The 56,947-nt window shown below is 71.5% G+C and carries 53 protein-coding genes (2 of these 53 cut by a window edge); 34 read left to right on the forward strand and 19 right to left on the reverse strand.

From position 1 onward, the window contains the following. A protein-coding gene (gene xylA, locus RNL97_RS28360) for a xylose isomerase (RefSeq protein ID WP_030582649.1) crosses the window boundary here: on the forward strand, positions 1-435 show its final stretch. It extends 732 nt beyond the left edge of the window; only the last 435 of its 1,167 coding nucleotides appear in the window; the start codon falls outside the window, past its left edge; its stop codon occupies positions 433-435. A gap of 89 nt (positions 436-524) precedes the next feature. On the opposite strand, the gene RNL97_RS28365 is transcribed toward xylA, so the two are convergent. The 4 genes from RNL97_RS28365 to RNL97_RS28380 form a co-directional block, all read right to left on the reverse strand. Then, on the reverse strand, positions 525-1,772 hold the full coding sequence (locus tag RNL97_RS28365; RefSeq protein WP_030582646.1) for an ROK family protein: 1,248 nt from the start codon (positions 1,770-1,772) through the stop codon (positions 525-527). 90 nt (positions 1,773-1,862) lie between these two features. Next, positions 1,863-2,519, reverse strand: a complete 657-nt coding sequence (locus RNL97_RS28370; RefSeq protein WP_030582643.1) for a DUF305 domain-containing protein — start codon at positions 2,517-2,519, stop codon at positions 1,863-1,865. Further along, positions 2,516-3,166, reverse strand: coding sequence for a DUF3105 domain-containing protein (locus RNL97_RS28375; RefSeq protein ID WP_030582640.1), 651 nt, complete (start codon positions 3,164-3,166; stop codon positions 2,516-2,518). The genes RNL97_RS28370 and RNL97_RS28375 overlap by 4 nt, the downstream gene beginning before the upstream one ends. Before the next feature lie 126 nt (positions 3,167-3,292). Then, positions 3,293-3,724, reverse strand: a complete 432-nt coding sequence (locus RNL97_RS28380; RefSeq protein ID WP_243315833.1) for a hypothetical protein — start codon at positions 3,722-3,724, stop codon at positions 3,293-3,295. Positions 3,725-3,859: 135 nt separating this feature from the next. On the opposite strand from RNL97_RS28380, the gene RNL97_RS28385 reads away from it, so the two are divergent. From RNL97_RS28385 to RNL97_RS28420, 8 genes are all read left to right on the forward strand, one after another. Beyond that, positions 3,860-5,599, forward strand: a complete 1,740-nt coding sequence (locus tag RNL97_RS28385) for an FUSC family protein (protein WP_398867036.1) — start codon at positions 3,860-3,862, stop codon at positions 5,597-5,599. Then, positions 5,596-6,102 carry a MarR family winged helix-turn-helix transcriptional regulator gene (locus tag RNL97_RS28390; protein WP_243315834.1) on the forward strand — a complete coding sequence of 169 codons (507 nt, stop codon included), beginning with the start codon at positions 5,596-5,598 and terminating at the stop codon, positions 6,100-6,102. Before RNL97_RS28385 ends, RNL97_RS28390 begins: the two co-directional genes overlap by 4 nt. A gap of 463 nt (positions 6,103-6,565) precedes the next feature. Beyond that, a complete protein-coding gene (locus RNL97_RS28395; RefSeq protein WP_032765499.1) occupies positions 6,566-8,206 on the forward strand; it encodes a sensor histidine kinase in 1,641 nt (546 codons plus the stop codon). Beyond that, the gene (locus RNL97_RS28400; RefSeq protein WP_243315835.1) at positions 8,203-8,610 is read left to right on the forward strand and encodes a roadblock/LC7 domain-containing protein; all 408 of its coding nucleotides are present in this window, start codon (positions 8,203-8,205) and stop codon (positions 8,608-8,610) included. Before RNL97_RS28395 ends, RNL97_RS28400 begins: the two co-directional genes overlap by 4 nt. After that, entirely contained in the window at positions 8,607-8,978 is a 372-nt protein-coding gene (locus RNL97_RS28405) for a DUF742 domain-containing protein (protein WP_030582622.1), read from the forward strand. The genes RNL97_RS28400 and RNL97_RS28405 overlap by 4 nt, the downstream gene beginning before the upstream one ends. Further along, entirely contained in the window at positions 8,959-9,573 is a 615-nt protein-coding gene (locus RNL97_RS28410) for a GTP-binding protein (protein WP_010058144.1), read from the forward strand. The genes RNL97_RS28405 and RNL97_RS28410 overlap by 20 nt, the downstream gene beginning before the upstream one ends. Before the next feature lie 147 nt (positions 9,574-9,720). Further along, entirely contained in the window at positions 9,721-11,301 is a 1,581-nt protein-coding gene (locus tag RNL97_RS28415) for a cytochrome P450 (RefSeq protein WP_243315836.1), read from the forward strand. Positions 11,302-11,428: 127 nt separating this feature from the next. Then, positions 11,429-12,775 (forward strand): 6-phospho-beta-glucosidase, encoded by a 1,347-nt coding sequence (locus tag RNL97_RS28420; RefSeq protein ID WP_030582614.1) that lies wholly within the window; start codon positions 11,429-11,431, stop codon positions 12,773-12,775. Positions 12,776-12,866: 91 nt separating this feature from the next. Here the strand turns inward: RNL97_RS28420 and RNL97_RS28425 are convergent, their stop codons facing one another. After that, positions 12,867-13,304, reverse strand: coding sequence for a hypothetical protein (locus tag RNL97_RS28425; RefSeq protein WP_030582612.1), 438 nt, complete (start codon positions 13,302-13,304; stop codon positions 12,867-12,869). Continuing rightward, positions 13,298-13,774: an ATP-binding protein gene (locus RNL97_RS28430; RefSeq protein WP_030582609.1), complete on the reverse strand. Its 477-nt coding sequence runs from the start codon at positions 13,772-13,774 to the stop codon at positions 13,298-13,300. Before RNL97_RS28430 ends, RNL97_RS28425 begins: the two co-directional genes overlap by 7 nt. 207 nt (positions 13,775-13,981) lie before the next feature. Between RNL97_RS28430 and RNL97_RS28435 the strand changes: the two genes are divergently transcribed. From RNL97_RS28435 to RNL97_RS28450, 4 genes are all read left to right on the forward strand, one after another. Continuing rightward, positions 13,982-14,842 carry a helix-turn-helix domain-containing protein gene (locus RNL97_RS28435; RefSeq protein ID WP_030582606.1) on the forward strand — a complete coding sequence of 287 codons (861 nt, stop codon included), beginning with the start codon at positions 13,982-13,984 and terminating at the stop codon, positions 14,840-14,842. Further along, positions 14,842-15,078, forward strand: coding sequence for a DUF397 domain-containing protein (locus RNL97_RS28440; RefSeq protein WP_010058136.1), 237 nt, complete (start codon positions 14,842-14,844; stop codon positions 15,076-15,078). Before RNL97_RS28435 ends, RNL97_RS28440 begins: the two co-directional genes overlap by 1 nt. A gap of 45 nt (positions 15,079-15,123) precedes the next feature. Beyond that, a complete protein-coding gene (locus RNL97_RS28445) occupies positions 15,124-15,933 on the forward strand; it encodes an SAM-dependent methyltransferase (protein ID WP_030582604.1) in 810 nt (269 codons plus the stop codon). Positions 15,934-16,048: 115 nt separating this feature from the next. Continuing rightward, positions 16,049-16,483 (forward strand): YchJ family protein, encoded by a 435-nt coding sequence (locus RNL97_RS28450; protein ID WP_243315837.1) that lies wholly within the window; start codon positions 16,049-16,051, stop codon positions 16,481-16,483. A 58-nt stretch (positions 16,484-16,541) separates the two neighbouring features. Here RNL97_RS28450 and RNL97_RS28455 read toward each other — a convergent pair whose 3' ends face one another. The 8 genes from RNL97_RS28455 to RNL97_RS28490 all read right to left on the reverse strand — a co-directional run bounded on the left by RNL97_RS28455 (position 16,542) and on the right by RNL97_RS28490 (position 24,422). Then, positions 16,542-18,635, reverse strand: a complete 2,094-nt coding sequence (locus RNL97_RS28455) for an MDR family MFS transporter (protein ID WP_030582597.1) — start codon at positions 18,633-18,635, stop codon at positions 16,542-16,544. A 72-nt stretch (positions 18,636-18,707) separates the two neighbouring features. Continuing rightward, the gene (locus tag RNL97_RS28460) at positions 18,708-19,562 is read right to left on the reverse strand and encodes an ATP-grasp domain-containing protein (RefSeq protein ID WP_030582594.1); all 855 of its coding nucleotides are present in this window, start codon (positions 19,560-19,562) and stop codon (positions 18,708-18,710) included. 190 nt (positions 19,563-19,752) lie between these two features. Next, on the reverse strand, positions 19,753-19,929 hold the full coding sequence (locus RNL97_RS28465) for a hypothetical protein (protein ID WP_158690724.1): 177 nt from the start codon (positions 19,927-19,929) through the stop codon (positions 19,753-19,755). Between the two features lie 326 nt (positions 19,930-20,255). Continuing rightward, entirely contained in the window at positions 20,256-20,786 is a 531-nt protein-coding gene (locus RNL97_RS28470) for an excalibur calcium-binding domain-containing protein (protein ID WP_030582592.1), read from the reverse strand. A 191-nt stretch (positions 20,787-20,977) separates the two neighbouring features. Continuing rightward, positions 20,978-22,192, reverse strand: a complete 1,215-nt coding sequence (locus RNL97_RS28475) for an acyl-CoA dehydrogenase family protein (protein WP_030582589.1) — start codon at positions 22,190-22,192, stop codon at positions 20,978-20,980. A 4-nt stretch (positions 22,193-22,196) separates the two neighbouring features. Beyond that, the gene (locus RNL97_RS28480) at positions 22,197-22,670 is read right to left on the reverse strand and encodes an SCP2 sterol-binding domain-containing protein (protein WP_313751355.1); all 474 of its coding nucleotides are present in this window, start codon (positions 22,668-22,670) and stop codon (positions 22,197-22,199) included. 72 nt (positions 22,671-22,742) lie between these two features. Continuing rightward, a complete protein-coding gene (locus tag RNL97_RS28485) occupies positions 22,743-23,006 on the reverse strand; it encodes a hypothetical protein (protein ID WP_010058123.1) in 264 nt (87 codons plus the stop codon). A gap of 201 nt (positions 23,007-23,207) precedes the next feature. Continuing rightward, positions 23,208-24,422, reverse strand: a complete 1,215-nt coding sequence (locus RNL97_RS28490) for a helix-turn-helix domain-containing protein (RefSeq protein ID WP_030582582.1) — start codon at positions 24,420-24,422, stop codon at positions 23,208-23,210. Between the two features lie 810 nt (positions 24,423-25,232). On the opposite strand from RNL97_RS28490, the gene RNL97_RS28495 reads away from it, so the two are divergent. The 17 genes from RNL97_RS28495 (at position 25,233) to RNL97_RS28575 (ending at position 43,098) form a co-directional block, all read left to right on the forward strand. Continuing rightward, positions 25,233-26,168 (forward strand): hypothetical protein, encoded by a 936-nt coding sequence (locus tag RNL97_RS28495; RefSeq protein ID WP_030582579.1) that lies wholly within the window; start codon positions 25,233-25,235, stop codon positions 26,166-26,168. A 224-nt stretch (positions 26,169-26,392) separates the two neighbouring features. After that, positions 26,393-27,049 carry a hypothetical protein gene (locus tag RNL97_RS28500; RefSeq protein WP_030582576.1) on the forward strand — a complete coding sequence of 219 codons (657 nt, stop codon included), beginning with the start codon at positions 26,393-26,395 and terminating at the stop codon, positions 27,047-27,049. 415 nt (positions 27,050-27,464) lie between these two features. Then, entirely contained in the window at positions 27,465-28,982 is a 1,518-nt protein-coding gene (locus RNL97_RS28505) for a DUF6801 domain-containing protein (protein WP_313751356.1), read from the forward strand. A gap of 601 nt (positions 28,983-29,583) precedes the next feature. Beyond that, positions 29,584-30,570: an ABC transporter ATP-binding protein gene (locus tag RNL97_RS28510; RefSeq protein WP_313751357.1), complete on the forward strand. Its 987-nt coding sequence runs from the start codon at positions 29,584-29,586 to the stop codon at positions 30,568-30,570. Beyond that, the gene (locus RNL97_RS28515) at positions 30,567-31,442 is read left to right on the forward strand and encodes an MlaE family ABC transporter permease (protein ID WP_030582568.1); all 876 of its coding nucleotides are present in this window, start codon (positions 30,567-30,569) and stop codon (positions 31,440-31,442) included. The genes RNL97_RS28510 and RNL97_RS28515 overlap by 4 nt, the downstream gene beginning before the upstream one ends. 3 nt (positions 31,443-31,445) lie before the next feature. Continuing rightward, positions 31,446-32,249, forward strand: a complete 804-nt coding sequence (locus RNL97_RS28520; RefSeq protein WP_313751358.1) for an MlaE family ABC transporter permease — start codon at positions 31,446-31,448, stop codon at positions 32,247-32,249. Next, positions 32,249-33,547, forward strand: a complete 1,299-nt coding sequence (locus tag RNL97_RS28525) for an MCE family protein (protein ID WP_313751359.1) — start codon at positions 32,249-32,251, stop codon at positions 33,545-33,547. The genes RNL97_RS28520 and RNL97_RS28525 overlap by 1 nt, the downstream gene beginning before the upstream one ends. Beyond that, a complete protein-coding gene (locus tag RNL97_RS28530) occupies positions 33,544-34,575 on the forward strand; it encodes an MCE family protein (protein WP_030582557.1) in 1,032 nt (343 codons plus the stop codon). The genes RNL97_RS28525 and RNL97_RS28530 overlap by 4 nt, the downstream gene beginning before the upstream one ends. Beyond that, entirely contained in the window at positions 34,572-35,591 is a 1,020-nt protein-coding gene (locus RNL97_RS28535) for an MCE family protein (RefSeq protein ID WP_030582555.1), read from the forward strand. The genes RNL97_RS28530 and RNL97_RS28535 overlap by 4 nt, the downstream gene beginning before the upstream one ends. Position 35,592: 1 nt before the next feature. Beyond that, positions 35,593-36,768 carry an MCE family protein gene (locus RNL97_RS28540; protein ID WP_030582552.1) on the forward strand — a complete coding sequence of 392 codons (1,176 nt, stop codon included), beginning with the start codon at positions 35,593-35,595 and terminating at the stop codon, positions 36,766-36,768. Continuing rightward, on the forward strand, positions 36,765-37,952 hold the full coding sequence (locus tag RNL97_RS28545; RefSeq protein ID WP_030582549.1) for an MCE family protein: 1,188 nt from the start codon (positions 36,765-36,767) through the stop codon (positions 37,950-37,952). Before RNL97_RS28540 ends, RNL97_RS28545 begins: the two co-directional genes overlap by 4 nt. After that, positions 37,949-39,184, forward strand: a complete 1,236-nt coding sequence (locus RNL97_RS28550) for an MCE family protein (protein WP_030582546.1) — start codon at positions 37,949-37,951, stop codon at positions 39,182-39,184. Before RNL97_RS28545 ends, RNL97_RS28550 begins: the two co-directional genes overlap by 4 nt. Then, positions 39,181-39,702 carry a hypothetical protein gene (locus tag RNL97_RS28555; protein WP_030582543.1) on the forward strand — a complete coding sequence of 174 codons (522 nt, stop codon included), beginning with the start codon at positions 39,181-39,183 and terminating at the stop codon, positions 39,700-39,702. Before RNL97_RS28550 ends, RNL97_RS28555 begins: the two co-directional genes overlap by 4 nt. Before the next feature lie 23 nt (positions 39,703-39,725). Continuing rightward, entirely contained in the window at positions 39,726-40,316 is a 591-nt protein-coding gene (locus RNL97_RS28560) for a hypothetical protein (protein ID WP_030582540.1), read from the forward strand. Positions 40,317-40,495: 179 nt separating this feature from the next. Next, positions 40,496-40,993 (forward strand): nuclear transport factor 2 family protein, encoded by a 498-nt coding sequence (locus RNL97_RS28565; RefSeq protein WP_313751678.1) that lies wholly within the window; start codon positions 40,496-40,498, stop codon positions 40,991-40,993. A 47-nt stretch (positions 40,994-41,040) separates the two neighbouring features. Continuing rightward, entirely contained in the window at positions 41,041-41,811 is a 771-nt protein-coding gene (locus tag RNL97_RS28570) for a hypothetical protein (RefSeq protein WP_030582535.1), read from the forward strand. Positions 41,812-41,826: 15 nt separating this feature from the next. Continuing rightward, the gene (locus RNL97_RS28575; RefSeq protein WP_313751360.1) at positions 41,827-43,098 is read left to right on the forward strand and encodes a lytic transglycosylase domain-containing protein; all 1,272 of its coding nucleotides are present in this window, start codon (positions 41,827-41,829) and stop codon (positions 43,096-43,098) included. A gap of 191 nt (positions 43,099-43,289) precedes the next feature. Here the strand turns inward: RNL97_RS28575 and ppk2 are convergent, their stop codons facing one another. Together ppk2 and RNL97_RS28585 are read right to left on the reverse strand one after the other, a co-directional pair. Then, positions 43,290-44,255: a polyphosphate kinase 2 gene (gene ppk2, locus RNL97_RS28580; protein ID WP_032765493.1), complete on the reverse strand. Its 966-nt coding sequence runs from the start codon at positions 44,253-44,255 to the stop codon at positions 43,290-43,292. Positions 44,256-44,382: 127 nt separating this feature from the next. Then, a complete protein-coding gene (locus RNL97_RS28585) occupies positions 44,383-45,444 on the reverse strand; it encodes an ATP-dependent DNA ligase (protein ID WP_313751361.1) in 1,062 nt (353 codons plus the stop codon). A gap of 76 nt (positions 45,445-45,520) precedes the next feature. Here RNL97_RS28585 and ligD point away from each other — a divergent pair, with 76 nt between their 5' ends. Beyond that, positions 45,521-46,543 (forward strand): non-homologous end-joining DNA ligase, encoded by a 1,023-nt coding sequence (ligD, locus tag RNL97_RS28590; protein WP_234313396.1) that lies wholly within the window; start codon positions 45,521-45,523, stop codon positions 46,541-46,543. Beyond that, complete coding sequence (locus tag RNL97_RS28595; protein ID WP_313751362.1) at positions 46,540-47,625, forward strand: ABC-2 transporter permease; 1,086 nt, start codon at positions 46,540-46,542, stop codon at positions 47,623-47,625. The genes ligD and RNL97_RS28595 overlap by 4 nt, the downstream gene beginning before the upstream one ends. 17 nt (positions 47,626-47,642) lie before the next feature. Here RNL97_RS28595 and RNL97_RS28600 read toward each other — a convergent pair whose 3' ends face one another. Next, positions 47,643-49,880, reverse strand: a complete 2,238-nt coding sequence (locus tag RNL97_RS28600; protein WP_030582518.1) for an OmpL47-type beta-barrel domain-containing protein — start codon at positions 49,878-49,880, stop codon at positions 47,643-47,645. Then, on the reverse strand, positions 49,877-52,381 hold the full coding sequence (locus tag RNL97_RS28605) for a ThuA domain-containing protein (protein ID WP_313751363.1): 2,505 nt from the start codon (positions 52,379-52,381) through the stop codon (positions 49,877-49,879). Before RNL97_RS28605 ends, RNL97_RS28600 begins: the two co-directional genes overlap by 4 nt. Positions 52,382-52,684: 303 nt before the next feature. Between RNL97_RS28605 and RNL97_RS28610 the strand changes: the two genes are divergently transcribed. Further along, positions 52,685-53,764, forward strand: a complete 1,080-nt coding sequence (locus RNL97_RS28610; protein ID WP_030582512.1) for a multicopper oxidase domain-containing protein — start codon at positions 52,685-52,687, stop codon at positions 53,762-53,764. Between the two features lie 39 nt (positions 53,765-53,803). On the opposite strand, the gene RNL97_RS28615 is transcribed toward RNL97_RS28610, so the two are convergent. Further along, positions 53,804-56,035 (reverse strand): DEAD/DEAH box helicase, encoded by a 2,232-nt coding sequence (locus tag RNL97_RS28615; RefSeq protein ID WP_243315847.1) that lies wholly within the window; start codon positions 56,033-56,035, stop codon positions 53,804-53,806. Between the two features lie 324 nt (positions 56,036-56,359). Between RNL97_RS28615 and RNL97_RS28620 the strand changes: the two genes are divergently transcribed. Further along, positions 56,360-56,947: the 5' portion of a VOC family protein gene (locus RNL97_RS28620; protein ID WP_243315849.1), read on the forward strand. It continues 207 nt past the right edge of the window; only the first 588 of its 795 coding nucleotides appear in the window; its start codon is at positions 56,360-56,362; its stop codon lies beyond the right edge, outside the window.

Raw genomic sequence — 56,947 nt, forward strand, 5'->3', positions numbered from 1 at the left:
CACATCGACCTCAACGGCCAGTCCGGCATCAAGTACGACCAGGACCTGCGCTTCGGCGCCGGCGATCTGCGCCAGGCGTTCTGGCTCGTCGACCTGCTGGAGAGCGGCTACGAAGGCCCGCGCCACTTCGACTTCAAGCCCCCGCGCACCGAGGACTACGACGGAGTCTGGGCCTCGGCCGCGGGCTGTATGCGCAACTACCTCATCCTCAAGGAGCGGGCCGCGGCCTTCCGGGCCGACCCCGAGGTGCGGGCGGCGCTGCGGGCCTCGCGCCTGGACGAACTGGCGCGCCCGACCGCGCGGGACGGCCTGGCCGAGCTGCTCGCCGACCGCACGGCGTACGAGGAGTTCGACGTGGACGCGGCGGCGGAACGCGGTATGGCCTTCGAGGCGCTGGACCAGCTCGCCATGGACCACCTGCTCGCCGTCCGCTGACGTACGGGATGACACACCGGGTGCGCCGGTGCAGCCGACGTACCCGGTGAGCGGGTGAGCGGGGGGCCGGGCACCCCGGCCCCCCCCGCTCACCCGCCCGACGGCTCCGCGTACGCCGCCGGATCGTCCAGCACGTCCTGCACCACGAGCGCCGCCGCGCCCCGCGCCGCGTCGCCCGCCACCGACGACGCCCGGAGCCGGCCGCTGCCGGGCGACCAGAGGCCCGACACCACCCGGCCCGTCAGCTCCTCGTCGGCGGGCGGCGCCAGCCACGGCATCAGGCCCCGGTAGACGCCGCCGAGCACCACCGCGTCCGGGTCCACCAGATTCACCGCCCCCGACAGGACCCGGCCCAGCATCCGGCCCGCATCACCGATCGCGGCCACCGCACCCGGGTCGTTCGCCGCCGCGCGCCGCTCCAGCTCCAGAACCCCGGAGGCGCCGCCGATCCCCTCGATCCCGGCCGCCCGCAGCAGCGCCGCCTGTCCGGCGTACTGCTCCAGACACCCCCGCGAGCCGCACCGGCACTCCGGACCCGCCGGATCCACCACCACATGGCCGATCTCCCCGGCGAAACCGTGCGCTCCGCGCAGCAGTTCGCCGTTCAGCACGAGCGCCCCGCCGACCCCGATCTCACCCGTCAGATAGAGGAAGCTGCGGACGTCCCCGAGCCCGCCGAACCACAGCTCGGCCAGCGCCGCGAGATTGGCCTCGTTCTCCGAGGCGACCGGCAGCGCCGGACGGCCGGGGCGCAGGGCGGCCAGCGCCTCGGCGAACAGCTCCTGCGCCGGGACCTCGTTCCAGCCGAGGTTGGGGGCCTGCCGCACCGACCCGCCCGAGACGAGACCCGGCAGCGCCAGCGCCGCGCCCACCGGCCGCAACTCCTGCTCGTACGCCGACTCCAGGGTCCGCGCCGCGAGCCGGGCCGCCCGCACCAGCGCCTCCTCGGCGGGTGCGCCCCGGTTGTCGATGTGCTCGGTCTGCCGGACCCGGCCGGTGCCCGCCAGATCCACCACGCACACCGAGACGTAATCGATGTTGATCTCCACACCGAGCCCGGCCGGGCCGGTGCGGGCCACCTTGAGCGCGGTGCCGGGGCGGCCGGCCTGGCCGCTGAACGTCTTGCCCGACTCGGTGAGGAACCCGCTGTCCATCAGCTGCTCGACGAGCGAGGACACCGCGGCCCGGGTCAGCCCGACCCGGGCGGCCACTCCGGCGCGCGTGGCGTCGCCGCGCTCGCCCTCCTCCCGCACGGCACGCAGTACCAGGCTCAGATTGTGCCGTCGCACGGTGTCCTTGTCGGCCTTGGGCCCCAGCGGAGTGAGGATGCTCTTCATATCGTCGCCGAGCCTATGCGATGAGGGCTCAGGACGGGCGGTGCGCGAAGGGGCGGCCCCGGCCCTGCGGCCGGAACCACCCCCTCCCGGTCAGGGCTTGGCGCCCCGGTCCTTCAGCATGTCCGCCATCAGTCCGATCTCCGACTGCTGGCCCCGGACCATGCCCTCCGCCAGGTTCCGGATGGCGTCCGTCTTCGCCGAACCGGCGGCGGCCTGCGCCATGTCGGCGCCCGCGCGATGGTGCACGGTCATCAGCCGCAGGAACAGGACCTCGGCCTTCTCGCCCTTCGCGGCCGTGAGCGCCGCCAGTTCCGCGTCGGTCGCCATGCCCGGCATCAGCGAACCGTCGCCGGTCGGCGTGAGGGTGTGCCCCATCCACTCCATCGGCGGCCCGGCCGCGCTCTTCGGCAGCCCCCACATCTCCAGCCAGCCCAGCATCATGCCGCGCTGATTGGCCTGGGTGTTGATGATGTCGTACGCGAGACGCCGCACGTCCTCGTCGTCGGTGCGGTCCCGCACGATGAACGACATCTCGACCGCCTGCTGGTGGTGGATCGCCATGTCCCGGGCGAAGCCCGCGTCCACGGAGTCCTCCGCCGGAGCGGACTGCGACGACGAGGCCCCCGACGGGGAGGCCGCCGAGGGGCGCACGACCATCAGCGCCACCAGCCCCAGCGCGACGAGCAGCACCGAGGCCCCCGCGAGGACCAGCCGGCGGGTGGAGCGGGCGGGTGCGAGGGCGGTCACTTGTCCAGCCCGCCGGTGCAGGCGGCCCCCGGCTCAGGGGTCTGCGGGCCCTGCACGTACTTGGTGAAGAACTGCTCGACCCGGTCGTCCGAGGCGTTCTTGACCGTGACCTGCTTGCCCCAGGCGCTGAGCATCAGGGGGTCCTTCTGGTCCTTGACCGGGCTCATCAGGGAGTACGGGGTCGCCTTGACCTTCTTGGTCAGCGCCTCGATGTCCGCGTCCGAGGCCTTGTCGTTGTACGTCACCCAGACCGCGCCGTGCTCCAGCGAGTGCACGGCGTTCTCCTTCGGTATCTCCTCGGTGTAGACGTCCGCGTTGCAGTTCATCCAGACCTGGTTGTGGTCACCCCCGACGGGCGGGTTCATCGGGTAGTCGACCTTGTTCGCGACGTGCTCCTGCGTCAGCTTGTCCCAGCTGCGCTCACCGGTGACGGGCGAGGTCTTGGCCTGCTCGTCCTTCTTCTCCTTCTCGTTGGCCTGCACCATCAGGTAGCCGCCTCCGGCGACCAGGGCGGCGACCACGGCCACCGAAGCGCCGATGGTGATCATGCGGACCCGGCGTTCACGGGCGCGCTCCTTGCGGCGCGCCTCGTCGAGCTTGGCGCGGCGCGCCGCTGCCGGGGTGTTCTGGTTCTTGGCGGAAGCCATGAGAGGTCCTCGTCGTTCAACCGATGCACAAGGTGTCTGCGCATGAGGGGCGGGGGATGCGGGGCATACGGCAAACCGCTCCCGGTGAACCGGCGCCAGGGCGCGGTGGGAGAGCGGACCCGGCCTCTAGATCCGTTGGACCTGGAGGCGCAGTTGATCGACGGAACGCACACCGTCGTGTGCGGGGCCCCTGATGGAGGCGGCCCCCATGAGGGGGGCGGCGGGGGCGAGGGCCACGGGCGAGGGAACGGCCGCGGGGGCGGACGACGCCGGAAGCACGACGCCCACCGTGTGCGTCGAGCCCCCATGACACGAGGTCCCCAGGCCGCGGTCGGCCGGAGACGCCAGCACGACCGGTTCCACGGCCGCGTCGGGTGCCGGGGTGAACGCGCGGACGCCGACCGCTTCGGCGGGGCCCGTCGCGACCGGCACGGCGGCGGACGAAGCGGCGGCCGAGCAGCAGAAGAGCATGGCCAGCAGGAAGAAGACCCAGCCCAGGGCGTAAGGCGCGCGGGAGCGGCACCGCTGCCGGTCGGTCCGCGTGCTCACCCTGGTCATCGCCCGTCATCGTAGTGGGTGCATGAAGATTCAAAGAATATGGGTCGCGCTGTCCGCGGGACAGTGTGCCCGAGTCGCAGCCGCTGGAACAGAGGTCGGATCCTTTACAGGTGTAATACCTGTTAACGTGTATGGGTGAGTGATACACCTGTCCGCCCCGGGCGGCTCTCCGCCCGCAAGCTCCCGCAGCCCCCCTCGGCCGTCCGCGGCCTCCCCCTGGCCTCGGCCCTCCGGCTCTCCCGGCCCTCGGACACCTGGTTCAAGCCCGCCCTCAGCGTGGTCGTCGCCTCCGCCGTACCCCATCTGACGCTCCTGGCCCTCGGCCGGCTGGACCTCGTCATCTACACCATGGCCGGGTCGCTGTGCGCGCTCTACGGCCACGGCCTGCCGTACGCCCGGCGGGCGCGGGCCGTCGCGGGGGTGGTGCTCGGTATGGCCGCCGGGCTCGCCCTCTCCCTGGTCACCGCATCGCTCACCGGCTCGACCGCCGTGCTCGTCGCGGCCGGGGCGCTGCTCGCCGCCGTACAGAAGGTGCTGTGCGACGCCACCCGGATCGGACCGCCCGGGCATGTGATCTTCACCTTCGTCAGCTCGGCCGCCCTCTTCGCCCCGCAACGCCTCGGCCAGATCCCCGGCCACCTCGCCCTGACCCTCGGCGCGGGCGCGTTCGCCTGGCTGGTCGCCCTCGCGCCCGCCCTGGTCCGCCGCGAAGGACCCGAACGCCGGGCCGTCGCCCGCGCCCTGGAGGCCGCGGCGGTCTGTGCCGCCGACCCGGGCCCCCGCCACCGCGGGGCCGCGGCCGCCGCCGTGCACGCCGCCTGGCAGTGCCTGCTGGCCTCCGGGCGCCCCACCCCCGTACGCCGGTCGCTGGAGCGCCTGGTGGTGCACGCCGAAGCGGCCTTCGTGGCCCCGGGTCCCGGGGCCGGGGCCGGGGCCACGAAGGCCGATCTGGAACGGCTGCGCGCCTGGGCCGCCCGGACCCGGGGCCGGGGACCCGTGCCCACACCACCGCCGGCCCCCGGAACCGCCGAGGAGCTCTACGGGATCGACGCCGAACGCGCCGCCCTGCGGGTACGCGAAGGCCGCCGCGCGGCCCGCCGCACCCTGCTGCGCCGCCTCGGTCCCGGCTCCCCGCTGGCGCCGGTCGCCGTCCGCACCCTGGTCGGCTGCGCGCTCGCCGGGTACCTCTGCGCCGCGCTCGGCGTCGGCCGCCCCTACTGGGCGATCGTCACCGCCGCTTCCCTTTACCAGGCCAACATCACCCTGTCCTGGAACCGCACCCTCCAGCGCACCCTCGGCAACCTCCTGGGCGTGCTCGTCTTCGCGGCCGTTCTGCCCCTCTCACGGATCAGCCCGCTCGCCCTCGTCTGCTGCTGCCTCTTCTTCGGCTTCGCCGCCGAGGCCCTGATCACCCGCAACTACTGGCTCGGCTCCGTCGCGGTGACCCCGATGGCCCTGCTGGTCCTGGAGTTCGGCGGGGCCCACCCGGCCGGGGAGCTGATCGGCGACCGGGTCCTGGACACCGTCCTCGGCGCGGCCGCCGGCTTCCTGGCGGCGACGCTGGTCACCAACCGGCGGGCGGCGGGCCGGGTCGAGCGGGCCCTCGACGCCACCGACCGGGCCCGTGCCGCCGCGGAACGGGCCGGCACCGACCCCGCCGTCGCGCCCGCCGAACGGGACCGGGCCCGCCGGACGCTCACCGCGAGCCTCGTCGAACTCCGCGAGGCGGGTGACACCGCCGCCGGCGAATGGTGGCAGCGCGCCCTGCCCGAGCAGCGTCTTCTCGCGGCCGAACAGGCCGGACACCGTACGCTCGCCGCGACAGCACAACGGTGCGGGCCCACGGCCCACGCCCCTTCGATCGGAGCGGAGTGACCGACGACATCGTTGCCTCGGTGGTCCGGCAGTGGCAGGACGTCAGCCCCGAGCTGGACACCGGGCCGATGGAGATCATCGGCCGGATCAACCGCTGCGCCGCCCTCCTCCAGCAGGCGGAGGACGCCCCGCTGCGCTCCGCGGGGCTGACCCGCGCCGAATTCGACCTCCTCGGCGCCGTACGCCGGACGGACCGGGAGCTGACCCCCGGCGAGCTGGCCCGCGAGACCTTCTCCTCCGGGGCCGCCGTCACCAAACGGCTGCGCGCCCTCCAGGACCGCGCCCTGGTCGAGCGCCGGGGCGACGACCGCGACCGGAGGGTCGCCCATGTCCGTCTCACCGACGAGGGGCGGGCCCTGGTCGACCGGCTGCTCCCCGAGCAACTGGCGTACGAACGCTCGGTGCTGGCCGGTCTCGACCAGCCCGACCGCGATGAACTCGCCTCCCGTCTGGGCGAGTTGCTCGTCCAGCTGGAAGGGCGCCTCGGGGGCGCCCGCCGCTGACCCCCGCGCCCCTCGGCCGCAGGCGTCCGCATGCGCGTCAGTGCGGCGATTCCTCCCCTCACTCCTCCGCCGCCCGGGAATCTGCTCCTTTCGATCCGGTTCGGCCACCTGTTCCATTGGCTGATTCTGAACGGTGACAGGGGTGAGCAATGGGGCCTTTCATCTCATAAATCGCTTGTCCGGCGCTGATGGTGCCCCTTCCTCGCCGTCAAGGGCTCGGGGAAGTGCTATTTCCAGCCACCGCTACTCCCCGCACACGTTCCGCAGCGCTCAGTGCAAAAACTGGTGAGTGTATTCCTCTCGGCGGGCTCCCGCAGGGGGTTGGGTGAATATGCCGAAGCACTGTTCTGATCTGGCTAAGCTCACGCGCAGTGAAGTCGAGTTGAGATGAATCCGAGCACTTGTTCCCAAGTCTCCGCTCACGTGTGCATACATCCCGGAATCAACCGCCAGAGGGTTTTAGATGGTCCGTGTTGAATCACCGCCGACCGACAGAGAAGTACCCGTCGTCCGCGTAGTCCTGCTGCCCGTGGTCCTGCTCCTCGGCGCGGCCGCCGCCGGGTCGGCCCTGGTCGCACCGGCCGCGCGGATACCAGTCGCCGTGTGCGGCGCGATCACCACGCTCGTGGTCGCCGTACTCACCGTGGCGCTCCACCGCCGTCGACGCGCCCTGCGCGTCCAGCGCGCCGAGTACGAACAGCGCATCGCATACCTGGAACACCGCATCCTCTCGCACGACGCCGAGACGGTACGGCTCACCAAGGAAGTCATGCCCGCCGCCATCCGGCGGCTGCGCGTGGGCAATTCGCCCGACGAGGTGATGCGCGACATCGTCGACGCGGACGCGGCCAACCGCCATCTGCCCAAGGCGCTGCGCGAGCAGATCCACCAGGTCCTCGAAGTCATCGACAACGAGGAGGCCCGGCGCGACTCCGCCCAGCGCGCCTTCGTCAGCGTCGCCCGCCGCGTCCAGGCGATCGTGCACCGCCAGGCCAGTGAACTACGGGAGATGGAGGACCATTACGGGCGCAACCCCGAGGTCTTCGACGACCTGCTGCGCATCGACCACGGCACCGCGCTGATCGGTCGGCTCGCCGACTCCATCGCCGTGCTCGGCGGCGCCCGTCCCAGCCGCCAGTGGCCCAAGCCCGTACCGCTGTTCAGTGTGTTGCGCGGTGCGATGTCCCGCATCCTGGAGTACCAGCGCGTCGATCTGCACTCGATCGCCAAGGTCGCCATCGTCGGCACCTCGGTGGAACCGCTCATCCACGCCTGCGCCGAACTCCTCGACAACGCGACCCGCTACTCGCCGCCCCAGACCCGGGTGCACGTCACCGCGGTCGAGGTGCAGACCGGCATCGCCATCGAGATCGAGGACGGCGGCGTCAGCCTCAGCGAGGAGGCCCGCGCCCGCGCCGAGAACATGCTCGCCCAGGCCCAGGCCGGCATCAACATGAACGACCTCGGGGAGTCCCCGCGCCTCGGCATGGCCGTCGTCGGTCGGCTCTCCCGGATGTACCAGCTCCAGGTGTCGTTGCGCCAGTCGGCGTACGGCGGCGTCCGCGCCGTCCTCATCGTGCCGCGCGAGATGATCACCACCGGGCCCGCCCCGGGGATCGCCCACGGCATCGGCGCCACCTCCCGGCCCACCAGCTCCCTGGACATGTCGCAGCTCCAGCACGTGGTGCCGCCGCCCGGCAAGCGCAAGCCCAAGCCCGCCGCCACCGGCCCCGTGCCGTCCTTGGCCGCACCGGTCCCCACCGGCGCCCCCGCGGCCGCCGCGCGCCCGGCCCACCCCGCGGCCGCCATGGAGGACGACGTTCCCGTGGTCACCGAGTGGACCGAGAACGGGCTGCCGCAGCGCCGCAGCCGGGGCCGAGCCCCGCTCGGCTCGCACAACCTGCCGCAGCAGCCCACGCCGCCTCCGGCCCCCGCCAACGGGTTCCAGCCCGGTCCGGGCGGCGGCGCGGACGACGGACGCGGCGAGGAGAAGCCCCCCGGCCTGTGGCTGGAGGCCTTCACCAAGGCCGTCAACGGCGTACCGCAGGAACGAAAGCACGGCGAAGACTCCGATGACGCGTGGGACAAGGGAGACCTGAAGTGATCCAGCAGCGGGGAAACATGGACTGGATGCTCAAGGAGCTGGCCGACGACGTTCCGAGCATCCACCAGATCGTGGTGCTCTCGTCGGACGGCCTGCGCATCGCGATGCACGGCGGCGACCCCGATGTCGCCGACCGGCTCGCGGCCGCCTGTGCGGGACTGCAGAGCCTGGCCGCCGCGGTGGCCACCGAGATCCCGTACAGCGACGGACTGATGAAGCTCGTGGTCATCGAAGTCACGGGCGGCTTCTTCTACTTGATGGCGGCCGGCACCGGCGCGTATCTCGCGGTCCTGGCCGGCGAGACCGTCGACTCCGGACTCGTCGGGGCCCGGATGCGGGACATGGTCGTGCGGATCGGTGCCCATCTGACCAGCCCGCCCCGCCACGGCGGGCAGTCCGGATGAGTGGACCTCGACGAGAACGCCGCAAGGCCGATCCGGATCTCCTCGATCCGGAACGGCTGTACGTGATCACCGGCGATCTCGACGACAGCGAACGGGCCACCCTCGACCTGGTCACGATGGTCGTCGCGCAGGCGGAGCCCTCGCCGACGTTCCAGCCCGAACAGGCGGCGATCCTGCGGCTCTGCCAGGCCCCGTTGTCCGTCGCCGAGATCTCGGCCTACCTCGGCCTGCCGTTCAGCGTGGTCACCTCGCTCCTGAGCGATCTTCTCGCCACCGAGCTCATCGAGTCGCGCGCGCCGATCGTCCGCGCCACTCTCCCCGACAGGTCCCTTCTCGAAGCGGTGATGCATGGACTTCAGAAGCTCTGACACGATCACCGGACCCCGCACCGAGGACGTCCTCCCCACCACGGCCACCGCCGCGGTGAAGGTCGTGATCGTCGGAGGGTTCGGCGTCGGCAAGACGACCATGGTCGGCTCGGTGAGCGAGATCCGGCCGCTGACGACCGAAGAGACCATGACCCAGGCCGGCGTCGGTGTGGACGACAACGCCGGGGTGGAGACGAAGACCGCCACCACGGTCGCCATGGACTTCGGACGGATCAGCCTCAGCGAGGAACTGATCCTCTATCTGTTCGGCACCCCCGGCCAGGAACGCTTCTGGTTCCTGTGGAACGGCCTCTTCGAGGGCGCCCTCGGCGCGGTCGTCCTCATCGACACGAGACGCCTCGAAGTCAGCTTCGACGTCATCGGCCGGCTGGAGGAGCGCGGCGTGCCGTTCGTCGTGGCCGTGAACACCTTCCCCGACGCACCGCACCACCCGGTCGAGGCCCTGCGCCGAGCCCTCGACCTGCCGGACGAGGTCCCGATGATCGACTGCGACGCCCGGCTGCGGGCTTCCAGCCGCGATGTGCTGATGACCCTGATGCGCTACCTGCACAGCCTGGCCGTCCCCCTCGCCTGACGCCCCCGCCCCGGGGCCCGGCGACGGGACCGCCCCGGGGGCGCGCGCCATCCCCGGCGTACGCCCCCGGCCCGGTCCGCGCCCGAACGCCCCGCCGCTCCCGCCCGCTTGTGCACCAGCCTTGGAATCCTGATCCCTGGAGCCCCTGTGACAACCCCCTTCCACCACGAACCCGGCGCCGTGCCCCCGGTCCAGTGCCCGGCCCACAACCCCGACATCGGCCCCGGCGGACTGCGCCGGCTCTACGGCCCCGAGGCGGAGGACAACCCCGCGGGCCTCTACGACAAGCTCCGCGCCGAACACGGCACGGTCGCCCCGGTCCTGCTCCACGGCGACGTCCCCGCCTGGCTCGTCCTCGGCCACAGCGAGAACCTCCACCTCACCCGTACGCCGTCCCAGTTCTCCCGCGACTCGCGGCGCTGGCGGGCCCTCCAGGACGGCAGCGTCGCCCCCGACCACCCGCTCGCCCCGATCTTCACCTGGCAGCCCGTCTGCGTCTTCGCCGACGGCGCCAAGCACGAGCGGCAGCGCGGCGCGGTCACCGACAGCATGGAGCGCATCGACACCCGCGGCGTGCGCCGCCACATCAACCGCTTCAGTAACCGCCTGGTCAACGACTTCTGCGAGAAGGGCACCGCCGACCTCGTCAGCCAGTTCGCGGAGCACCTGCCGATGATGGTGATGTGCGCGATCTTCGGCATGCCCGAGGAGTACGACGAGCGCCTCGTCCAGGCCGCCCGCGACATGACCCGCGGCACCGAGACCGCCGTGGCGAGCAACGCCCATATCGTGGCCGTGCTGACCCGCCTGGTCGAGCGCCGCCGCGCCGAACCGGCCCACGACTTCGCCAGCTGGCTGGTCGAGCATCCCGCGACGATGACCGACATCGAGGTCGTCGAACACCTGCGTCTCATCCTGATCGCCGCGTACGAGTCCACCGCCAACCTCATCGCCAACGTGCTGCGCATGGTCCTCGTCGACCCGCGTTTCCGCGCCCGGCTCAGCGGCGGGCACATGACCGTCCCCGAGGCGGTCGAGCAGACCCTCTGGGACGAGCCGCCGTTCACCGCCGTCTTCGGCCGCTGGGCCGTCGGTGACACCGAGTTGGGCGGTCAGCAGATCAAGGCGGGCGACGCCCTCCTCGTCGGGATCGCCCCGGCCAACACCGACCCCACCGTCCGCCCCGACCTCAACGCCGACATGGGCGGCAACCGCGCCCACCTCGCCTTCAGCGGCGGTCCCCACGAGTGCCCGGGACAGGACATCGGCCGGGCCATCGCCGATGTCGGCGTCGACGCGCTCCTGATGCGCCTGCCGGACCTGGAGCTCGGCGTCGACGAGAGCGAGCTGCGCCGGGTCGGCAACATCATGTCCCGCCACCTGGTCGAGCTGCCGGTGAAGTTCGCCCCCAGCCCGCAGCAGAAGCTGGACGCAGACCCGCTCACCGTGATGGCCCGCACCCCCCGCCCGGCCGACGCCTGGGAGATCTCCTCCCCGGCCAGGACCGTTCCCGAGCCCCGGCACGAGGCCGCGGGAGCCGAGCCCGCCCACGCCCCGGGCGCCGCCCTCCGGCCCACCCCGGCCGCCGCGCCCCCCGCGGCCCAGCCGGTCCCCGCCGCCACCCCCGCCCCCGCGACGGCCCCGGTCGCGACGATCCCGCGCCAGCGCCGCCCGGCCGCCCCCGCCCGGCTCTGGCAGGCGGTCACCCGCTGGTGGAACGGCTACTGACCCGCCGTCGACCCGCCGGCCGCGGCGGCCCCGGATCACGCCCACGGGCCCGGGGCCGCCGCGTCGCGCACCGGGCCGGGCGCGGCCCGCCCCGCACGGCTCCGGCCTGCCCGTACCATCGAGCAGCGTGAAGCTGACAATTCTTGGCGGTGGCGGATTCCGGGTGCCTCTCGTGTACGGGGCCCTCCTCGGCGATCACGCCGAGGGCCGCGTCTCCCGGGTCACGCTGTACGACACCGACGCCGGCCGGCTCACCGCCGTCGCCCGCGTCCTCGCGGAACAGGGCCGGGACATCGCGGATGCCCCGGCCGTCGTCGCCACCACGGAACTCGACGAGGCGCTGCGCGGCGCCGACTTCGTCTTCTCCGCCATCCGGGTCGGCGGGCTCGCCGGCCGCGCCGCCGACGAACGGGTCGCCCTCGACGAAGGCGTGCTCGGCCAGGAGACGGTCGGGGCCGGAGGCATCGCGTACGGGCTGCGCACCGTCCCCGTCGCCCTCGACCTCTCCCGGCGCATCGCCCGGCTCGCCCCACAGGCCTGGGTCATCAACTTCACCAACCCGGCGGGCCTGGTCACCGAGGCCATGTCCCGGCACCTGGGCGACCGGGTCATCGGGATCTGCGACTCGCCGGTCGGGCTCGGGCGGCGCATCGCCCGCGTGCTGGGCGCCGACCCGGACCGGGCCTGGATCGACTACGCGGGGCTCAACCACCTCGGGTGGGTGCGGGGGCTGTACGTCGACGGGCGCGACGAGCTGCCCCGGCTGCTCGCCGACCCGAAGCTGCTCGACTCCTTCGAGGAGGGCCGCCTCTTCGGCGCGGAACTCCTCCGGTCGCTGGGCGCGGTCCCCAACGAGTACCTGCACTACTACTACGTCAACCGCGAGGCCGTACGCGCCTACCAGGAGGCGGAGCAGACCCGGGGCGCGTTCCTCCAGGACCAGCAGGAGGGCTTCTACGCCCGCATGCGCGAACCCGGCACGCCCGCCTGGGCCACCTGGGACCGCACCCGTGCCGAACGCGAGGCGACGTACATGGCGGAGAACCGCGAGGTCGCCGGGGCGGGGGAGCGGGAGGAGAGCGACCTGGAGTCCGGCGGCTACGAACAGGTCGCGCTCGCCCTGATGCGGGCCGTCGCCCGCAACGAACGCATCTCGCTGATCCTCAATGTCCGCAACCGCACCACCCTGTCGGTCCTGGACGCGGACGCCGTCGTCGAGGTGCCCTGCCTCGTCGACGCCAACGGGGCCCACCCGGTGGCCGTCTCGCCGCTGCCGTACCACGCGGTCGGCCTCGTCACCGCGGTGAAGGCCGTGGAGCGGGCGGTGCTGGAGGCGGCGGAGAGCGGGTCCCGCGCGGCGGCGGTCCAGGCCTTCGCCCTGCACCCCCTGGTGGACTCCGTGACGGTGGCCCGGCGGCTGCTCGACCGGTACACCGAGGTCCACCCGGGGCTCGCGTACCTCGACCGGGCCTGACCCGGCCGCGAGCACGACCGAACGAGACGGGCCCGACCTGACCGGGCCCGGCTCGTTCGGTCGTGGGCTCTCCGCCCGGTCACCGGCGCCGCTACGGCGCGGACACGACGCTCCGCGTACCGGGGGCGGCCCAGCTCGGGGCCACGCCCGCCACCTGGCAGACCATCAGGAACAGCGGAATGGGCGGGGTGTACGGGGTCAGGGCGTCCGGTGAGTGGATCAGTCGGGGGCGCCCGCCGGGCACGGCCGCGTCGCGTGCGTACGTCACCTGCTCGGGCCAGTCCAGATCCAGGTCGGAGCCGGCCGGAACGATCCACCACCAGCGGTCCGCGTCGGCGAAGACGCAGCCGGTGCGCGGCAGATGGGACATGAGGCGGAACCCGTGCCGAGCGGGAACCCCCACCGCGTCACAGCCCAGGGTCGCCGACATCGAGGCGGGCAGCGCCAGCCGCACCCGGCCGCCGCGGGCCTCTTCGGACCTGCCGCCCCGGCGCGCCGAGCGCAGCCGGGACAGCGCGTCCCTCAACACGGCCGCTCCGTGCCGGACAACTGCTCGGCGCCGTGCGGCAGCTCCGCCCAGACGATGCGCCCGGAGGCGTCCTGGGCGTCGTGCGACCCCCAGGCGCTGCTCATCGCGTCGACGAGGAGGAGACCACGGCCGTGCTCGTCGTCGGAGGAGGCGCGCAGCCGCGGGCCGCCCGGCGGGTGGCCCTGGTCCTGCACGGCTATCCGCAGTCGTCTGCCGAACCGGCCCAGCTCGCAGACCACCCGGGTGCTAGCGGTGTGCACGACCGCGTTGGTCACCAGCTCGGAGACGATGAGGACCGCCGCGTCACAGACGTCCCGGCCCAGCTGCCAGGCGTCCAGCCGCGTTCTCGTCAGCTGCCGGGCCCTGGCCACCGACTCGGGGTGCGCCGGCAGCGCGAAGCAGTAACGGAGCGCCTCCGTCCCGGGGCTGAGGTCCGCGGGCCGGGGGATGAGCGCACTGCCAGGTGCCACGACCGATTCCTCACAGTGGGGGCTGCGTCACACTTCGTTCCCCGGGTGCTCGGGGGCGGGCATGACTGAGCGAACTGGTTCGGGAGTCAACTCTCCCCCCGACGATGACACTTGGCAAGGGGCACTCTGAAATTTCCAGAGTGACCGTGTCGTTGGGGGCGCACGCATGGCACACTGCTCGCAAAACAGCGCATGGGGAGGTCTGAAGTGAGCGAACCGCGGTCCGCCCCGACCGTGGGCCAGGTCGTTCTCGGCAAGCGCCTGCAGGATCTGCGCGAGCGTGTCGGTCTGACCCGTGACCAGGCGGCGAAGGTCCTCCGGGTCGCCCCCGCGACGATACGCAGAATGGAGACGGCCGAGGTCGGGCTGAAGATCCCCTACGTCCAGCTGCTGCTGAAGGCGTACGGCGTCGCCGACCAGGAGGCCGAGGCCTTCGTCGATCTGGCGGAGGAGGCGAACAGGCCGGGTTGGTGGCAGCGTTTCCACGACGTGCTGCCCGACTGGTTCAGCATGTACGTCAGCCTGGAGGGCGCCGCGAGCCTGCTGCGCATGTACGAGCCGCACTTCGTGCCCGGACTGCTCCAGACCGAGGACTACGCCCGCTCCGTGATGCGGACCGGGGCGGTCGGCCAGACGCGGCCCGAGGACCTCGAGCGCCATGTGGCGCTGCGGATGGAACGGCAGTCGCTGCTGGCCAAGGAGGACGCCCCCCGACTCTGGGTGATCATGGACGAGACCGTGCTGCGGCGGCCCGTCGAGAGCGCGCAGGTGATGCGCGGGCAGATCGACAGGCTGCTCGAAGCCACGGAGCTTCCCCATGTCACCCTGCAGATCGCGGAGTTCGCCACCGGCCACCATCCGGGAACGTACGGTCCCTTCGTCCTCTTCCGGTTCGCGGTCCCCGAACTCCCCGACATGGTCTACAGCGAGTACCTGACCGGTGCCGTCTACTTCGACGCCCGACCCGAGGTGGCCTCCTACCTCGAAGTCATGGACCGCATGGCGGCTCAGGCCGCGACTGCACAACGCACGAAGGAAATCCTCCGGGACTTCCGCAAGGAGCTGTGATGAACCACATATACAACGGCATGCCGGCCGGTGACCTCGGCTCCGAAGGCTGGTACAAGCCGTGGAGCGGCGGGAACGGCGGAAACTGCATCGAGGCGATGAAGCTCGCCGACGGGCGGGTCGCCGTACGCCAGTCCGCCGACCCCGACGGCCCGGCTCTCATCTACTCCAACGGCGAGATCGCCGCGTTCATCCAGGGCGCCAAGGCAGGCCAGGCCGACTTCCTGCTCACCTGAGACCGCACCCCTCCTCTGCACGGACCACCGACCACGGAGCGCGCCATGACCGGCCAAGAACGCCACTCCATCGAGATCGACACCAGCAGGCCGCACCCGGCCCGCATGTACGACTGGTTCCTCGGCGGCAAGGACAACTACCCGGTCGACGAACAGATGGCGCGCCAGTTGCTCACCCTGGACGCGCGGGGCCGTGACATGGCGAGGGTCAACCGCGCGTTCATGCACCGGGCGACCCGCTGGCTCACCGAGCAGGGTGTGCGCCAGTTCCTGGACATCGGCACCGGCATACCCACCGAGCCGAACCTCCACCAGATCGCCCAGCAGGCCGCCCCCGACGCGCGCGTCGTCTACTGCGACAACGACCCGATCGTGCTGGCCCACGCGGCGGCTCTGCTCCGCTCGACGCCCGAGGGGGCCACCGAGTACATCCAGGCGGACGCCCGCAGACCGGAGACGATCCTGGCCGAGGCCGGCAAGGTGCTGGACTTCGAGCAGCCGGTAGCCCTCTCCCTGCTGGCCCTGCTGCACTTCATCGACGACGAGGACGGCGCGGCCGCCCTGGTCGGCAAGCTGGTCGAACAGCTTCCCTCCGGCAGCTATCTGGTGCTCTCGCACACCACCGGCGACTTCGACCCGGCGGGCGCGGCGCGGGCCCGGGCCATGTACAAGGCGCGCGGGATGACGTTGCGCCCCCGCAGCCGTGCCGAACTGACGGCGTTCTTCGACGGTCTCGAACTGGTCGAGCCGGGCGTCTCGCTCTCGGCCGACTGGCACCCCGAACTCGGCGAGGTCATCGATGTCGCCGGCGACGAGCCGATCCCCGGCTACGCGGGCGTCGCGCGCAAGCCCTGATGCCCACCCCGTCGGCCCGCTCATGGGGGCGGGCCGACGGGGGTGAGCCGCGTCCCGCCGTGATCGGCCCGCCGCTGAGCCCGCCGCCCCGCCCCCGACGCGTCACAATGGACCCATGTCACGACGCACCTCCCGACCCCGGGGAACCGCCGCCCCGCGGATCACCCCCACCTCCCCGTGCCCCTGCGGCCTGCCCGCCGCCTACGGGGAGTGCTGCGGCCGGTTCCACTCCGGCAGTGCCGCCGCGCCGACCTGCGAGGCCCTGATGCGCTCCCGGTACGCGGCCTTCGCCGCCCAGGACGCGGCGTACCTGCTGCGCACCTGGCACCCCGAGACCCGGCCGCCCGGCGTCGACTTCGACCCGGCGATGCGCTGGGTGGGCCTGGAGATCCTCGACACCACCGAGGGCAGCGCCTTCCACTCCACCGGAACGGTCACCTTCCGCGCCCACTACACCGACGACGGGCGCCCCGACTCCCTCCACGAGAAGAGCCGCTTCGTCCGGCACGAGGGCGCCTGGGTCTACACGACGGCGGTCTTCGTCGACTGAAACGCCGGAGCGCCCCCGGTCCCGGGATCACGGGGAGCGCGACCGTCCCCGACGCGGCTCAGACCGGGGCCCCCACCCGCGACGATCCGCCGGAGCGTGGCGCGGGGGACAGCTCCTGGGCCAGGTCCTCCGCCAGCAGCCGCTTGGCGATCACGTCCACGGTGGCCCGGAGCTGACGGTCGTCGGGGCGTGCGCCGTCCTCGGCCAGGCGGTCGTTGAGCCAGCGGCCCCAGGCGTCGGAGATCACCGCGGCCTCCCGCCGGCCCGCCGCCGTGTGCGAGAAGATCCGGCCGTCGCCGGTCAGATAGCCCTCCTCGATCATCCGGTCGAAGACGGGCACCAGGACCTCCGGCGGGATACGGTGCCGGGCCGCGATCAGCCCGAGGCCCGCGTGGCCGACCATCCTGGTGAACAGGTCCACCTGCATCACCGCCCAGGCCCCCGCCATGTCGAGCCGGGTGTCGGACTCGGCGGTGATCCGCCGGGCGGTCTCCGGACCCGCGCTGTGCAGGATCGTGGCCACGGAATACTCCAGGACCTTCGCCGAGTCCCCGCTGCCCGGCTGGGCGAAGCCCTCGCCCATGTCCGTCGACCCCAGCCGTGCCGAGTCCCGCAGCTTCACCTCCTTGAGGAACAGCGCGATGACGAAACCGATCAGGGCGATGGGCACCGTCCACAGGAACACCGTGTGCAGGGTGTCCGCGTAGGCCTGGGCCAGCGGCTCCGACTGGGCGGCGGGCAGCGCGTGCAGGGCCTGCGGGCTCTGCGAGGCATCGGCCAGGACCGCGGGGTCGCCGCCCGCGGCGACCGCCCGCGCGACGCCGTCGGTGAGGTTCGGCTTCAGCGCGTTGGCGTAGATGGTGCCGAACACCGCCGTGCCGAAGGCGCTGCCCAGCGTACGGAAGAACGTCACACCGGAGGTGGCCGTGCCCAGGTCCTCGTAGTCGACGGTGTTCTGCACGGCGATGGTCAGCACCTGCATGGCCAGGCCGATGCCGAGCCCCAGCACCACCATGTAGAGGGACTCCAGCCAGACGCCGGTCCCCGGCCCCATCCGGGACAGCAGGAACAGCCCGCCCGCCATCACCAGCGTCCCCACGATCGGGAAGACGCGGTAGCGGCCCGTCTTGCTCACCACGTTGCCGCTGAAGATCGAGGCGGCCAGCAGACCGGCGACCAGCGGCAGCGTCCGCACCCCCGAGAGCGTCGCCGAGTCCCCGTCCACGTACTGGAGATAGGTCGGCAGGAAGATCATCGAGCCGAGCATCGCGAAGCCCACGATGAAGCTGAGGATCGAGCAGACGGTGAAGACCGGGTTCCGGAACAGCCGCATCGGCAGCATGGGTTCCTTCGCCCGCGTCTCCACCAGGCAGAACAGGGTGAGCGCGATCAGACCGCCGACGAAGAGGCCGATGATCACCGCCGAGCCCCAGGCGTACTCGTTGCCGCCCCAGCTCGTCGCCAGGATCAGCGCGCTCGCCCCGACGGTGACCAGTGCGATGCCCCGGTAGTCGATGACCGGCCGCCCCGCCGCCTTCACCGACGGGATGTTCCGGGCGGCGGCGATGACCACCACGATGGCGATCGGCACATTGACGTAGAACGCCCAGCGCCACGTCAGATGGTCGGTGAACAGCCCGCCGAGCAGCGGTCCGATCACGGTGGAGATGCCGAAGACCGCCCCGATCGCGCCCTGGTACTTGCCCCGTTCGCGCAGCGGGATCACATCCGCGATCAGCGCCATCGACGTGACCATGAGCCCGCCCGCGCCGATGCCCTGCATACCGCGCCAGATGATCAGCAGCAGCATGTCCGAGGCGAGGCCGCACAGGAACGATCCCGTGATGAAGATGACCGCCGAGACCTGGAAGACCAGTTTCCGCCCGAACAGGTCACCGAACTTGCCGACCAGCACGGTGGCCACCGTCTCGGCCAGCAGATACGCGGTGACCACCCACGACATGTGCGAGGCGCCGCCCAGGTCCGAGACGATCGTCGGCAGGGCCGTGCCCACGATCGTCTGGTCCAGTGCCGCGAGCAGCATGCCGAGCACGATCGTCGCGAAGACGATGTTGCGCCGCCGCCGGTCGAGGACGGGCGGCGGCGCTTCGGCACTCCGTGTGGCGGGGGCTTGCTCGCTGGCAGTCGTCACCCCTGCACCCTCACACCCGCGCACCGCCCCCGCATGCGGGAACGGGCCGGACGGGGGTCAGGACGACCGGCTCTAGCGGGGCAGCGAGGCGATCGACGTCTTCAGCCGGGCCACGAACACCTCCCGGACGTCCTCCGCGACCCGGTCGAGCGACAGATACGGATTGAGGTCCTCCAACTCGACGAGCAGCAGGGCGCCGTCCGCCGTCCGACAGGCGTCGACCCGCTGGATCCCGTGGTCGAGGGTGTTCCAGGCGATGAAGCGCCGGGCGAACTCCAGGTCCTCCGCGCTCGCCGCGTACGGCTCCAGCACCCAGCGCCGCTCCGGGTCGGGGGCGTACAGCGCGTACTGGAAGTCGTGGTCGACGAAGTAGAACGACACCTCGTGCCGGAAGTCGATCCTCGGCTGGACGAGGAGGGAGCCCTCGGCCGCCGCCTCCAGCTCGGTGCGGGCCTCCGCCGCCGCGACGAAACGCAACCCGGCCGAGTCCGCCCCCAGCTTCGGCTTCACCACGTACTGGGGGACATCGGGCAGTCCCGGCAGCTCCGCCGCCCGGTCCACCGTGGGGATGACCGGGAGCCCCGCCGCGGACATCTCGACCAGATACTCCTTGCCCGCCATGTCGCCGCGCCCGTCCAGCGGGTTGTAGACGGCTGTCCCCAGCCCCCGGGCCCGTACGAGGAAGGCGTCGTAGGCCTCCCGGTAGTGCAGCACGGGTCCGCTGTTGCGGATCAGCACGGTGTCGAACCCCGCCAGCAGCGCGGCCGCGTCCCGGGGGTGGCAGAGCGCGACGTCGAACGCCTCGCGGAGCCGGGAGGAGAGGTAGATGTCCTCGTCGCAGTAGCGGCGCCCGCGCGCCTCGTACGCGAGATCGGTGACGAGCAGGAGGGACGTGCGGCGTGCGCCGGCGGGTGACGCGGCGGTCATGAGGTGCTCCCGGGGTGAGGACGCGGACGGACGATCACTATCGCCGACACCCGGACCGGGCTTCCCGGAGGGGTGGCTCGATGGCTCCCCTCGTACGAGGACCCGCGCCGCACCCGCTGTACGGAGACCCGCGCCGCAGTACGGGGGGACCCGCACGGCCGTTCCGGCGGGCGCACCCGCCGCCGTACGGTCAGACGGCCTCCGTGGAGCTGCCCCGTACGGCCGCCACCCACTCGACGAGAAGCCGCTCGTACTCCCGGCGGCCCTCCGGCGACACCACACCGCCGTCCGCGACCAGAGCGCGGATCTCCGCGTTCAGCTCAACCATCGGGCGGGCAGGCGTCGGCTCGGTCGAAGTGGAGGTCATGTGAAGAGGCTAGTGGCACGGAGCCGGTCCGCGGGCCTGTCGAACATGTGGAACCCGCCACGGTCGGCCTGCATCCCGACGGCGCGGCGACGCCGGACCGCTGTCCCGGGGCCCGGTGAGCCTCTTCACCTCGCCGCCACGTCCCGCCGCGACCGGGCGGTCCGAACCCCCGTTGCCGCACGTGGATGGCGTGTGGCGGTGCGCCGGGCCCGTCCCGACCCCTCGGTGGAGGGTGGGGTGCGCCCGGCCGGGGACGCGACGCGCGGGCTTCCCGTCCGGGGACGGTGTACGCGTCCGGGGCGACGAGAATCACATGTCTGCGGAACCTATTCGCAGCCCACCCCGTCGCCGTCACGGTCCAGATGCGGCCCGTACCCGGGCTGGCCGGAGCGGATGGGTGAGGCGCCGGCGGCGCGAACCGCATCGCAGTTCTTGTAGTACGCCGACGTGCCGCCCGAACCCCCACCGCTACCGGTGGCCTCGTCGTCCCGGGCGACGGGCTTCTTCGCGGGCTCCGCCTCCGGGGGAGCGGCGGTGACCGTGACCCGTACCTTCTTGACCTTCGTGACGGTCGGGGCCGGCTCCGGGGCCGCGGTCACCGTGACCTTCGCCGTCTCCGTGACGGTGACCGTCGGCCCGGGCTTCGCCTTCGCCGCGACCGTGCGCACTTCCTGCGGCTGTTCACCCGTGGCACCGATTCCGACGCCGAGCACGAACAACGCGCCGGCCGCCGGGAGTACGACACGCTTCCGCGCCCACCGCGGTCCACCCGTGGAAGACGGCGGCGGCGGTGTGAAGTCGCCGCCCCGGCCCCAGCCGGGCCGACGCGACGGGTGCTGCGGACTGTTCCAATCCATCATCCCCCCAAGGGCTGTGCGGAAGCCCGACCGTAGCGACCCGGCCGGGACCGGGGGAGCGACTTGTTCCGGTGGTGATGGAGTTGTGACCAAAGAGCGGGGAAGGTGTGGGTGCGTAGCCGGGAAGGAGCCCCGGGAAGCTGGGAGTTCCCCGTCTGCGGGGCCCCACCGCGCGGCACGGCCTCCCCGCCTCAGCGAATGTGCCGCCCCGAGATCGCCCGTGCGATGACGAGGCGCTGGATCTCGCTGGTTCCCTCGAAGATGGTGTAGATCTTGGCGTCGCGGTACATCCGCTCGACCGGGTGCTCCCGGCTGTAGCCCGCGCCGCCGAGGATCTGGACCGCCTTCTCCGTCGCCGCGACCGCGAGTTCGCCGGCCCGCAGTTTCGCCATGGAGCCCTGGCCCGCGTCGAAGGTGCGGTCGTTACGGGCCATCCAGGCGGCCTGCCGGATCAGCAGGCGTACGGCTTCGATCTCGGTACGGATGTCCGCCAGCGCGAAGGCGATCGACTGGTTCTCGATGATCGGCCTGCCGAAAGCCTCGCGCTCACCGGCGTACTCCAGGGCGTATTCGTAGGCGGCCCGCGCGATGCCGAGCGCCTGCGCGGCCACCGTGGGGCGGCTGACCTCGAATGTGGCCATGGCCGCCTGGCCCTTGGCGGGGCCGCCCTCGCGGGCCCTCGCGAGGCGGGCGTCCAGCTTCTCCTTTCCGCCGAGCAGGCAGTGGCCGGGGACGCGGACGTCGTCGAGGAAGAGGTCCGCGGTGTGCGAGGCGCGCAGGCCGAGCTTCTTGACGGTGCGGCCCGCCGTCAGGCCCTTGGTGGCGGGCGGCACGATGAACGCGGCCTGCCCCCGGGAGCCGAGCGAGGGGTCGACCGAGGCGACGACGACATGGACCTCGGCGATGCCGCCGTTGGTGATCCACGCCTTCTGGCCGGAGATCACCCACTCGTCGGCCGCCTCGTCGTAACGGGCCCTCGTCGTCATCGCGGAGACGTCGGACCCGGCCCCCGGTTCGGAGACGCAGAACGCGGCGACCTTCGGGTCGTCCTCGTCGCCGAAGCACTGCGGAACCCACTCGGCGAGCTGGTCCGGAGTACCGGAGGCGAAGATTCCGGCGACTGCGAGCGAGGTGCCGAACAGGGCCATGCCGATGCCCGCGTCGCCCCAGAACAGCTCCTCGTTGGCGATCTGGAGGGAGAGACCCGTGGGGTCCCCGTACAGGTCGGCGAGCGATTCGAAGCCGTAGAGACCGATCCGGGCGGCCTCCTGGATCACCGGCCAGGGGGTTTCCTCCCGGGCGTCCCACTCGGCGGCGGCCGGGCGGACCACCTGGGCGGCGAAGCCGTGCACCCAGTCGCGCAGGTCCTGCTGTTCCTCGGTCAGGGCCAGGGAGAAGAAGCTCATGCCCTCACGCCCTCGGGATGTCGAAGTAGCGGGTGAGGCCGGACGCCAGGCCGACGTCACCGGCGACCCTGAGCTTGCGCGTCATGAACATCGTGACCGGATTGCCGTTGCCGGAGACGAGCTTGAGGAACTCCGCGTCGGCCATCACCAGCGTGGTGCGGGGTTCGGCGTCGGAGCGGCCCGCCGTGACCCGGCAGGCGCCGTCGGCTATCGCGGTCTCGTAGACCGCGTCGCTCTCCCCGGTGATCTTCCAGCGGATCAGGGCGGTGAGGCCGCCGGCCGCCTCGGACCGGAACTGCTGCCGCATCCGGCCGAAGACCTCGCCGAGGATCCGGGTGCGCAGGTCGCCCCGCATGACCTCGGCGAGCTGCCTGGCGGACAGACCCTTGACGATCCGTGCGAACTCCTCGGGGGCGACCGCCGCGAAGTCGAGCGCGGACAGGTCGTCGGTGAGGTTGCCGCTGCTGTTTCCGTCCACGCCAACTCCTTACTCCGAAGTAAACTTACTTGGGAGTAAGGTAAGGGGAGCGGTGGCGTCCCGCAAGGCCGGTCAGAAGGGCGATCCGGGCAGCACGGCGAGGTGCGGGTGGTGCGCGGCGAGCACCTTGTTGGCGCGGGCCAGTTCGGACAGGGCCTGTTCGCGGTCGGCCTGGTCCTCGACGCCCAGCCGCGGCCCGCGGAACCTGCGGACCTCACGGGCCGCGCAGTCGGCGTCGAACTCCGCCTGGAGGATGTGCGGCGGAATGCACGAGCCAATCAGCGCGGCGACCCGGTCCGGGATCGGCACGGGGACGAGAAGGTGCGAGGCGGTCATGGGGCTTTCCCTTTTCGGTGGTCGGCCAGGAGGCGGTGCACGGGAGCCGTCGCCTGACGGGCGGCGGGCTCCCTCCTGTGTACGGGACGCGGTTCCGGGTTTCTCGCCGGATACGTCTCCGTGTCGCAACCGTTTGGGACTGACCGTCTATTTCGCCTTACGCGCCGGTAAGTTGACCCGCCGCGCCGAACGTGATCCGGATCAGGGGGATGTGCCGGTGGCGCGGGAGCGCAGCCGCAGCGCGCGCAGCACCGCCTCGGTGGCGAAGCGGCTCTCGGGATCGACGAGTTGGTCACCGAAGATGGTCTCCAGGCTGCGCATGCGGTAGCGCACGGTCTGCGGGTGGACATCCAGCAGCGCGCCCATCTGCGCCGCGGTGCCCCGGGTGTCGAGCCAGATCCGCAACGTCTCGACCAGCCGTTCCCGGCGGGTCGCGCTGATCCCCGCGACGGCGGCCAGCTCCCGCTGGGCGAGCTGGTCCAGCAGGGCGGGGTCGGAGAGCAGCCACAGGGTGAGGAGGTGGTCCTCGCAGCGGATCAGCGGAGCGTCGTCGATCACCCCGGAGTCGACGAGCTCCAGCACCCGGCGGGCCCAGCGGATCGACTCGCAGGCCAGCGCCGTGGGGACGGTCAGCCCGATCGCCATGCGCCCGGCCGGCAGGGCCTGGGCGAGCATCGATCTTCGTGCGTCGTCCAGCGCTCCGGGGACGAGCAGGTGCGGCTGCGGGGCGCTGAGGTCGACGAGAAGGTCACGGTCCGCGTTGAGCCGGTCCAGCTCCGCCGGGGCGCGGACGGCGATCAGCGTCACCTCCTCGGGCAGCGTCCACCCGGTCTGCTCGCACAGATCGGCGATGGCGCTCCCGGGGGCCGGACGGCCGGCGAGGATCAGATGGAGCAGTCGGCGGCGCAGCGCCTCGCTGTGCTCGCCCGACTGGGACTGCGCCTCCAGGAAGCCTTCCCGGGAAAGCGATTCCAGTTCGTCGACGTAGGCGAAGAGCGCGTCGGCGAAGCTCAGCATCAAGGTGGGGGAGAGGTGGTAGCTCTGCCCGACCTTCTTGGCCCGCCGCAACGCCACCCGCGCACCCAGCCGGTACGCCCCCTGGAGGGTGTCCATGCTCCGGCCCTCGTACGCCTCGAACCGTCCGAAGCGCCGGCACATGTCGTCCCGGAGCGTGGTCGGGGAGGAGGGCTCGGCCACCAGGTCGACGAAGGAGGCGAGGCTCTGCTCCACGCCCACCCTGATGGCCTGGCCGTTCGGTCCGTCGAGCAGCCGGGCGTATTCCGGATAGGCCCGGGTGACCTCGACGCCGATTTCCTTGATGAGGCTGGGCAGTTCGGGCCGCATGATCGCCGCGAATTCCTGTGGGAGCGGCCCGAGCGGGTCTTCGGTATCCAACGGCTGTATGAGATGTGGCATGACAGATCCCCTTGCTCCCGGCGCCCGGTGGTGGGGTGAGACGGTGGGGGGAAAGCGCTCCCACGAACCGACAGGTGCGTACCAAGTCCGCGACGAAGATAGACCAAGGAACAGGTACTGCACACCACTTGGACAAGATCGACGTGCAGAGGGCACACATCTCGGCCCCACTGTGCGACTTCCGTGCAGGTCGGGCGCTACTGCGCGCTTTCGGACAATGAATTTCGGCCGCCCGCTCAAACGGTGACAACAAAGCGGTTCTGCTGCCGCCGAGTTGGTTTCGGCATGGTCCGGTCGGACCCGGACGGGCCGGGGAGCGGTCGGGTGTACGGGCGGCTCACCACGGCGAACGCGGTGGACCACCTTCTCCTGGGTGGGGATTTCAAGCCGCCCTGGCCGAATTCCATGCCGTCCGCCGGAGAACGGAAGCTGGACTTCCGTGTCTCCCGGGGTGTCGGCGCCGCCTGCGCGCCGCGCGCGGGGTTCCGGCCGACGGTGCGTAATTCGCTGCCTCCGGGTGCGCATTCCTTGATAAGGGGAGCATGCCCCGATGCTCATTTACGGATCAAAAAGAGTGCGGTGCAAAGAATCTTAGCCGGACGGATTGTGTCGCCCGGTTTCCCGCGAGTAACATCACGCCTCGATCAATTCGGTCATGAAATCTGCCCGAAATTTGATGCTCCGATCCTCCGCCCCCGGGCCATCCGAGGCCCCAACGCCGCCGACGGTCGTCGCGGTGCGGGCATGCGTTGCAGAACCGGTCAACTTCGTGCACGAGGCCGCGCCACGGCGGCCGACAGAGGGGACGACATGAGATCCGTTTCCAATCGAACCCGCGTAGGTCTGCTCGCGGCGTTCACGGCATTCAGCGCTGTGCTCTCCACCGGCTCGGCCACCGCCGCCACCCAGCTCAACGGCGACTGGGCGCCCTTCGACCGCTGCCCGGTCGACGCGCCCGCCATGCTGGCCGCCGACGGGGTGAACACCATCGCCACCTGCATCGCGTCGAGTTCGGCCACCGGCTCCATCACGCTGGGCAAGAGCGTGGTCTCCACCGGCCACACCGATCTGCAGCTCGGCGTCGTCCAGCGCGCCGACGGCACCGCCTCGCTGGTTGCCCCGCCCGAAGGGGCCCTGACGGCGGACCCGGCCGAGATTCCCGGCGGGCTGCTCGGGCTGATGTGCCCCAGCGGAATTCCCGTCGTATCGGGAATCTGCCGTCAGTTGACGGACAACAATCTCAACCGGGTGACGGCCACCATCGAACCGGCCGGAGCACCACGCGACTTCAATATGAGCGCGGCTTTCTCCACCGGTGAGCCCATTCTCACCATCCCGGTGCGTATCCACCTCAAGAATCCGTTCCTGGGTGACAAGTGCTACATCGGGACCACCGCCAACCCGGTGCTCCTCAAGCCCCGGAACGTGACGGCGCCCACCCTCTCGCTCCAGCGGTTCGCAGCCGACGGGACGCCGAACGACGACGAGGGCGAGATGGGGCGCTACACCTTCGACGGCGCCGACCAGGGCGACGCCACGTTCGCCGTACCGGGCGCCAGCGGTTGCGGAGCCGGGCTTCTGGACTGGGCGGTGAACCTCAAGACCGGTCTCCCCTCCGCCGCCGGGAAGAACAGCGTGTCGCTGGACGCCACCACCACATACTTCGGCAGCCCCTACGACCCCGCCGGCCTCGCGCCGAACGAGGGCCGGAAGCTGTCCGAATTCTGGCACTCCGCGAAGCGGTAGGCCGTCCCCCTCCATCCCTATGAGGAGGTGATGCGGCAACCGCCCCTCACGTCCTGGTCCGCGCACGGCAGGCCCCTGCTCGCGGACCCCGTCGCGTGCCGCACCGTCCGGCACCCCGTGGACCCGCCGAACGCCGCACCGTCCGGCCCGGCGGACACAGCGCACGAACCTCTCCAGTCACGTTCAGCCGAATCCCCAACGGGACGAGAAAAGGGAGTACCCCCATGTTCAAAAGAACTGGTGTCCTGACCGCCATCGGTGCCGCCGCGGCATCCCTCGTGCTGGCCGCCCCGTCGGCCGTCGCCGCGCCGACCAGCTGGACGATCAGCCCGACCGGCGCCTTCAAGGGCACCGCCGGAGTGACCGTCCTGACCGACAACAACGGCAACAAGATCCAGTGCGCGACCTCCGCAGCCTCCGGCTCCGCGCCGACCTCCCCGGTCGCCGGGAGCCCTGCCAAGCTCGCGTCCATCTCGGCGATCTCGTTCAACTCGCCGTGCACCGGACCCTTCAGCTCGACCTGGACGGTGACCACCACTCCGCCGTGGGAGATCTGGGGTCTGGACTACACGGCGGGCGCCGGCACCAACTCCACGGGCCAGGTGACCGGTGAGATCAGAGCGATCAAGGCGAAGGTGTCCGGGAGCAGCATCCTCGGCCCCTGCACCTTCGACGTGACCGGCAAGGTCGCGGCCAAGTACAACAACCCGACCGCGGGCGGCAGCAACGGGACCCTGAACACCGCGGGCGGCGGGCTCACCCTGGCCATCGCCAACAAGGTCGGCGGCGGCTGCGGCATCGTCGGCACCACCGCGAGCTTCCAGGGGCTGTACACCATCATCAGCACCGCGACGAACAAGTCCCCGGTCATCAGCGGCTGATCCCGCCCCGATGACGTACCGCGTCTGAACGTCGTGCCCGGCCGTGCGCACCCGACGGCCGGGCACGATTTCGCGCACCCGCCGACAAGGGCGCGGCGGCGGATTGTCACCCGCTGCCAAAGTCCGCGCGCCGGTGATCCGCTCGGGGACCCGGCCCTTCCCACAGGGTCGTCGGCGTGCGTACCGTACCCGTCGGTAGGGCTCGTCCGAGGTCCGGCCGCGGCAGGTCGGAGCGGGGCCGAACCCCGCTCGCACCCGTTCGGAGCAGGGCCCGGCCCCGCCCCGACGCCCGACCCGCCCCGAAGTCCGCCCCGCGGCCCGCACGGCCGCCGCCCGCAGAGCCGCCGCAGCCCACCGGACCCGCTCCGCAGCCGCCCGCCCTCTGGGCCCACGCGCGCCGGAAGGACACATCCGTATGACCGTCGATGCACGCGCCGCAGCGAGACGACCGATCCACTGGGCCGTGGGCGGGGCGCTCGTCGTCGCCACCGCACTCGTTCCCAGCGCCGAATCGGCCGCCGCGGAACAGAAGTCAAAGGTCGCCCTCCGCTACACCTGTCCCTTCCCCTCCGGGCCCGAGGAGGCGGACGTCGTCGTCTCGGCGGTGCTTCCCACCTCGGCCCGTACGGGCGAGGAGATCCGCCCCGCTCAGGTGGCGGTGGAGGTGACCCTGCCCCCGACGGCGCTCGCCCGGTTCGGGGACCTGGACGCCGCCACCCTGTCGGCCGTCGCACGGCTCACCGTCCGCAACAGCGTCGGCGACAAGTCCGCCGACGCCTCCTGGCAGGACCTGACAGCCCCGCCGGCGGAGCTGCCCCCGCCGGGCGAAGGTGAAGGCGAGGGCGACGACCAGGGCGCACTGACCCTCACCGCGACCGGGGACGTGCCGACGGTCGCCTTCGGCAGCCCGGGACGCGCCACGCTCGCTGCCGGCGCCCTCGACCTCGCGCTGACCTCGCTCACGGAGGCCGGAGAGCCGACCACACCCCCGGGGCTCGACGTCGCCTGCGCCCCGGCCCCCGGCCAGGAAGCGGAACTGGCCGCCATCGCGATCCGCGGCGATCAGGACCCCACCGCCCCCGCACCCCGTCCGGGGGAGAGCGGCCCCGCACCGGAGCCGACCCCCACCCGCCCGGCCGAGGGGCTGCCGCCCACCGCACGGGAGAAGATCGACGCCCTCACCGAGAAGCGGCGCGAAGCCCTGGAGGACGACCCGGGCAGCTGCCCGATCGAGATCCCGCCCGAGTGGGTGATGACCACCGCCGAGACCTACGCGGCCGGCTACGCGAACGCCGCCAAACTGGACGGCGCGGCGGCGCTGGGGCCCGCGTTCATGAAGGTGGTGCTCAACAAGCGCTACATCAACGACTCCTGCGCCTCCACCGTCGACGTCAGCTCCGAGGTGAACTTCGACTACGAGGGGAAGCGCCAACTCCCCCCGACGAAAGCCACGTTCCTCAGCTACGGGTTCATGCCGACCACCGCCACCATGACGCTGGAGCAGGTGGGCCCCCCGGCCGCGATCCACACCCACACGGTCACCAACACGCCGACCTACCCGGAGGAGACCACGGTCAGGGCCCAGCTCGTGATGCGGCTCTCCGATGTCGAGGTGAACGGCGTGCCCCTGGACGTGGGCCCCGACTGCCGCACCGAACGCCCCTTCGAGCAGGTGCTGAAGGGGTACGGCCAGAGCTATCCGCCGGCCGGCTACCTCGTGGCGTACGGCGGCACCCTGACCGGGTACGCCCACATCCCGCCGTTCGAGGGGTGCGGCGCCACCGAGGACCTCGACCCGATCTTCACCTCGGCCATCTCCAGCCCGGGCAAGAAGGCCGACAACTACACCAAGATGACCCAGGCGCCCCTGTGCGTGGCGACGAACCCGGAGGGTCCCGACTGCCCGCCGAGGAAGCCGAAGCCCGAGCGGTGAGCGGGGGCGGCGCGCCCCGCCGCCGGCTGAAAGGCCAACGAGCCCTTCCGGTTCCCCGGGACCGGAAGGGCTCATTTCTTGATCCCCGGGGCCGGGACCGGACCGGGTCGTGCCGGCCCCGGGCCCGGCCGCCTGCTGCCAGATTCCTCATCATCCGACAGGTTTGACAAGCGAATTGCTCACCCGCAGACAATCGGTGGCGCCCCGTGAATTCTCGCCGAGGAAAATCTGTACCCAGTATTGCGGAGTCAGGTTACCGGCCCGTAGCGTCCCAGATGTGCCGATCGAAAACGCCTGCGCACCTGCTCGTCGGGCATGCCCGGCCCCGGTTCGCTCCGCTCCGGTGCCGGGCCGCCCGGGATCGGACGCCCAGGGCTTTGCGCAGATTTCGACAAGGTGGGGAACCGGCCTTGTCACCGAATGACAAGTGATCCGATCTCCGCCCCGGTTCGTCGAAATCCGCTGTTCAACGGCTTGCCCTGGCGGTTTCGGCGGACATAACGTGCGCCCCCTGGTGCATGTGTGACGAGCCGCCGTCGCCTTTCTCAGAGCCGGAGCGCCAACCGATGAAAACGTTCACCGCCACTTCGAAGGAGGGCCGATGGGAATCGAAGTAGTCGTCGAGGGCCTGACGAAATCCTTCGGCAAGCAGAACATCTGGCAGGACGTCAACCTCACCCTGCCCGCCGGTGAAGTGAGCGTCATGCTCGGTCCTTCCGGAACCGGAAAGACCGTTTTCCTGAAATCCATCATCGGGCTTCTGAAGCCCGAACGGGGACGCGTCCTCATCAACGGCGTCGACATGGTGAACAGCCCGGAGCGCGACATCATGGAGACCCGGAAACTCTTCGGCCTCATGTTCCAGGACGGGGCCCTTTTCGGCTCGATGTCGCTCTTCGACAACATCGCCTTCCCGCTGCGCGAGCACACCCGCAAGAAGGAATCCGAGATCCGTCGCATCGTGATGGAACGCATCGACATCGTCGGTCTCCTCGGCGCCGAGGGAAAGCTGCCCGGCGAGATATCCGGGGGTATGCGCAAGCGGGCCGGCCTCGCCCGCGCCCTCGTCCTCGACCCCCAGATCATCCTCTGCGACGAACCGGACTCCGGCCTCGACCCGGTCCGCACCGCCTACCTCTCGCAGCTCCTCATCGACCTCAACGCGCAGATCGACGCGACGATGCTCATCGTCACCCACAACCTCGACATCGCGGCGACCGTCCCCGACAACATGGGCATGCTGTTCTGCCGCAACCTCGTCACCTTCGGCCCGCGCGAGGTACTGCTCACCAGCGACACCCCGGTCGTCTCCCAGTTCCTCGCCGGACGCCGGGAAGGACCCATCGGCATGTCCGAGGAGAAGGACGCCGCCACCCTCGCCGCCGAGCAGCTGGCCGACACCGTCCCGCCGGCCACCGGTCCCCGCACCGTCGTCCCCCAGCTGGAGCCCTCGCCCGGGATGCCTGTACGCCAGGGGGCGCTGCGCCGCCGGGAGCGGGTCATGTCGATGATGGGCCAGCTGCCGGAGGCCGCCCGCAGGGCGATCCTCGACAGCTACGCCCCGGCCGCGGGAGGTGCGCGCGCGTGACCGCCCCGATGCCGGTGCGGCCGCCCGAGCCGCCCGAGAAGCCCCCACCGGCCACCGGCTTTGAAGCCGCCGAAGCCCGTCCGGCGCCGGGGAAGGGCCGCCCGTCCCGGCTGCTCGCCCCACTCCGCGAGACCGGGAAGCTGTTCGCGCTCGCCGTCGCCGTGGCCCGCGCCATCTTCCGCAGACCGTTCCAGGTACGGGAGTTCATCGAGCAGTTCTGGTTCGTCGCGAGCGTCACCATCCTGCCCGCCGCCCTCGTCTCCATCCCGTTCGGCGCGGTCATCGCCCTCCAGGTCGGCTCCCTCACGCAGCAGCTCGGCGCCCAGTCCTTCACCGGCGGCGCCAGCGTCCTCGCGGTGATCCAGCAGGCGAGCCCGCTCATCGTGGCGCTGCTGATCTCCGGCGCAGCCGGCTCCGCGATCTGCGCCGACCTCGGCTCCCGCAAGATCCGCGAGGAACTCGACGCGATGGAGGTCATGGGCGTCTCGCCCATCCAGCGTCTCGTCGTCCCCCGGGTGCTCGCCACCATGCTCGTCGCCGTCCTGCTCAACGGGCTGATCTCGGTGGTCGGCACGCTCGGCGGCTACTTCTTCAACGTGATCATGCAGGACGGCACCCCCGGCGCCTACCTCGCGAGCTTCTCCGCCCTCGCCCAGCTGCCCGACCTCTACATCAGCGAGTTCAAGGCCCTGATCTTCGGCTTCATCGCCGGCATCGTCGCCGCCCACCGCGGCCTCAACCCCCGCGGCGGCCCCAAGGGCGTCGGCGACGCGGTCAACCAGTCCGTCGTCATCACCTTCATGCTGCTGTTCTTCGTGAACATGGTCCTCACGGCGATCTACCTCCAGATCGTCCCCGCGAAGGGGAGCTGACCCATGGCGATGCTCAGCTGGCTCGACCGATCGGGCGACCAACTCACCTTCTACGTAAGGGCACTCCTCTGGATCCCGCGCACCCTGCGCCGTTATCTGCGCGAGGTCCAGCGACTCCTGGCGGAGGTCTCCTTCGGCAGCGGCGGACTCGGCGTCATCGGAGGCACCATCGGCGTGATGGTCGCCATGACCCTGTTCACCGGCACGGTCGTCGGACTCCAGGGCTACGCGGCCCTCAACCAGATCGGCACCTCAGCCTTCACCGGGTTCGTCTCCGCCTACTTCAACACCCGGGAGATCGCCCCCCTGGTCGCCGGACTCGCCCTCTCCGCCACCGTCGGCGCGGGCTTCACCGCCCAGCTCGGCGCGATGCGGATCAACGAGGAGGTCGACGCCCTGGAGGCGATGGGCGTCCGCTCCATGCCCTACCTCGTGACCACCCGGATCATCGCCGGAGTCGTCGCGATCATCCCGCTGTACGCGATCGGGCTGCTTTCCTCGTACGTCGCCTCCCGCTGGATCACCATCTTCTTCAACGGCCAGTCGGCGGGCACCTACGACCACTACTTCCATCTCTTCCTCTCCCCGCAGGACGTCCTGCTGTCGGTGCTCAAGGTGCTGATCTTCAGCGTGCTGGTGATCCTCGCCCACTGCTACTACGGCTTCCACGCCACCGGCGGGCCGGCCGGCGTGGGTGTGGCGGTCGGCCGCTCGGTGCGCAACGCCATCGTGCTCATCAGCGTCACCGACTTCTTCCTCTCGCTCGCCGTCTGGGGCGCCACGACGACGGTGAAGGTGGCCGGCTGATGCGCACACCCAGCACACGCACGGTCCGCCGGCGCCTGGCCGGAGTCACCTTCCTGCTGGTCCCCGCCGTCCTGGTGTGGGTCTCGGTCTCCGTGTACGAGAAGGACTTCACCGACGACGCCACCGTCACCGTCCGCACCGGACCGGTCGGCAACGAGATGCACGAGAACGCGGACGTGAAGCTCCGCGGCGTCGTCATCGGGCAGGTCCGCTCCATCGCCACCGACGGTGACGGCGCCCGCCTCACTCTGGCCATCGACCGCGACAAGCTCGGCCAGGTCCCCGCCGACGTCACGGCCCAGATGCTGCCGACCACCCTCTTCGGCGCCCGGTTCGTCGCGCTCGTCCCGCCCCGCATCCCCGCCGCCACCACCCTGCGGGCCGGAGCCGTCATCCCGCAGGACCGCTCCAGCAACGCCATCGAGCTGGAACAGGTCCTCGACAACGTCCTGCCGCTGCTGACCGCCGTGAAGCCCGAGAAGCTCTCCGCCACCCTGGGCGCCGTCTCCCGGGCGCTGGAGGGACGCGGTGAACGCCTCGGCGAGACGCTGACCACGCTGGATCACCATCTGAAGAAGTTCAACCCCCAACTTCCCACCCTCAACGCCGACATCAAGGAACTCGTCAAGGTGAGCACGCTGTACGCGGACGCCGCGCCGGACATCCTCGACGCGCTGAGGGACGCCACGGTCACCAGCTCCACCCTCGCCGACGAGGAGGCGCGGCTCGCCGTTCTCCACGGCACCACCACGGCCGCCGCGCAGGACGTCACCTCCTTCCTGCGGGAGAACAAGGACAACCTCATCCGGCTCTCCGCCGCGAGCCGGCCGTCCCTCGAACTCCTCGCGGAATACGCCGAGTCGTTCCCCTGCACCCTGCGCACCATGGCCGGCTTCGTCCCGGCCATGGACAAGGCGCTCGGCAAGGGCACCGACGAGCCGGGGCTGCATGTGTCAGTCAAGGCTGTCCCCTCGAAGGGCGCATACATCCCCGGAAGGGACGCCCCGGTCTACAACGCCACGGGCGGCCCGAAGTGCTATTCGGTGCCGTACGTCGGCCGGCACGCCCCGACCGCCGACACCCGCCGGGCCGCCGACGTCACCGCGCCCCCGGCCACTCGGGGCGATGCCGGCGACGGTACCGACACCGCGCTCGGACTGCCCAACTCGCCCCAGGAGTCCCAGCTCGTGAACGAACTGGTCGCCCCCTCGCTGAAGGTCCGGCCGGGGGACCTGCCCGACTGGAGCAGCGTGCTCATCGGCCCGGCCTTCCGCGGTGCGGAGGTGAAGCTCAAGTGAAACGCCGCTCGCTCGCGGGACCGGTCACCAAGTCCCTCGTCTTCATCGTCGTCACCGTGCTGGCCACCACCGTCCTCGGTCTCTCCATCGCCAATACGGGCGTCGGCGACACCACCACGTACAGGGCGCGGTTCACCGACGCCACCGGCCTCATTCCCGGCGACAGCGTCCGGATCGCCGGGGTGAAGGTCGGCCAGGTCGAATCCGTCCGGGTCGCCGACCGGCGCGTAGCCGAGGTCGCCTTCGCCGTACGCAAGGGCCGGGACCTCCCCGCCTCGGTGACGGCGTCCATCAAGTACCTCAACATGGTCGGCCAGCGGTACGTCGACCTCGACCGGGGCGCCGGACCCGTCGGCAGGACCTTCGCCCCCGGGGACACCATCCCGCTCTCCCGCACCACCCCGGCCCTCGACCTCACCCAGCTCTTCAACGGCTTCCAGCCGCTCTTCGAAGGGCTGTCGCCGCCCGACGTCAATCAGCTCGCCGGCTCCATCGTCCAGGTCCTCCAGGGGGAGGGCGGCACCGTCGACAGCATCCTGCGGCACGTGGGCTCGCTCACCACGACCGTCGCCGCGAAGGACAAGGTGATCGGCGAGGTGATCACGAACCTCAACACGGTCCTCAAGACGGTCAACGACCGCGAGGAGGGCTTCGACGACCTCGTCGTCACCCTCCAGAAGCTCGTCACCGGATTCTCCGGCGACCGCAAACCGCTCGGCGAGGCCATCACCGCGATGGGCGCGCTCACCACCGTCACCGCCGACCTCTTCCAGGACGGCAGGAAGCCCCTCAAGGACGACATCCAGCAACTCGGTCGCCTCAGCGGACAGTTGGAGAAGGGCACCCCGCAGATCGAGAACTTCCTCCAGAAGACCCCGGCCAAGATGGCGGCCATCAGCCGGCTGACGTCCTACGGATCGTGGCTCAACCTGTACCTCTGCGAAGCGAAGGTCAGCGGCGTCACCCACGACGACGGCAGCAAGCCGCCCACCGGCATCGCGATCACCCAACCGAGGTGCCTGGCATGAGAATCACCCCCATCCGGGAACGCAACCCGGTCGCCGTCGCCGTCGTCGGGCTCCTCGTCCTGTCCCTCGTCGGCCTCATCGCCTGGCGCGCCGACGCCCTGCCCTTCGTCGACAACGGCACCTCCTACAGCGCCGACTTCACCGAATCCGCCGGACTCGACGACGGTGACGAGGTGCGCATCGCCGGAGTGAAGGTCGGCGAGGTCACCGGCGTCTCCCTCGACGGCGCGAAGGTCCGGGTCGACTTCCGGGTGAAGGACGCCTGGATCGGCGACTCCTCCACCGTGGGCATCGCCATCAAGACCCTGCTCGGTGAGAAGTACCTCGCCGTCGACCCCCTCGGCGACGCCCCGCAGGACCCCGGCTCCCGTATCACCGCGAGCCGCACCACCTCCCCGTACGACGTCACCCAGGCGTTCAACGGACTCGGCGAGACCATCGGCGAGATCGACACCGACCAGCTCGCCAAGAGCTTCGAGACGATCTCCGCCACCTTCAAGGACTCCCCGCCCCACGTCCGCAGCGCCGCAGACGGGCTCTCCGCCCTCTCCCGTACGGTCTCCGAACGCGACGCCCAGCTCGCCACCCTGCTCAGCAGCAGCAAGAAGCTGACCAAGACCCTCGACGGCAAGAAGAGCAGCTTCGAAACGCTCCTGGAGGACGGAAACCTCCTGCTCGGCGAGGTCCAGGCCCGCCGCGACTCCATCCATCTGCTGCTCACCGGCGCCCGCGACCTCGGCACGCAGCTCACCGGACTCGTCAAGGACAACGACAAGCAGCTCGGGCCGACGCTGGCCTCCCTCGGCCGCGTCACGGCCGTCCTGGTGAAGAACCGCAAGAGCCTGGACAAGGTCCTCGCCACGACCGGCTCCTACAGCCGGCTCGTCGGCAACACCCTCGGCAGCGGGCGCTGGTTCGACAACTACGTCTGCGGCGTCGTGCCCAGGAACTACCTACCCGCCGGCACACCCCCGGCGACCGGATGCATGCCACCCCGGCAGCAAGGGGGCCGCTGACATGAGACGCACCCGCATCACCGGCATCGGCGCCGGCCTCGCCGTCGTCGCCGTCGTGGCCGCCACCGGCCTGAGCGCCCTGGAGGAGGACGGGAAGACCACCGTCACCGCCTACTTCGACCGCGCCACCGGCGTCTACCCCGGATCCGACCTGCGGATCCTCGGCGTGAAGGTCGGCGCCGTCGACTCCGTCGAGCCGCGCGGCAAGGAGGTGAAGGTCGTGCTGCGCCTCGACCAGGGCGTCGACGTCCCCCGGGACGCCCACGCCGTCGTCGTCGCCCCCAGCCTCGTCGCCGACCGCTACATCCAGCTCGCCCCGGCCTACGACGGCGGCCCCCGGCTCGCCGACGACGCGGTGCTGCCCGCCGCCCGCAACGCCACCCCCGTCGAGGTCGACGAGCTGTACGCCTCCATCACCGAGCTGTCCACCGCGCTCGGCCCCAACGGGGCCAACGCGAACGGGGCGTTCGCCCGGCTCCTGGACACCGGGGCGAAGAACCTCGACGGCAACGGCAAGGCCATCGGGGACTCCATCGAGCAGTTCGGCAAGGCCACCAAGACGCTCGACAAGAGCAGCGGAGACCTGTTCGACACCCTGACGTACCTCCAGAGCTTCACCACGATGCTCAAGAAGAACGACGGCAACGTCCGCAGCGCCGAGCAGCAGCTGAACACGGTCACCACCTTCCTCGCCGACGACAAGAAGAACCTCAGCGCCGCCCTCAGGGAACTCGGCACCGCCCTCGGCCAGGTCAAGACCTTCATCGCCAAGAACCGCGGCTCGCTCAAGAAGAACGTCGAGGCCCTGGTGCCGATCACCCAGGCCCTCGTCGACCAGCGCGCCTCGCTCGCCGAGGCGATGGACACCCTGCCGCTCGCCGCGGGCAACGTCCTCAACGCCTACGACCCGGCCCACCGCACCCTCAACGGGCGGACCAACCTCAACGAACTGTCCATGGGCGGACCGCTCGTGGAGCCCGGAGCCGCCGCCGCGGTGAGCCGGCTCACCGGCCTCGCCCCCGTCGACGCCATCCGCCGCAAGGCGCTGCCCGTCCTGCCGCTGCCCGAGGTCGGCACGGTCTACGGCACCCCCGCGAAGCAACCCGGCAAGCCGCGCCAGGCCGGAAAGGCAGGCACGTCCGGCGGGACGGACCAGGAGAAGGGGGCCGAGCGATGAACGACGAGATCCGGCGCAGACCCGCCGCACGGGCGGCCGTCGGCGCGGTCGCCCTGCTCGCCACCGGCGCGCTGATCGCCCTGGTCGTGGTCCGCCCCGACGCCCCCTCCTTCACCGGCATCGAGCAGATCCCGCTGCCCGGCGGCGCGGACCTCGGCGACCGGCCGTACGAAGTCACCGCCGAGTTCGGCGACGTCCTCAGCCTCGCCCCGCAGTCCTCGGTCAAGGTCAACGACGTCTCCGTGGGGCGGGTCACGAAGATCGCGCTCGCCCCGGACGGCTGGCGGGCCCGGGTCACCATGCAGGTCAACGGCAAGGTCAAGCTTCCCGCCAACGCCTACGCCCGGCTCGAACAGTCCAGCCTGCTCGGCGAGAAGTTCATCCAGCTCGCCCCGCCCCCCGAGGGCACCGCACACGGGTCGCTCGCGAGCGGCGGCCGTATCCCCGTCTCCCGCACCAACAGGAACCCCGAGGTCGAAGAGGTCTTCGGAGCCCTGTCCATGCTCCTCAACGGGGGCGGCGTCAACCAGCTCAAGACCATCACCACCGAGCTGAACAAAGCGCTCGCCGGGCAGGAACCGCAGATCCGCTCCGTGCTCAACCGGGTCGACACCCTCGTGGCCAACCTGGACGAGAACAAGGGCGACATCACCCAGGCCCTCGACGGGGTCAACCGGCTCGCCACCACCCTCGCCACCCGCGACCAGGACGTCGGCACCGTCCTCACCGGGCTCAGCCCCGGACTCAAGGTCCTGGAGAAGCAGCGCGGCTCCCTGCTCACCATGCTGCGCTCCCTCGACACCCTGTCCACGGTCGCCGTCGACACCATCAACCGGAGCAAGGCCGACATGATCGCCGACCTCAAGGCGCTCGCCCCGACCCTCAAGGCGCTCGCCGACTCCGGCCAGGACCTCCCGAACTCGCTCCAGGTCCTGCTGACCTACCCCTTCACGGACGAGGTGCTGCGGGGCGTCAAGGGCGACTACCTCAACGTCTACCTGGACGTGACGGCCATGCCCGGCACGCAGATCATCCCGGCCCTCACCCCGGACCCCCCGGGGATTCCGCAGCCCCCGGCCGAGGGAGAGGAGCCGGCCGCGTCGACCCGGGGCGCGCTGCCGCTCCCGCTCCCGCTGCCCGCCGTGTCGGGCACGCCGAAGACCACGAAGGAGGCGACACCGTGATCACCCTCGCCGTCCGGCTGAAGAACCTCGCCTTCCTCGTCATCGCCGTCCTCGTCCTCGGCTACCTGGGCGTCCGCTACGCCGATCTCGGCCACTACGTCGGACTGCGCAGCTACTACACCGTCACGGTCCAGCTCCCGCAGACGGGCGGCCTCTACACCCACTCCAACGTCACCTACCGGGGCGTCTCCGTGGGCCGCGTCGGCCCCATCGAGCTGACCGAGGACGGCGTCGAGGCCGAGCTGCGGATCGAGAAGGACGCTCCGCGGATCCCCGACAGTCTCACGGCCGTCGTCGCGAACCTCTCGGCGGTCGGCGAGCAGTACGTCGACCTGCGGCCCACCCGCACGGAGGGGCCCTTCCTGGGCAACGGCTCGGTCATCGACGAAGCCGACACCACCATTCCCGCGCCCCCCACCGACGTGCTCACCAGCGTCGACGACCTGGCGAGCTCGGTGAACCTGGAGAGCCTGCGGACCGTCGTCGAGGAGTTCGGGGCCGCCTTCGAAGGGCGCGGCGACGACCTCCAGGTCCTGCTGGACACCAGCGGCGACTTCGTCGAGGCCGCGGACAAGGCCCTGCCGGTCACGACCCGGCTGATGGCCGACGGCGAGCAGGTCCTGCGCACCCAGGCCGAACAGGGCAAGGCGCTCAAGGGCTTCGCCGAGGGAGCCAGGGAACTGGCCGCCGAACTCAAGGGCTCCGACGCCGACCTGCGACGCCTCATCGCGACCACCCCGGACGCCGCCGTCCAGATCAGCGGACTGCTGCGCGACGTGGACCCGGCCTTCGGCGTCGTCGTCGCCAACCTCCTCACCACATCGGACGTGGCCGTCACCCGCCAACGCGGCCTGGAGGAACTCCTCGTGAAACTCCCCGCCGTCGCCGCCGCCGGGGCGAGCGCGGTCGACGACGACGGCGCCCGGTTCGGGATGTCCGTCACCTTCTTCGAACCGCTGCCCTGCACCGCCGGCTACGGCGGGACGGTCTACCGCAACGGGCTCGACACCTCGGCCGGGCCCGCGGTGAACACCGCCGCCCGCTGCGCGTCCTCGCCCGGCACCGGCATCAACGTCCGGGGCAGCGCCAACGCCCCCAAGGGCGGCCCGGTGCCGAAACCGGCCGTCCCGGGCTCGATGAAGCTGCCCGGAGCCGTGGACGGCGCGGCCGCGACCGCACAGCCGCCGGCCGAAGGCATGGCCGGGCTGCTGGGCCTGGGAGGCGGCTCATGACCCCGCGCACCCGGCACCTGGGCGGCTGGGCGGTCCTCCTCGTCGCCGCCCTGGTCTGCGGCCTGGGGGCGTGGTCGTACGGGCAGGCGCGCGGCGACCGCTCCCTGTCCTACGCGAAGGCCCGTGACACGGCTCTCACCGAGGGCGAACGGCATCTCGCGACGCTGAACAGCCTGGACGGCGAGAACGCGCAGCGGGTCGAGGCCGGGCTGCGGGCCTGGCTGGACTCCTCCACCGGTCCGCTCCACGACGAGCTGGAGCGGACCCGGAAGGCCGATGCGAAGTCCCTCACGGCGGCGGGCGACACGGCCCGGGGCAAGGTCACGTCGGCGGCGCTCACCACCCTGGACGAACGCACCGGTACGGCGGAGCTGATCGCCACCGTGGACGTCGAGGTCACCCCGCGTTCCGGCGCGGCCGGCACCCAGCGCAAACGGTTCGGAGCGACCCTCGCCCGTACGGCCGACGGCTGGAAGGTCAAGGCGCTCACGGCGATCGGGACGGGCGGCGGCCGATGAGAGCGAGCGGAGGAACGGCGACGGTGAACAGCGATGCTGCCCTCGACCCCGGCCCCGGGGCCGAGGAGGCCGAAACGCGGGGACCGGACCCGGAAGACGGCACGGACGTGCCCCGCCGCCGGTGGCCGCGTCTCCTCGGCGCCCTGCTGACGGTCGTTCTGATCGCCACGGGCGGCGCCCTGTACGCCGAAGGACGCCAGCTGCGCGACACCCCGGCCACGGCGAACCTGGCGCTCACCGACGCGGCGGCGACCACCCGCGTCACCGGCGATGTCAGCAGCGCGCTCAGCAAGGCCTTCTCGTACGGTCCCGGGGCCACCGCGACCACCAGGGCGGCAGCGAAAGAGGTCCTGGCGGGCAAGGCGCTCCAGCAGTACGCGACGCTGTTCGGCCAGGTCGAGCGGCAGTCCGCCGACCAGAGGCTGACGCTCACCACCGAGGTCGTCCGGGCCGGTGTGACCCGGCTGACCGGCGACAGCGCACACCTCCTGGTCTTCCTCGACCAGGTCTACGAACGCCGGGGCCGCGCCCCCACCACCGCCTCGGCGCAGCTCACGGTGACCGCCGAACTGCGCGACGGACGCTGGTGGATCGTCGAGATCGGCTCCACATGACGGCGGCCCGCAGGCGATGGCGCACGGGTCCGGTTCGGCAGGCAGGGGAGAGGCAGCGCATGGCACGGCGGCGGACGGCGACAGCGAACACCGAGACCACGGAGACCACCGGGGCGACCGAGACGCCCGGGACCACGGACACCCCCCGGGCTTCGCGCTCGGGTGCGAAGAATCCGGTCCTGCTCGCCGCCCTGGCCCTGGTGGTCTGCGCGGCCGGAGCCGCGGGCTGGGGCGGCTGGCAGCGCTACGAGGCATCGCACGACGACACGGCCTCCTTCGCGCAGGCGCGGGACGACGCGCTGGCGGCGGGGGAGCAGGCGGTGCAGAACATGAACACCCTGGACCACAAGGCGCTGGAGCAGGGGCTCGACAGCTGGGAGCAGTCCACCACCGGCGACCTCCACCGCCAGCTCGTCGACGGGCGGGATGAGTTCGCCCGGCAGATCGCCGAGGCGAAGACGGTGAGCACGGCGAAGGTCCTCTCCGGCGCGGTGACCGAGCTGGACCAACGGGCGGGCCGGGCCGGGGTGATGGTCGCACTGCGGGTCACCGTGACCGCGCCCGAGGGTGAACCGGCGGTGAAGGAGAGCCGGTTGCTCGGCACTCTCACCCGGACCGCCGGGGGGTGGAAGCTCAGCGCACTGGGCCAGGCGCCCGTCGGCGCCACGGCCGGCTGACCTCCGCGCCGCACCCCCACCCCGCACGCCCCGGAGAGGACCCACCCATGTCGACGACCCGTCACCTCGTCAACCGCCGCCGCCGGCTGGCCACGACACCCTCGCGCACGGCGGGAGCCGAGACGGAACCGGCCGTCGGACAGCCCGAAGCCGACCGCGAACCGGATCCGGCGGCAAGCTCCGCCCCGGAGCCCGCCACCGCCCCCGACGCCGTCGAAGCCCAGTCGGACACCCTCGGCGACACCGCTCCCGACACCTCTGAAGAGGGCCACGCGGACAACGCTCACCGCGCCCGGGTCTCCCGCCTGCGCAGCACGCTGCCCGCCGTGCTCTGCGCGCTCACCGTGCTCCTCGGTGCCGCCGCCGTCTGGGCGTTCGCCTCGGCGAGCAGTCTCCGCGACGAGCCCGCCCGGCAGAACGCCGCGCTCACCGACATCGGCCGCACCAGCGAGGTGAAGGGCCGGATCAGCGAGGCGGTCGGCGCGGTGTTCTCGTACGACTACGCCTCGCCCGCCCGGTCCGACCGCGCGGCCGGCACCTATCTGACCGGCCGGGCCGTCCAGCAGCACAAGGACATGCTCGCCGACGTACGGGAGCAGGCCCCGGAGCAGAAGCTCGTCCTGACCACCACCGTCACCGAGAGCGGCGTCGAATTCCTCGACGGCGACCGCGCCCGCCTGCTGATCTTCGCCGACCAGAGCAACACCCGTACGGGCAAGGACGAGGAGACGACGTACGCGGCGGCCATGTTCGCCGTGGACGCCGTCCGCCGCGGGGACACCTGGCTGATCGCCGCCATCGACACGTTCACGCGCTGAGCGAAGGGAATCCGCATGAGCTTCAACCGCACGGTGCGCCGCCGGCTCGGCACCACGGCCACCGCCATCGCCGCGATGACCGCGCTCACCGCGTCCCAGGCCCCGGGGTTCGCCCTGCCCGAGACCCGGAAGGAGAAGGCGGCGGCCTCCGACGACGTGCGGTGGACCGAGGTGCCGGGCGACGACATCTACCACACCGAGTTACCGCCGCTGCGGTCCCCGAAGCCGCCCGCGCTCCTGAAGCCCGGGAAGAGGCCCGACCCCCTCGTGGCCCGTGCCTGGTCCGAGGCGGGCATCCCGGCCACCGTGCTGGCCGCATACCGGAAGGCCGAGAGCGCGGTGGGCCGCAGCGACCCGGGGTGCGGGCTGCCGTGGCAGCTGCTCGCGGCGATCGGCAAGGTCGAGTCCGGCCAGGCGTCCGGCGGGCGGGTCGACGCGCGGGGGACGACCCTCACCCCGATCCTCGGCCCCGCGCTCGACGGCAACGGCTTCGCCCTGATCCGGGACACCGACGGCGGGGCGTACGACGGCGACCGCACCTACGACCGGGCCGTCGGGCCCCTTCAGTTCATCCCGTCCACCTGGGCGGCCTGGGGTGCGGACGGCAACGGCGACGGCCGCGAGGACCCGAACAACATCTACGACGCCGCGCTCGCCGCCGGGCACTACCTCTGTGCCGGGCCGCGCGATCTGACCCGCCGCGCCGACCTGGACCGGGCGATCCTCGGCTACAACCGCTCCGACACCTATCTGCGGACGGTGCTGTCCTGGTTGGAGTTCTACCGCAAGGGCAGCCACCCGGTCGCCGACGGCGAGGGCGTCCTCCCGATCAGCCCCGGCCCCGGCGGGAAGACCCGGCCCAAGGCGCCGATCGGCGGTCCCGGCGCGCCGGAGCGCCCCGGCAAGGACGGCGGAGGCGTCGTCGTCGGCCCGCAGCCGACCAGGCCGCCGAGCCCGACCCCCACCCCCCGCCCGACGGGCCCCGGCACCCCGGGCCCCAGCCCGGACCCGACGGACCCGGGCCCCGGACCCACCGGCCCCGGCCCGGGTCCCGGCCCCGACCCGACCGGCCCGGGTCCCAGCCCCGATCCGACCGATCCGGGCCCCACCCCCGACCCGACCGGGCCCACCACACCGCCCGATCCCGGCGAGACCGGCCCGGGCTGCCCCGGCCCGGGCGGCTCCCCGTCCCCCTCCCCATCGCAATCCGCTCCGAACGAGGGCACGTCAGGCGTCCAGGAGGAACCCGGCGACCCCTGCGAGCCGGGCGAAGGGACCGCGGCCTGAGGCCGAGGGCCGGTGCTCCCCGGGGCCGGCCCTCGGAACAGGGCCACGACGGCTTCCGGAACACGGCAGGTGTTCCCCGAAGGAATTCCGGTCCCCGGCTGCTGGGAACGTCTCCGGTCGCCGAGAAGGGGCCTCTTCCACCGACGGGTGGAAGAGGCCCCTTCCTGGCTCCGTGACGGAAAGGGCTCGGCTCAGCTCTGCCCGGGATGGTTGCCCGGCCCCTCCGCACGGCCGGCCAGGGGCGTGGGGGAGAGGTCCGCCCGCTCCTCGCCCGGCTCCAGCAGGGTGTCCGCCGGCCCGACGATCAGCGGATCCGGGTGCCCGACGGCGGTTTCGTCCTTGCTCTCGTAGTCGAACCGCCACAGAAGGCTGCGCATCGCCTCCAGCCGGCCGCGCTTCTTGTCGTTGCTCTTCACCACGGTCCACGGCGCGTACTCGGTGTCCGTGGCCCGGAACATCTCGACCTTCGCGGCCGTGTACTCGTCCCACAGGTCCAGCGATGCCAGGTCCGTCGGCGACAGCTTCCACTGGCGGACCGGATCGACCTGCCGGATCGCGAACCGGGTCCGCTGCTCGCTGCGCGAGACGGAGAACCAGAACTTCACCAGCAGCACACCGTCCTCGACGAGCATCCGCTCGAACTGCGGGGCCTGCCGCAGGAAGTGCTCGTACTGCTCCGTGGTGCAGAAGTCCATCACCCGCTCCACACCGGCCCGGTTGTACCAGGAGCGGTCGAAGAAGACGATCTCCCCGGCCGTCGGGAGCTGGGCCACGTAGCGCTGGAAGTACCACTGGCCGCTCTCGCGCTCGGTGGGCTTCTCCAGGGCGACCACGCGCGCACCACGCGGGTTCAGCCGCTCGGTGAAGCGCTGGATGGTCCCTCCCTTGCCCGCCGCGTCACGGCCCTCGCACAGGACCACCAGACGCTGCCCGCTCTCGCGGACCCAGCGCTGGAGCTTGAGCAGTTCGATCTGGAGGACGCGCTTGACCCGCTCGTACTCCCTGCGCCGCACCCGTCGGTCGTACGGGTAGTTCTCCCGCCACGTCTCGATCGGGCGGCCCCGGTCGTCCAGCAGGACGGGCTGCTCGGGGCGGCTGCCGTCCACGGTCAGCCCCTTCAGCAGCTCCGCCGGTTCGGTGCCCGGTCCTTCGGCCATCGCCCTGGTCTCCCCGCTCGTCTCGTCGTCCACCGGTGCGGGAGAGGGCCCACCCCGCCGCGGGGTGGGCCCTCTCCCGCACCGACACGTGCCCTCAAGCCCGCGGTCCATGCCGGCCGCCACCGGCTCAGCCGCCCGCCAGCACCTCGGACAGGTCGTAGGAGACGACCTCCTCCAGCTGCGCGTACGTACAGCTCGCGGGTGACCGGTCCGGCCGCCACCGACGGAACTGGGTGGTGTGCCGGAACCGGTCGCCCTCCATGTGGTCGTAGGCCACCTCGCAGACCCGCTCCGGGCGCAGCGGAACCCAGGACTGGTCCTTCCTGCCCGTCCAGCGGTTCTGGGTTCCCGGCAGCCGGGACTGCTCGTGCGCCGCCGCGTCCGCCCAGGCGCCCCATGGATGCTCGGCGTACCCGCAGCGCAGCGGGGAGAGTTCCTCGACCAGCTCGGCGCGCCGCTTCATGGGGAAGGCCGCACAGACCCCGACGTGCTGGAGCGCGCCGTCGGTGTCGTACAGGCCGAGGAGGAGCGAGCCGACGACCGGGCCGCTCTTGTGCTCGCGGTAACCCGCCACCACGACGTCGGCGGTCCGCTCGTGCTTGATCTTGTACATCGCCCGGGTGTCCGGTCGGTAGGGGAGGTCGAGCGGTTTGGCGACGATTCCGTCGAGCCCGGCCCCCTCGTACCGGTCGAACCACTCCCGCGCGACCTCGATGTCCGTGGTGGACGGGGCGAGGAGCACGGGGGCGGACGCACCGGAGAGCGCTGCCTTCAGCACCTCCCGCCGGTCCGCCTGCGGGGTGGACAGCAGGGAGGTGTCGTCGACCGCGAGGACGTCGAAGGCGATGAAGCTCGCCGGGGTCTGCTCGGCGAGCATCCGCACCCGGGAGTCCGCCGGATGGATGCGCTCGCTCAGCCGCTCGAAGTCGAGCCGCCCCTCGTGGGCGACGACGATCTCCCCGTCGATCACACAGCGCGGCGGGAGGTTGTCCAGCACGGCGTCGACCAGATCGGGGAAGTAGCGGGTCAGCGGCTTGCCCGTACGGCTGCCGATCTCGACCTCGTCGCCGTCCCGGTACACGATGGCCCGGAAGCCGTCCCACTTCGCCTCGTACGCCATGCCCGGCGGGATCTTGGCCACCGACGTGGCGAGCATCGGCTTCACGGGCGGCATCACCGGCAGGTCCATGGCCCGATTCTGGACCGTGCACCCACCCATGTCGCCCGATGTGCGGCATATGTGCGACCGGCCTACGGTAACCGTCATGGGAGCAGCGGTGGAGCTGGACGCGGGCGGACGGGCCGTGAGGCTGTCCAACCCGGACAAGGTGTACTTCCCGGAGAAGGGCTACACCAAGAGGGACGTGGCCGAGTACTTCCTGGCCGTCGGCCCGGGGATCACGCGGGCCCTGAACCACCGGCCGACCACGCTCCAGCGCTTCGTGGACGGGGTCGAGGGCGACTTCTTCTACCAGAAGCGCGCCCCGAAGAACCTCCCCGAATGGATCCCCACCGCCAGGATCGCCTTCCCCAGCGGCCGTCCCGCCGACGAGATCTGCCCGACCGAGCTCGCCGCCGTGATCTGGGCCGCCAACCTCGGCACCCTCACCTTCCACCCCTGGCCGGTGCGGGCCGGGGACACCGACCACCCGGACGAACTGCGCATCGACCTGGACCCGCAGCCCGGCACCGACTACGCCGACGCCGTCACCGCCGCCCACGAGCTGCGCTCCGTCCTGGAGGACCACGGCGTACGCGGCCGGCCCAAGACCTCCGGCGGGCGCGGGATGCATGTCTTCGTGCCCATCGAGCCCGCCTGGACCTTCGTCGAGGTGCGGCGCGCCGCCATCGCCGCCGGGCGTGAGCTGGAGCGGCGGATGCCCGAGCGGGTGACGACCGCCTGGTGGAAGGAGGAGCGCGGCGAGCGGATCTTCGTCGACTTCAACCAGACCGCCCGCGACCGCACCATCGCCTCCGCCTACTCCGTACGCCCCTTCCCGCACGCCCCGGTCTCCGCACCGCTGCGCTGGGACGAGATCGACGACGCCGAACCCCGCGACTTCGACATCCGCACGATGCCGGGCCGGTACGCCGAACTCGGCGACGTCCACGCGGACATGGACCAGGAGGCGTTCCGGCTCGACGGGCTGCTGGAGCTGGCCGACCGGGACGAGAAGGAGCGCGGGCTCGGCGACATGCCCTACCCGCCGGAGTATCCGAAGATGCCGGGCGAGCCCAAGCGCGTCCAGCCCAGCCGCGCCCGCCACGACGACGGCGAGTTGGCGTGAGCGGGAGCGGCGGGCAGGGCGGGAGCAGTGAGAGGCACGGCGCGCACGGGCGGCCGCTCACCCTCCGTGAGCGCTGGGAGGCGTACAAGAACAGCCCGTTCCTCCCCGCGACCGTCCTCGTCCTGATCGTCGCCGCCGCGGCCGGTCTCTTCGCCGGCTCCTACACGTACGCGATGGCGAACCCCACCCCGCACCGGATCCCTGCGGCCCTGGTCACCCAGCCGGAGGTGGCGAGCGGCGAGGCGTTCGTCGCCGGGATGGAGAAGGCCCTCGACGCCTCGCTCGAACTCCACGACTACCCGGACGTCGCCGACGCCCGCCGCGCCCTGGACGAACAGAAGGTCTTCACCATCGTCCGCGCGTCGGGCCAGGGGGTGGCGCTCGACGTGGCCGGAGCCTCGGGCGCCTCCGTGGCCGAGCTGATCGGCAAGGCGGGGATCGAGGTGGGGGACGCCACCGGGGTCGAGGTCACCGTCCGGGACGTCAAACCGCTCCAGCGGGGCGACCCGCGCGGGCTCGCCCTGTTCTACATCTCGCTGGCCGCCGTCATCATGGGCTTCCTCGGCGCGATCCAGCTCAGCGTGCACGCCCACGGGCTCAACCCGGCCGAGCGCATCGCCTTCACCGTCGCCTACGCCCTGCTCGGCGGCTTCGCCATCGCGGCGGCCGTGGACTGGTGGCTCGGGGCGGTGGACCTGCCGTTCGTCCAGTCCTGGCTGATCCTGGCGTTCACCATGTTCACCTCCGGCATGGTCTTCACCATGTTCAACACCCTGATGGGCCGCTGGGCGATGATCCCCACCTGGGGCGTCATGGTGCTGCTCGGCAACCCCTCGTCCGGCGGAGCGGTCTCCTGGCCGCTGCTGCCCTCCGCGCTCGGCCACATCGGCCGCTGGCTGCCGCCGGGGGCCTCGGTCAACGCCCAGCACACCGCCGTCTACTACCAGGGCCACCAGTTCGTCTTCCCGTATCTGGTCCTCGCCGCCTGGGCGCTGGTCTCCTGCACGGTCTTCTGGGTCTGGCGGCACCGACACCCAGGAGGCCGCGCCCGCACGCCGGAGCATGCGGCCGCGGCCACCTGAGACCTTCTCCTTACGGCTTACAGCTCCTTGATGCGGATGTCGCGGTACGAGATGACGTCGGTGACGCCGTGGACCTGGAGCCCGATGTAACCGGAGGCGAACCGCCGGCCGTCGGTGCCCGGGTCGTCGCCCCGCGGCGGCTCGAAGAGCTGACCGCCGGTGTTGTCGAACTCGTTGATCAGGACACCGTTGCGGTAGATCTCGTAGTGCTGGTCGACGACCTTGATCTCGTAGTCGTTCCAGGTGCCCTTGGGCGTGACCGCGGCGCCGCCGAGACCCACCCGGTCGAAGCCGTACACCGAACCTGTCTTGTACATGTCGCCGTCGGGCCGGTCGTTGACCTGGATCTCATGGCCGTACTTGATGGCGACCCACTCCGGACGCGACTCCTCCGGGTGGTCGTGGACCTTCGGGAAGCGGACGAAGACTCCGCCGTTGGCGTTGCCCGAGCCCGGGGCGTCGTCGCGCCACTGGAGCTTGAGCGAGTAGTCGCCGTAGGCCCGGTTCGGCAGCCACAGCATGCCCATCCCGTCCACCGTGGTGGAGCTGGTGATGGAGCCCTCCTCCTCGTTCAGCTCGAACTTGCCGCCGCCCACGTGCTCCCACTTGGCGAGCGAGGCCGCCGTGCCGTCGAAGAGCTTGGTGTAGCCCTCGGACTGGCCCGGCTTGCCGATGCCCGACTGCTTGGCGGCCTGGTTGATCGCCTTGCGCTCGCGCTGGTCGATGACACCGTCGGCCTTGAGCTTGTCGAGGACCGCCGTCACGTGCTTGAGGAACAGGGCGTGGGAGGACCAGTCCTTCTCGTCCTCGATCAGCTCGTTGATCGTGCAGCGGTTACGGGTGATCCGGTTCGGGACGCCCGTGTCGATCGTGCCGACGAAGACGGTGTGCCGCTCGTCGAACTCCGCGCAGTTCGGCGCGGGAACGCCGCCGCCCTGGGCGATGGTGAACGACGCCTTCTTCGCCTCGGAGGTGTTGCCCGCCTTGTCCGTCGCCCGGTGGGCGATCGTGTGGCGGCCCACCCGGTCGACGATCACCGGGGTGGTGTACGCGAGGTACGGTCCGCCGTCGAGGCTGTACTCGACCTTGTCCACGCCCGAGTCGTCGTCGGTCGCGGAGACGGTCGCCTTGGCGCTGGTGATGAACGCGCCGTCGCTGTTCTTGTCGCCCTCGACCTTCACCGAGGTCTCCGGAGCCGTCTGGTCCTGCGACGGCGGCTCGACCACGGTGAAGCCGACGGACTTCTCGTCCGCGACGTTGCCCGACCGGTCGGTGGCCCGGTAGCGGACGGTGTGCTCGCCCAGCTCGTGGACCATCACCGGCGCGGTGTAGGGCTGCCACTCGCCGTTCGCCCCGAGCGCGTACTCGATGGTGTTGACGCCGGACCCGGTGTCGGACGCGGTCACGGTGACCGTGGCCATGCCCAGGTACGCGCCCGCGTCGTCCTTCTCGCCCGAGACGGTCGCCGAGGTCTCCGGTGGCGTCTCGTCGTCGGTCGGCGGGGCCGCCACCGCGAAGTCCACGGACTTCTCCTCGGCCGCGTTGCCGGCCTTGTCGGTGGCCCGGTAGCGGACCGTGTGGTCGCCGACCTCGTTCACCACGACGGGCGCGGTGTAGGGCTGCCACTCGCCGTCCGCCCCGAGCGCGTACTCGACGGTGTCGACGCCGGAGCCCGCGTCGGTGGCCTCGACCGTCACGGACGCCTGGCCGATGTACGCACCGTCGCCGTTCTGGTCGCCGTCGACCTTCGCCGAGGTCGTGGGCGCCTCGGTGTCCTCGCCGCCGCCCTCGGCGACGGTCAGGATGCCCTGCATCATGCCGTGGCCGGGGATCGTGCAGTGGTAGAAGTACCGGCCGGGCGACAGCGTCACCTCCACGCTGTGCTTGCCGCCCTCGGAGTCGCCCGGGTTGGCCAGGATGTTCAGCTGGACGTCGTTGTTGAACTCCGGGTCCGACACGCTGAACGTCAGCGTGTGCGGCATGCTCGTCGTGTTGCCGGTCGCCGTGCTGTTCTCGAAGACGATCGTCGCCTTGCCGGCCACCGCCGTCTTCGGCGCGGACAGATAGCGGTCGATCGGGTCGCCCGCGGTCCAGGTCAGCACCTGGTCGGCGGCGCTCGCCCCGGGACCGTTGCCGCCCTTGCCGTACGCGGCCGTCGAGGTCAGCCCGAGGACCATCAGCAGGGAGGCCAGCAGGGCCACCCAGAAGCTCCGCGGCCGATGCCGCCTGCGTGCGAGGTAGGGATGGTGTCTCACTTCGCCGCCGCCTTTCCGACGAGATCCGCGGCGGCCGGCGTCGCGCCGCCGCCCTTGTACGACACGCGCCACAGCGCGGACTTGGAGTCGGAGGTGAAGAAGCCGCGCCCGTAGTCCAGGACGTACAGCGAACCGTCCGGCGCGAACTTCCAGTCCATCAGATTGCGGATGCCGTCCGCTCCGACCGGGATGATCTTCTTCAACGACTCGGCATGCGTGGGCAGTCCGCCCTTGCCGACCGTCTTCGGGTCGGTGAGCACGGCGTGCCGCGGCTGCGTGGCGTCGTAGAAGTCACCGACGAACCACTTGCCGTCCCAGTAGGCCGGCCACTTGGCGGTCGACTCGCTCTGGGCGTCGTACCGGTAGACCGGGCCGTTCATCGTGGCCTGGCCGCCGCCCTTGAGCCAGGGCAGCAGCTGCTTGCCCTCCTCCGGCTTGTAGCTCGGTACGCCGTTGGCGTCGCGCGGGTAGTCGACCCCGCCGCCCTGCGGGGAGTACCAGATGGTGTTCGGGGTCACCGGCGGCAGCTTGACCAGGCCGTCGTTGTTGGGCGACTCGTTCTTCGGCGCGTTGCAGTCGTACCAGCCCAGCGGCTTCGTCGGGTCCGGCAGATTGCGGTCGCGGTAGGGCTGGTTGTTGCCCATGCAGTACGGCCAGCCGTGGTTGCCCGCCTTGGTGATCGCGGCGAACGTGTCGTACTTCGCCGGGCCCCAGGTGGTGGACGGCGAGCCCGCGTCGGGGCCGACCCAGCCCGCGTACAGCGTGTCCGTCGACGGGTCGATCGAGATGCGGGCCGGGTTGCGCACGCCCATCACATAGATCTCGCCGCGCGTCTTGCCGCCGCCCTCGTCCGGCTCCTTGCCGGTGAAGAGGTTGCCGGACGGCAGGGTGTACGTGCCGTCGTCCTCGGGGTGGATCCGCAGGATCTTCCCGTTGAGGTTGTTCGTGTTGCCCGCGGTGCGCCGGGCGTCGGCGAAGGAGACGCCCTTGTAGTTCGGCTGGGGGTTGTTTCCGGAGTAACCGTCGCTGAAACCGGAGGAGTTGTTGTCGCCGGTCGCGATGTACAGGTTGTCCTTCGAGTCCCACGCCATGCCGCCGCCCGCGTGGCAGCAGCTGTTGATCTGCACCGGCCAGCCGAGCAGCACCTTCTCCGACGCCAGGTGCAGCTTGTTGGTCGCGGAGTCGAAGGTGAAGCGGGATACCTGTCGGGTCGCCATCCGCTTGTCGCGGTCGATCTTCGCGTGCGGCGTGTAGTGCAGGTAGACCCAGCCGTTGGACGCGAAGTCGGGGTCCAGCTCGATGCCCAGCAACCCCTCCTCGTTCTTGACCAGTTCGTCGCCCCCGCCCTTGTTGCCGAAGACGGACAGCGCACCGGCCAGGGTGACCTTCTTGGTCTTCGGGTCGTAGACGTGGACCTCGCCCTTGCCCTTGCCGATGTCCGGGTCGTTCCAGTCGATGACGACCGGCTGGGAGCTGTCGGCCCCACCGCGCCCGATGTAGAAGACCCGCCCGTCCGGCGCGGTCACCATGCCGTGCGGCTCGCCGATCTGGTCGTTCTGGCCCGGCTGGTTGGGCTGGGTGACCCGCTCGGCGGTGTAGTTCGAGGTGATCGTCGCCTTGCAGTCGGCCTGCGAGGTCCGGTTCGTCCAGGAGAGCGCGCCGCGCAGATGGTCGCGGAAGTCGGTCTCCGCGAAGCTGTCCGCCGTACCGCCCATCGCCGTGTAGAAGGACCGGCCGCCGTCGTAGTCGCGGCACCAGGAGACCGGGTGGTCCCAGCCGTTGGCGCTCGCGCCCGGCTTGTACGTCAGCTCCCGTACGCGCGCCACGGTGTGCACGTCACCGGACGGGTTCTTCGTCCAGTTCAGCCACTTGTCGGGGCGCTTCCACTCCAACGGCAGGTTCCTGGTGGCGGGATGGACCCGGTCCCCGATCTCGACGGTCGCCCGCTGTACGGCCGCCGGGCTGTTCGCCGCCGGGCGGGCTCCGACCAGACCCGTGAACCAGTCGGAGTACGGCTCGGTGCGCGCCGCGTCATGGATGCCGAGGAAGCCGCCGCCCGCCTCCATGTACGCCTCCAGGCCCGCCTCCTGCTCCGGGTCGAGGACGTCGCCCCCGCCGGTCAGGAAGACGACGGCGTGGAAGGAGCCGAGCCGCTTGCCGTTGGTGAAGACCTTCGGATCGGCGGTGGCCACGGTGGTGAACCGCTGGGCCTCCGGACCGGTGAGCCCGATCTTCTCGATCGCCGCGATCCCGGCGTCGGTGTACGGGGCCTCGTCACCCGCCGAGGCGTGGAACACCAGCACCTTCACCTGGCTCTTCGCGCCCGGCGGAGACGGCAGGGACAACGTTGTCGCCATCTTCTCGACCAGGGCGCGGTCCGGCGACGGGTCCGCGCTGGCCGGGCCTCCGCTGCCCAGCATGGACACGGTCAGTGCGCCGGCCGCCACGGCCGCCGCGAGGCCGCGTCGTGATCTGGACCGGTGATGTGATGCGCGCTGCATGTGGTCACCCACCCCTCTGTGGTCACTGCACCTCTCGGTGACTGTGGCTTGCTCACTCTTCGTCAGGAGCCCTTGTGACTTCGGTCTCTTGGCCCACTGCCTCTTGATTCACTGCGACAGCGCACGAAGCTAGACCTCTTTTCGCGGTCCGCCAATAGCTACGGCAGCAATCGCACGAACTTTGTCCTGAGTGTGGATAAACGGAGATGCCCCGGCTACGGTGTGGCCCGTTCCGGGGATCCCGGGGGCACCGTTCCGTACCGGCGGCTTCGCCAGTTTCCTTATCGCAGTGGGGAGTTCGACATGGACCGAAGGACCTTCAGCCGGCGGATGCTGGTCGGCGGAGCGGCGGCCGCCGCGACGGGAGTGACATCGTTGTCGCTCGGGGCGGTGGAGGCGAGCTCGGCCGAGAACCCGCCGCGTACGGCCCCGGCGGGCGGCGTCACACGCCGACTGAAGATGTACGCCGAGAAGTTGCCGGGCGGTGAGCTGGGCTACGGCTTCGAGAAGGGCAAGGCATCGATCCCCGGCCCCCTCATCGAGCTGAACGAGGGCGACACGGTCCACATCGAGTTCGAGAACCTCACCGACGTCGACGCCAGCCTCCATGTGCACGGCGTGGACTACGACATCGCCAACGACGGCACCCGGATGAACAAGAGCCACGTCGAGCCCGGCGGCACCCGGACCTACACCTGGCGCACCCACGCCCCGGGCCGCCGCAAGGACGGCACCTGGGAGCCGGGCAGCGCGGGCTACTGGCACTACCACGACCACGTCGTCGGCACGGACCACGGCACCGGCGGCATCCGCAAGGGGCTCTACGGGCCGGTCGTGGTCCGCCGCAAGGGCGACATCCTGCCCGACCAGACGTGCACGGTTGTCTTCAACGACATGACGATCAACAACAAGGCGGCCCACAACAGCGTCAACTTCGAGGCCACGGTGGGCGACCGGCTCGAATTCGTGATGATCACGCACGGCGAGTACTACCACACCTTCCATATCCACGGTCACCGCTGGGCCGACAACCGCACCGGTCTGCTGGCCGGCCCCGACGACCCCAGCCGGGTGATCGACAACAAGATCTGCGGGCCCGCCGACTCCTTCGGCCTCCAGCTCATCGCCGGCGAACGCGTGGGCGCGGGCGCGTGGATGTACCACTGCCATGTCCAGAGCCACTCCGACATGGGTATGGCGGGACTCCTGCTGATCAAGAAGCCGGACGGCACGATCCCGGGCTACGAACCCCACGACCACACGGCCGGATCCACGGAGAAGAGGTCCGGGGAGAAATCGACCGGCGACAAGGCCGGGAAGAAGAGCGCGGACGAGGCGGCCGCGGAGGACACCGGCGTGGGCGCGGGGGAGCACCAGCACTGACCCCGTCCGTCACGGGGCCCGTGGAGGGGGCGGCCCGGGTCACGGCCGGCCGGTGCCGCCTGTCAGCCGCTGCTGCTCCTCCTCGACGATGCGCCGGGCCAGCTCGGCATCGGAGACGTCCACCGCGTCCGGAGTGGTCTCCGCGAGATCGCTGCGCCGGGCGTACGCGTCGAAGAGCCGGTCCTTGCGGGCCAGCAGCTCCACCAGGCGCTGGTCGACGCTGTCCGTGGCCAGCAGCCGGTGCACCTGGACCGTGCGCACCTGCCCCATCCGGTGCGCGCGGGCGACGGCCTGGTGCTCCAGCGTGGGCTTGATCTGGGGCTCGCACAGGATGACCACGGAGGCGGCCTGCATGTTCAGCCCGGTCCCGCCCGCCTGGATCTGGCACAGCAGCACCGCGTGCCCCTCCACCGAGGAGAAGGCGTCCACCAGCTCCTGCCGCCGGGCCGGCGGGACGCTCCCGGAGAGCGGCCCGAAGGCGTCCGGCCCCAGGGCTTCGCCGACCGTTGCGAGGACCTCGCGGAAGTAGGAGAAGACGACCACCTTGAGGCCGTTGTCCCGTGCTTCGTCGACGAGTTCGCGCAGCCGCTCCAGCTTTGCGGAGGTCCCGGGCACGGCGTAGGCGGCCCGGCGCATCCGCATGAACCGCCCGGAGGCGACCGCCTCACGGTAGGCCTCCCGGTCCTCGGACCCGAACTCCTCCCACTCGTCCACCTGGACCAGCGCCGGGAGTTCGGCCAGCACGTCCGCCTGGTTGCGGCGCAGATAGGTGGGGGCGACGGCCCGGCGGAAGGCCCGCGAACCGGCCGCGCCGTGCGTCGTGCTCACCGACGGCGCGAGTTCGGGGCGCAGTTGGCGCACCAGACTGCGGAACTCCTCCACCCGGTTCTCCATCGGGGTGCCCGTCAGGAACAGCACCCGCTCCACCCGCTCCGCCCACCCCGCGACCGCCCGGGACCGGCGGGCCTCGGGATTCTTCACGAAGTGGGCCTCGTCCACCACCAGCATCCCGGGCCGCAGCTCGGCCACCGCCCCCTCGGGCAGCAGATGCAGCGCGTCGAAGGTGGTCACCGCCACCCCGCCCGTGCCACGCCAGTCCGCGAACGCCTCCACGCGCTCCGCCCCGTGCACCGGCACGGCGCGCAGGGTGGAGCGGGCCCGGATCTCCCGGGTCCAGTTGATCAGCACGCTCGCCGGGCACACCACGAGGAAGTGGGTCTCGCCCCGGGCGGCGAGGTGGGCGAGGGCCGCGATGGCCTGGACGGTCTTGCCGAGCCCCATCTCGTCCCCGATGATCACCCGCTTCTGCGCCAGCGCGAAGCGCGCCCCGAACGCCTGGTAGCCGCGGAGGGACACCCGCAGACGTGTGTCGTCGAGCCGCAGCGCCCGCACCCGGTCCGCGATCCCGGCGGGCAGGAACCCCTCGGCTGCATCCCGGTCGGGACCGCTGCCCGACAGCTCGGCGAGCAGGCTGTAGTACTCGGCGGACCGCAGCTCGAAGTCCACCCACGCCTCGGCGGGCGATGCCGGGGAGCGCAGCAGATCGGCCGACGCCTGCGCGAAGAGCACCGGCAGCTCCCGCTCCACCGCGTCCGCCAAGGCCGACCGCACCGCGTCGAGCGCCTCCCGCACCCGCGCCCGGGACCGCCGCCCGGCGAGCAGCATCCGCAGCCGGCTCCCGCCCGGCGCGGCCGCCTCCACCCGCGGGCCCAGCAGTTCGGCCAGCCGACGGGCCGCGTCCACCGCGCGCCCCGCGTCCGCACCGGCCACGACCAGCCGGTGCAAGGCGATCACCAGGGCGGTGCTCGTGTCGTCCGGGGCATCCACGTCGATCCGCACCGAGACGGTGTCGCGCACCGCGTGGGCGATCTGCCCGGCGGCGGCCAGCGCCTGGTCGGCGGTGTGCGCCCCGACCCCGGGGATCTGCCGCAGCGCGTAGCGGTCCGTGCCGTGGACCTGCCCGACCGTGTCGAACCCGGCCTCCTCCAGCGCCCCGAGACGCAGCCGTCCCTCCGTGACGTCCTTGAGCCGGGAGACGGGGATGTGGGCCAACTCCCCGCCCACCAGGGCGTCGAGGAGCGGATCGAGTACGGAACGTACGGCGGCCACGGCGTTCGCCCGGTCCGCCGGCACGGCACGGGCGCTCTCCAGCAGCCGCTCCGCCCGTGCCAGCAGCTCACGGGCCGCGCCGCCGGTGGCCACCGGGCTCCCGGCGGCCTTGCGCGCGAGTGTTCCGTCGGCCGAGCCGCCCGCCGCCCCGCTCCGGTTCATGTACGTCCTTCTGTTCCCGAGGGGTGTCTCACCCGCCCCGGAGCCCCGCTCTCCCTGCCTCCCCGCCATCGTGTCACGCCCGCCGGGGCCCCCGGCCCGATCCGCCCCGACCGCCGCGCGACGCGCCGGTCCAACGTTTCGCCCCGCAGCCACGCGCTGCCTACCCTGGGCCGCACGGCGGACGCGGCCACCGCCGGTGGAACGCGCCCCGGTCGGCCCCGTACGGACTGCGGTGGCCGGTGCCCGGTGCAAGACTCCGAACGGAAGGAACCACCCGGCAGGACACGACGAGCAGGATCACCCGGATCGACTGAGGAGCACGCCATGAACAGCCCCGCCTTCCTCGACGGAGCACCCAACTGGGTCGATCTCGGCACCCCTGATCTCGACGGGGCCACCGCCTTCTACCGGGGCCTGTTCGGCTGGGACCTGATCCCCGGCGGCCCCGAGGTCGGGGGCTACGGGATGCTCACCCTGGACGGTCGCTACGTCGGCGGGGTGATGACGGTCTCGGAGGAGGAGGCGCCGAGCGCCTGGTCGGTGTCCTTCCAGTCGCCCGACGTCGACGCCACCGCCCGGGCGGTCACGGAGGCGGGCGGCAGCGCCGCGTTCGGGGCGATGGACGTCCTCGACTTCGGCCGCATGGGCGGATTCACGGACCCGGCCGGCGCGTACTTCGGGGTGTGGCAGCCGAAGGAGCACCCCGGCTTCGGCGTGATCCAGGAGCCGAACGCGTTCCTCTGGGCCGAGCTCTACACCCCCGACGTACCGGCGGCGGCCGCGTTCTTCGGCAGCGTCTTCGGCTGGGGGACCGACCAGATGAAGGTGGAGGGCTCCGACTACGCCTACACCACGGTCCACCCGGCCGGCGCCGGCCCCGACGCGTCCTTCGGCGGTCTGGTCCGGATGGGC

This window comes from Streptomyces parvus, assembly GCF_032121415.1.
Taxonomy (GTDB): Bacteria; Actinomycetota; Actinomycetes; order Streptomycetales; family Streptomycetaceae; genus Streptomyces; species Streptomyces globisporus_A.

Bases quoted from the DNA above. Each gene is read 5' to 3' on its own strand.
- RNL97_RS28365 (WP_030582646.1), bottom strand. From the start codon at position 1,772: ATGAAGAGCATCCTCACTCCGCTGGGGCCCAAGGCCGACAAGGACACC.
- RNL97_RS28375 (WP_030582640.1), bottom strand. From the start codon at position 3,166: ATGGCTTCCGCCAAGAACCAGAACACCCCGGCAGCGGCGCGCCGCGCC.
- RNL97_RS28380 (WP_243315833.1), bottom strand. From the start codon at position 3,724: ATGACCAGGGTGAGCACGCGGACCGACCGGCAGCGGTGCCGCTCCCGC.
- RNL97_RS28395 (WP_032765499.1), top strand. From the start codon at position 6,566: ATGGTCCGTGTTGAATCACCGCCGACCGACAGAGAAGTACCCGTCGTC.
- RNL97_RS28405 (WP_030582622.1), top strand. From the start codon at position 8,607: ATGAGTGGACCTCGACGAGAACGCCGCAAGGCCGATCCGGATCTCCTC.
- RNL97_RS28410 (WP_010058144.1), top strand. From the start codon at position 8,959: ATGGACTTCAGAAGCTCTGACACGATCACCGGACCCCGCACCGAGGAC.
- RNL97_RS28440 (WP_010058136.1), top strand. From the start codon at position 14,842: ATGAACCACATATACAACGGCATGCCGGCCGGTGACCTCGGCTCCGAA.
- RNL97_RS28445 (WP_030582604.1), top strand. From the start codon at position 15,124: ATGACCGGCCAAGAACGCCACTCCATCGAGATCGACACCAGCAGGCCG.
- RNL97_RS28450 (WP_243315837.1), top strand. From the start codon at position 16,049: ATGTCACGACGCACCTCCCGACCCCGGGGAACCGCCGCCCCGCGGATC.
- RNL97_RS28460 (WP_030582594.1), bottom strand. From the start codon at position 19,562: ATGACCGCCGCGTCACCCGCCGGCGCACGCCGCACGTCCCTCCTGCTC.
- RNL97_RS28465 (WP_158690724.1), bottom strand. From the start codon at position 19,929: ATGACCTCCACTTCGACCGAGCCGACGCCTGCCCGCCCGATGGTTGAG.
- RNL97_RS28470 (WP_030582592.1), bottom strand. From the start codon at position 20,786: ATGGATTGGAACAGTCCGCAGCACCCGTCGCGTCGGCCCGGCTGGGGC.
- RNL97_RS28475 (WP_030582589.1), bottom strand. From the start codon at position 22,192: ATGAGCTTCTTCTCCCTGGCCCTGACCGAGGAACAGCAGGACCTGCGC.
- RNL97_RS28485 (WP_010058123.1), bottom strand. From the start codon at position 23,006: ATGACCGCCTCGCACCTTCTCGTCCCCGTGCCGATCCCGGACCGGGTC.
- RNL97_RS28490 (WP_030582582.1), bottom strand. From the start codon at position 24,422: ATGCCACATCTCATACAGCCGTTGGATACCGAAGACCCGCTCGGGCCG.
- RNL97_RS28495 (WP_030582579.1), top strand. From the start codon at position 25,233: ATGAGATCCGTTTCCAATCGAACCCGCGTAGGTCTGCTCGCGGCGTTC.
- RNL97_RS28500 (WP_030582576.1), top strand. From the start codon at position 26,393: ATGTTCAAAAGAACTGGTGTCCTGACCGCCATCGGTGCCGCCGCGGCA.
- RNL97_RS28505 (WP_313751356.1), top strand. From the start codon at position 27,465: ATGACCGTCGATGCACGCGCCGCAGCGAGACGACCGATCCACTGGGCC.
- RNL97_RS28510 (WP_313751357.1), top strand. From the start codon at position 29,584: ATGGGAATCGAAGTAGTCGTCGAGGGCCTGACGAAATCCTTCGGCAAG.
- RNL97_RS28520 (WP_313751358.1), top strand. From the start codon at position 31,446: ATGGCGATGCTCAGCTGGCTCGACCGATCGGGCGACCAACTCACCTTC.
- RNL97_RS28525 (WP_313751359.1), top strand. From the start codon at position 32,249: ATGCGCACACCCAGCACACGCACGGTCCGCCGGCGCCTGGCCGGAGTC.
- RNL97_RS28535 (WP_030582555.1), top strand. From the start codon at position 34,572: ATGAGAATCACCCCCATCCGGGAACGCAACCCGGTCGCCGTCGCCGTC.
- RNL97_RS28540 (WP_030582552.1), top strand. From the start codon at position 35,593: ATGAGACGCACCCGCATCACCGGCATCGGCGCCGGCCTCGCCGTCGTC.
- RNL97_RS28545 (WP_030582549.1), top strand. From the start codon at position 36,765: ATGAACGACGAGATCCGGCGCAGACCCGCCGCACGGGCGGCCGTCGGC.
- RNL97_RS28555 (WP_030582543.1), top strand. From the start codon at position 39,181: ATGACCCCGCGCACCCGGCACCTGGGCGGCTGGGCGGTCCTCCTCGTC.
- RNL97_RS28570 (WP_030582535.1), top strand. From the start codon at position 41,041: ATGTCGACGACCCGTCACCTCGTCAACCGCCGCCGCCGGCTGGCCACG.
- RNL97_RS28575 (WP_313751360.1), top strand. From the start codon at position 41,827: ATGAGCTTCAACCGCACGGTGCGCCGCCGGCTCGGCACCACGGCCACC.
- ppk2 (WP_032765493.1), bottom strand. From the start codon at position 44,255: ATGGCCGAAGGACCGGGCACCGAACCGGCGGAGCTGCTGAAGGGGCTG.
- RNL97_RS28585 (WP_313751361.1), bottom strand. From the start codon at position 45,444: ATGGACCTGCCGGTGATGCCGCCCGTGAAGCCGATGCTCGCCACGTCG.
- ligD (WP_234313396.1), top strand. From the start codon at position 45,521: ATGGGAGCAGCGGTGGAGCTGGACGCGGGCGGACGGGCCGTGAGGCTG.
- RNL97_RS28605 (WP_313751363.1), bottom strand. From the start codon at position 52,381: ATGCAGCGCGCATCACATCACCGGTCCAGATCACGACGCGGCCTCGCG.
- RNL97_RS28610 (WP_030582512.1), top strand. From the start codon at position 52,685: ATGGACCGAAGGACCTTCAGCCGGCGGATGCTGGTCGGCGGAGCGGCG.
- RNL97_RS28615 (WP_243315847.1), bottom strand. From the start codon at position 56,035: ATGAACCGGAGCGGGGCGGCGGGCGGCTCGGCCGACGGAACACTCGCG.